The sequence below is a fragment of the Chryseolinea serpens genome, assembly GCF_900129725.1.
In the GTDB taxonomy this organism is placed as follows: domain Bacteria; phylum Bacteroidota; class Bacteroidia; order Cytophagales; family Cyclobacteriaceae; genus Chryseolinea; species Chryseolinea serpens.
This window is the reverse complement of sequence record NZ_FQWQ01000001.1, coordinates 3229297-3286967: the sequence shown is the minus strand read 5'-3', so window position 1 is coordinate 3286967 and position 57671 is coordinate 3229297. Positions and strand designations below refer to the sequence as shown.

Genomic DNA, 57671 nt, shown 5'->3' with positions numbered 1-57671 from the left:
CATGCGAAAACAAAAGAGCCCGCGCGATGACCGGGGCCACACCAATCGACTTGTGTTCGAACATTTATCGACCATTGATTCAATGTGCCACCTGAATACAGGCAGATCCCCTTTGACTTCGTTTTAATTCGCGCTATCTTAGAAATGTAATTTTATTGCGCCCGGAAGATTTCACCGATTGTTCCGGGGCCTGGAGCCAAATCTTTTATTCAATCGACTTAGAGATCATCATACTTGGGGGTTTCCGAAAACCCATTTAACAGAGTAGGAATGTGCGACATTTCAAACAAAAAATCCTATGAAAAAAACGTCTGCCGCAAAAAAAGTGACGGCAAAAAAAACTGCTGCCAAGAAGGCCGCCAAGAAAAGAGTTGTAAAAAAAGCCGGTAAACTATTGAAGAGCGACGCTCCTGGCGGAGATCCAAAATTGCCAAGAAAAGCAAATATATAATGGCGAAAGCGGCCTTGCCGGGCAATCCGAATAGCCGAAGTAACGTTACCAGACAGCCGACATGCGTTACCTCGCAGCACATACAACGTCTATCCATTGTTTCCATTGGGCGCAAAGAATGTCAAACCGGCACACCCTGCGTGCGCAGGGCGGATGGGCGTGTATGTACGGCAGATTATCATCGGGAAATACATGATTGTAGGGCGTTATCCCTATCTTCAAGGATGTGAAAGCTTTTGTTAGATCCCTTTTTGGCGTTATTTTTTTACTATTGCCCGGGCTGACGTGTGCTCAATCGCCCGATCCCTATTACCAGAAGGCAGGCACCATGGTCCGGCGCAACCCGCGTGGCGCGTTTGCCAGCTACATGAAGTCACTTGAGCTGGCCCGGAAAAATAAGGACTGGCAGCAATATACACTCACCCTAAACCGGCTGGGTTTCCTGAACAGTTATTGGGCCCCCGAAGAAACAGCTGTTATTTTCACTAACCTCAAAGAAGGCGTCACCTTGCTGAAAGACGCCAAAGCCGATTCGAGCCTGGCCGTGTTTGAATACAATGTCGCCGATTTCTACGACGACAACACCAATGAAATACAAGCGCCCATGATGCACCTGCAAAGGGCCTTTGCCCTCTGGCAATCCCTGGGCGTAACCGAAAACAGGTCGTTGGCCGACTGTTATCATGTGTTGGGTGACCTGTATAAATTTAAAGTGTACGATTTTCAGGCGGCCGAGAGCAACTATGAAAAGGCGCTGCAGATACGCGAGCATATCGGCGTGACGGATGCCAAGCTGTTGATGACCACCTACTACAACCTGGCTGCGACCAATCGTTCGCAGCACGAGTACGAAAAGGCGTTGGCCTATGGCGAAAAGGCGTTGGCCATGACCTCACAAATTAAATCCCGGGAATTTGCCGAATTGGCGAACGATATGTTAGGTAACATCTATCGCGACATGAACCAATCGGCGATGGCAAAGAAACATTATCTCGCCGCCATCAGCATCAATAAAGACAGCGGCGACAAAGGCAACATGGCCCACCACTATGCGGGCCTGGGCGAGTTGGCCATGAACGATACGTTATACAGCGAAGCATTGATGTATCTCGAAAAAGCCGAAGCCATCTACCGCCGCACCCAGGCCGACCGCTTTATGCTGACCTACGTGTTGCAGATCAAGTGCGACTTGCTGGCGACGATGAACGATTTAACGAACTATCGCAAAACGTTTAAGGCCATGCTCACCGAGCTGAAGACCCTTAAATTGATGAAGTCGCGCTCGGCGGCCTACGGCTACCTGAGCATTGCCATGTTTTACGGGAAGATCAAGCGATACGATTCATCGTTGTACTTTTTCCAGAAAGGACTGCAAATCAGCGCGCCCGGTTTCAATTCCCTCAATCCGGCCGACAACCCTTCGCAAGAGATGTTTGGTGTAAACTATGCCGACTATCGTCTACCCCTCGAAAAAGGCATCGTGCTGAAGACGCTCTTCTTCGAAACGCGCGACAGAAAATATTTCGACCAGTCCCTTCAAAGTCTGTTCCTCGCCGAAAAACTATTGTCGCTCGAACGAAACACCTTCGACATGGAAGATTCCAAATGGAAATTTCTCGAATCAAACTACGGGGTGTACGAGGCGATTATCTCGCTGCTCTACCGGGGCGCACAACTGTATGACGATCCTAACCTGGTGCAGCAGGCCTTTCAATACTTCGAACAAAGCAAAGTGCGATCGCTGGCCGATGCGCTGACGGACGCCGAACTCACCCGTCACATTAGCCGCGAGGATAGCTTGCTGCGCAGGCATGCCGACCTGAAACGCAAACTCTTTGAAGCCCAGGACAACCTGAGCCAGGCCACTAACCAGGGAACGGCTATAAAAAGCATAGGCGAACTCCGCGGCGAGATCGTGAAATACGATCGTGAAATTCAGAACTGCAAAGACGCCATCGAGCAAAAATATCCCGGCTACTTCAATGTGCGCTACGGTTATCAAACACCATCCTTGACGAGCGTACAACAATTTGTGCGCGACCATCACCGGGTGCTGTTGGAATACTTTTGCGGAAGCGAATCGGTTTACGCCCTGTGCATTTTGCCGGACAAGGTTCTGTTCAAAAGACTGGGCTCGGCCGACAGCCTCCGCGTCGGCGCAAGCCAACTGCTCACCACATTCAATGAACACTCCAGCCTCGATAAAGCATCCTACGATCGTTTTTCACAAAGTGCCCATACGCTGTACAACAAACTTGTGCGGCCCTTTCGCGAGCAATTGACAAATCAGTCGACGTTGCAAATTATACCCGACGGCATCATCAGCCAGGTTCCCTTTGAAGTATTGCTGACACAGCCCGCCACCTCGACCCGGGTGAACTACCGGGCGTTGTCCTACCTGATCAAAGATTTCACCATTGGCTATTCCTACTCGTCGTCCATGCTCGGGCATGCGCTCATCCCAGCCCTGCGCACACCTTCCGTGCTGGCCTTTGGGTTCACCGGCGGCCAACGATGGCGCGCACCCGATCCACAACTGGAGGAAATAGAAGGCACCGAAATGGAACTCGCTGTGTTGGGCAATATTTTCAAAACGGGGAAATTCATGGAAGGTGAAGATGCTACGGAAGTAAATTTCAAAGCGATGGCACCCGACTTCGACATTATCCACCTGGCGGTGCACGGGCAAGGCGATGTGAAAAAAGATTTTGCAGCCAGCCTGTATTTCCGAAAAAAATACGATTCACTCGAAGATGGCGTGCTGCACGCCTATGAACTCTACGGTCTGAAACTGAAGGCGCGTCTCGCCGTGCTCACCTCGTGCGAGGCCGGCCTGGGGAAAGATTTTAAAGGCGAGGGCATGCTGAGCATGGCCAGTGCCTTCACCCTTTCGGGATGTGAAAATATTTTGATGAGCCTCTGGAAAGTGAACGACCAAGCTTCCATCGGGCTGATGGACGATTTTTATAAATTCCTGACCCGGGGCGAAAACATCGACAACGCCCTGCGCGACGCCAAACTAAAATACCTCGAAGCCGCCGACGAGATCACAGCCGACCCCATAGCGTGGGCGCCCATGGTGGCCTACGGCGACCTGGAACAAATATTTCCCCAAAAAAACAGCAGGACAACCTGGAGCCTCGTGGGAATTGCCGCGGTGCTGCTGATTGCCCTGCTGGTGTTTTTGAGGCGAAGAAAATAGACGGCCTACTTCGGAAGTTTTTTGTCGCCATTCACGGCCGTGCGTTGTTCGACCGTCATCCGGGCCGCGCTTAGGCGGGTGTAGGTGACACGGCTCACAGTCGATTCGCGAGACCAGTAGGGTGTATCTTTTTTCATAAGCGTCTCCAGGTGTTTTTCGATGAGTGATTCGCCCTCGGGATCGGGAATATCAATGTCGACGTCAGGGTTCTTCGATTTTTTTTGCGCCTTGCTAAGTTTTTCTTTTTTCTCCCTGCGCTTTTCATATACCTCCATCACCTTCTCGTAGCCGGGAGGTTCGCGGTCAGGCTTTTCGGCGTTCGCGTTGTGATAACTTTTCAGCATGGCGCCGTGGCCCACGTCGTAGTACACAAATTCCAATACTTTGGGAAGCACTTTGTTGGAAACAAAATTGAGAATGCTTCGAACGCCCCTCCCGCTAAAATTGGGATTGTCGCGGTTGCGTTCGGTGGTAAATTCAGGAACAAAGTCCAGCAGGATCTTGATTTTGAAATCGGGGTGGTCCGGGGCTACGTCGGTGGCAATGACCTGCATCGTGAAGGCGATGGGCGGTGTGGGGTGCGGATCCTTTTTGTTGGCATAGAAATCTTCTACCGATTTTGGGATAAAGTTGTCGGGATACATACGTTGAAGGGTTTTAAGGTTATGAAAAGTTTAGTTCACTTTTTCGAACAACTCCTTTGCTTTCGAGGCATATGAAATTTCGGTTGCACCCAACTCCTTCAACATAATTTTCGCGCGTTCCACATCACCCTGTTTCAGATAGCAAAGGCTCAAATACCATTTGGCCTGTAGATCGAGATCGTCGTAGTTTTTTATGAGCGCATTAAAGTTTTCTTCGGCTTCCGGCACATGCCCCAACGACAGGTTGGCATTGCCCAGCAGGAGGAGCAGACCCGGCTCCGGATGGTCATGGTAGGCTTGTTTCAGCCCGCGGGCTGCGGTTTCATAGTCGCCGAGTTCGTAAGCCCGGAGGGCCTGGCGGCGCTGGGTTGTCTCGCGGACACTCCGCACGCCCGGTTCGAACATGTTGGGGTAAGGCTTAAAGTAGGCTTGAAATAATTTGTCGGAATCTTTGGGCACAGCCAACCATACGAACAAGGCCACCAGGACGCCGACAACCGCGGCGGCGACCAGGTAGGGCCAGTAGCGCAAAGAAAGGGTAGGGGCCCTATGAATATCTTGCGACAGGTGGCGCTCCATCTTTTTAAGATAGCGAAGTTTGTCGTGCTGTCCTTGGTAACGAATGACCAGGATGAGCAGTTGTTCCCGCTCGAACAACGCTCTGAATGAATCGTCTGTTTCCACACGACGCGTCACTTCCTGCATATCCGCATCGTCGAGATCGGCGTCGAAGTATCGTTCCACGAGCGTCATGTCGCTTTCGTCAGTATACATGGTTGATAGTATTTTGAGTTCTTGATCGTTCCTCTTCGAACAGCTTGCGCAGGCGGGCCATGCACTTGCATTTTTGATTTTTGGCGGTTTCCGGATTTTTGAATTGCAAAGCCTCGCTTATTTCCACCATGCTCTTCTTTTCATAATAGAACATTTCGATCAGCCGCTGGCAGGGCTGACCCAATTTTCCCAGGGCAATGCCGGCAATGTCGAAAGCGCGTTCGTCGGGTGCGTGGGCTTGGTCTTCCACCAGGTATTCTTTGAGCCACTTCTCCTGATTGATGGGTGTGTATCGTTTCTCCTTCCGGAGAACGTCTCTCACAACATTTTTTCCGATGCCGAAGAGATACGTCTTGACGCTGCTCACCAGGTTTTCGAGTTTCCCTTGCTTGATGTTGTCGTAGAAGATGAGGATGGTGAGTTGATAGATGTCTTTGCTGTCGTCGTCGGAACAATGATATTCTTTGGTTATCCACCGGAGAAATTCTTCGCGGTATTCCGCGTAGACTAAACCCAGTTCGTTTTGTCCACCGGAACGAATTTTCGATATGATATCATTGTGCGTCATGGTAGCGGGATTAATGTAAAAGATAGAATCCGGTAACCCGCTAAGGGCGACTTTCCAAAAGGCTCCAAATAGATTGTTTACTAAGGTAATCTTTTTAGATGAAAACTGGTACGTTACCTTTTTGATTACCCTCCATAAAGGGCATAACAAAAAAACAACACCATGAAAACCCTCTTCCTCGCCTCCGCTTTCGTATTGGTAAGCTTCGGCATCTTGTGTGCACAAGACATGCAAGTTTCAACATCGATCGCTCAAGCCCTTCAGCGCAATTTTGCTGGAGCTTCCCAGATCCGCTGGGAAAAAACCGGTCCACTCTACCTGGCACAGTTCCAGTACAACAACGGGTTCTGGCTTGCCTACTTTGACGATCAAGGCACACTGGCCGCCAGTGGCCGCAAGATCGACAGCATCGAACAACTGCCTGTAGCCGTGAAGCGCGGCTTCACACAGCTGCAGCAAAAACAGGAACGCAAGTACGGCTCCTTTGAAGTAGGCGCGCCCTATGAGCTGGTGATTGAAAATGGAACCACGCAGTATTTCCTGCCCATCGAAAACAGCCACGTCGCGATCATGGCCATCTCCGATGCATCGGGCAATGCCCAGGTTCGCACCAAGACCGAAAGAACCGGTCACACCAAGCCCGCTGCCGACATGGTGGCGTCAACGATTCGCCATTGAGCGATGTGCAAAAAAATAGTTTGGGTTCTATAAGCGTGTGGCTTGGTGACGGGCTGCACGCTTCTTTTGAGGGAGCTGAAAAAATGATTGTTTCTGGAGTTTCTGGGGTTATTGACCACAACACTATCGGTGAGAAATTGCCAATGCATTAGGGTTCGAGCATCTGGCGTCGTTTGGTAAATTGTTCAAACCAATCTGTCGCCTTTGGAGTTCAGGCAGTCATTCAATTGATCTGAAGACCAAATCGCATCAACTGGCCCGGCACAACGACCCCCTTCAGGAGATGGGAACAATAGGTGCAGTAGTTCTCTTTTGGGTGAAGATTTCTCGTTTTAAGAAAAATAATGCGCCGATGGTGCAGCGCGTGGGGTATCCGTTGTGACACGTATTTATAAGTCTTGAATTTCCGTGTTTATTTCGGTCGTTAGCGCTATTTTGCGGCGAGGCTTGAGTTACCCAAAAAGATAATCATTGTAGGTCATGAGACTAATGCTGCTATTTACCCTGTTCATTTCTCCCCTTTCAACGTATTCCCAGCTGTCGCCATCACCGGGAAATTTTCAAGGCGTGTGGGGCGGCAAATCGATATTTGGCGACCTCGACAACGATGGCGACCTGGACTTGATCGTATCGGGCAATACCAATTTTATCAACACGGCCACAACAATTTATCGCAACGATGGCAATGGGAATTTCAGTGTCGCGGCCACACTGGCAGGAACAAACGACGGCAGTGTCGACCTTGGCGACTACGACCAGGACGGGCTGATCGATATTTTGATGGTGGGTGGCGTTGAAGGCATGACGAGTGTCGGGACACTTCTTTTTAAAAATCAGGGCAACTTTGTGTTTGGAAAAACAAGTCATTCCCTCCCCAGCATCATTTATGGTGAAGCTAAGTTTGCAGACTTCGACAATGACGGAGACGAAGATGTCGTGATGCTCGGTTCGAACATATCAGATAACTATCATGATATCTTCATCAACACCAATGGCGTCTTCAAAGCACTCGATTTGAACCTCACCAAGTATAGCGATCCCGCAGTAAGTATCGGCGACTACGACCTCGACAGCGATCTCGATTATGTTGTGGTTGGAGCAGGCATGTCCAACGCACCTGCGATTTTCAAGAACGAAGGAGACAATAATTTCGTGCCCGTTACCATTTATGATAACCCGATGTCTGATGGAGCCGTGGCCTGGGGAGATTTTGATAATGATCGCTACCTGGACCTGGTGATTATGGGAGTTGACCAGGTATTGGGAACCGATCAAGTAATACTATTGAAAAACGCGGGCGCCGATAAGTTTACCAAGATGGCTGCCCCCTTCGACGGTGTGTCAGGAGGTAATGTAGTGCCGGGAGATATGGACAATGATGGTGATCTTGATGTTATTGTTACCGGTTGGAAACGAAACGGTACAAATGCGGCCAGTACGACGGCCTACGTCAATACGAACGGTGCCTTTGCAAAGCAAAATGTTGCACTGCCAGCCCTTATTTTCTCCCATGTCGCACTGGGCGATGCTGATAACGATCTTGACCTGGATCTGGTCGTATCGGGTTCCGAAATCGGCAGTCTCCTGAATGGTAAGACTTACCTCTATATTAACTCGCCAGCTACCGCAAATACAAGACCCACCGCCCCGGCTTCACTTCAGGCCACACCCGATGGTCAGCAGGTAAAATTGTCGTGGAATGCAGGTGCGGATGGTCAAACACCATCAAACGGATTAACGTATGCGCTCTACGTCAACAGCGCTCCGGGTCAAGATCATTCCGGCGAAAGTTTATCGACACCTTCCGGATTCAGGAAGGTTGTAAAAATGGGCATCGCTCAACACAGTCCGGCATGGAGAGTCGATAACCTGGCACCCGGCACATACTATTGGGGTGTTCAATCCATCGATGGAGCCTTTATGGGCTCGCCCTTTAGTGCAGAAGGAAGTTTTGTCATTGGAAACAGTTCTCCGGTGCTGACCACGCTGTCTTCCCTTGCTGAAGAGGCCGGTAGTTCCATCACCATAAAGGGAAAGAACTTTATCGGAACGTCATCGGTAAAGTTAAAAGGTACGGAAGCCGTTTTTCAGGTCATTAATAGTACAACACTAAAGGTGGTCATCCCCATGGTGACTGGGGCGGGCAATTTCGAGGTAACCAATCCGGCGGGGAAAGGCACTTCATCACAATCTTTCTGTGTCATTCCTGCAAAGCCCGTCTTAACCGGAAACACCACGGTTTGTCCTGGCACAGAACCTTATCAGGTAAACGGTGTTGCCGGCGTCGTGTACCACTGGACAGTGGATAATAACAACGGTGAAATCGTTGAAGACAATAACAATAACGTAAAAATTAAATGGCGTAGCAGAGGACAATACGTTGTGCGGGTAGCGCCCCAAAGTTGTCAAACCGGTGTCGAAACCACATTGGCAGTCGAGGTGAAAGGCCCCGAGCGAAAACAAATCTCCGGCAATGTCGCGCCCAAAACAGAATCGTTTGAGCGGTACTCCGTCAGTTACGTGGGTGGAGAAAATTATCAATGGACATTGACCCGCGATGGACAGACCGTGGGATCGTCTAACGAGTCCGACTTCATTATTAAATGGACGCAGCCCGGAACGTATTCTTTGCGTGTGAGCACCACAAATGCGGAATGTGCCGCAACACCGGTCGAAGAAGTCCTCACGTTCGATGTCGCGAAGAATGCTTTCAGCTATGCCTCCCAGATGCCTTTTGATATCACCAGTGGCTTGTCGCTTGCAGATCTGGACAATGACGGCGATCAGGATTTCATAGCCGGCGGCAACCGGATTTTCGAGAACATCATGCCGGCCGGATTTCAGGAAAAGACGTCGTCGCTTCGGGTTTCTACAAATGTTCGGTTTGCAGATACCGATGGAGATAACGATCTCGACATTTTGATGACCTATGGAGGCACGATAGCTGAATTTGAAAACCAAGGTGATTTCAAGTTCGGTGCACCCAAAAAAGTAGCAGATAAACTGTCGACGCCCGCGGCCGATTATATCGACTTTGACAATGATGGTGATCTTGACATTGTTTCCATGGGGACGGCCAGCATCCTGGTGTTCGAACGTCTGGCATTGAATGACTTTCGCCGCATAGAAGCCTACACGCCGGTAGAGACAGCTAGTCTGAGCGGATCAATGGATATCATCGATTTCAATGCCGACGGAAGGCAAGACATCGTCACCTCTGCCGGTGGGGTTTTTCTGAATACAGGGGCAAAATCCTTCGTTTCGAAAATCATCACCTATCCCACGCCTGTCGGCGCATTTTTGAAATGGGAAGATATGGATCAGGATGGGGACTTTGACCTGGCGGCTTACTTTGAACCAAACAAGATTGAGCTGTATCAAAAAAATGGCGACGCTTTCGTCAAGTTTTATGCCGACGCGGATGCCCCTGCTTCGGTCTCGCAGTTTATCGACATGAATGGAGATGGCTGGAAAGATTTGATAGTGGGTCAGAACCCCGTTCGTGTTTCCTTCTACGACCGCAACAACCATTCATTCACCAGTCCGCTGCAACGATTCGATGCCTTTGGCGAGTGGCGGACCAATGAAAGTTCATTGTCGGCCGTGACGGATTTGAACAAGGATGGAAAAAATGATTTGATGCTTTATTGCAAGTTTCTAGACAATTCATCGCTGCAATTTTTCATCAACAATTCGGAAACCATGTCGCCACCCACCCCGGTTCAATCGCTGGCATCGAAGGTGGCCGGCAATGAGGCGACGTTAACCTGGCAAGGCGATGCAGGAAAGTCATTTGAGATCATTCTCGGAACAACGCCCGGAGCGTTAGACAGAGTCTCCACAAGAAGCGATCTCGCATCAGGCTATCGCAAAGTGCCCATCATCGGTAATGCAGGCAACCGGAATTCCTTCACCTTTAGCAATCTTGCGCCAGGTACATACTATTGGAGCGTGCAAGCCATCGACAACGCGCTCAACGGATCTGTGTTTGTGACTCCTTTGTCCTTTACGATTCAACCCACCTTGTTGAAAGCACCGGATCAGCTCCGGATTGCTTCCACGTCTATGGGCATCTCGCTGACCTGGAGAGATAATTCCGATAATGAAACCGGTTTTATCATTGAACGATCCAGCGGAGTCGCCGGGAATTTTGTACAGGTCGGCACGGTGGCATCAGGGGTAACGGTTTTTAATGAGTCTATTTCCCTCGATGAAAATCAATACTACAGAGTTAAAGCGTTTAACGGCGTCGGCCAATCCTACTACAGCGAGATCATCGGTACCCCCGACGCTATCATTTCTACTTTTCCCTATGTTGAAAGTTTTGAAAAGACAACCAGCGCATGGCACCAGCTCGACAATCAGGAGGAGAGCCAGATCTACTTCAACCAGCCTACGAATTGGACGCGGTACAGCAATGTTTTCGGTAGCATTGACGGTAAGTACTCCCTTCGCATGGAAGAGCGGTACGAATCGACGGCCTACATTGCGGCGGTTGAAAGTCCCTATTTCGATATGTCGCGAATGACAAACCCCTGCCTCGTTTTTTACGTGTCAGGACCTCACCAGGATGGTGGAATCAGAGTCTACGGCTCAGCCGACGAGAAAAAAACCTGGAACTATCTTTGGGGCTTTGGAACAGGATCGACGGCTTGGGACCGGCAACAGGTTTCATTGCTTGCTTATAAGTCAAATATTTCAAAGCTGCGTATAGTCGGATTGCTTTCCTCCAGCCAATTGCAAGTAGTGGCCTTCGACAATGTCAGGGTTGTTGAATGCCCAACGAATCCGGGTAGTCCAAAGGTTAGCCAGTCGGGCTCCAGCGACTTATTGTTAACATGGGTGGAATCCTTAAATGCGTCGCAATATTTTCTGGAAAGAAGCGTGGACAACGGTTCGTATACGCTCATCGGCACCTTAGACGCCCCGGTAAATTCCTATCTCGACAAAAACCTGGCCGCCGGCAAGACCTATCGATACAGGATGTATGCCGTTAATAACGATGGACCGGCCTATTCCAACTACGTCAACTTCAGTGCGACGGTATTGTCGAATGCTCCGGTGGTGGAACATATAGCAGATCAGGAAATGAAAGTGATGACCCAATTTTCAGTCGAGATGAAAGTCACAGACGATACACCCGTTGCTTCGCTGAACATTACGGCCGAATCGGGCAACACATCGCTTCTTCCCTCCGGAAATATTTCGATCGAAAAGAAAGTTGGCGCCATCGTGATAAAAATAGTTTCCAACACAACAGCTATCGGCAGCTCCCTGATCACGATAAAAGTAAATGACGGAACGTATACCACCGAAAGCGCTTTCAATCTCACCATCAAAGAAAAGAACGATGCCCCGGTGATCGTCTCTCAAAAACAAGTGAGTACCATAAACGAAGATGCTTCATTCACGATGGCAATGGACCAACTCGTTGTGGAGGATGCGGATAACGACATCAGCCAACTAAAATTAATGGTGCTTCCCGGGGCGAATTATTCGGTGTCGGGAAATGTAGTAAGTCCTGCGAACAATTTTAATGGCACATTGTCGGTTGCACTCCAGGTCAGCGACAACGTCGACGTCAGCGAGCCCTTTGAATATACGCTGAACGTGATCGCCGTAAATGATGCGCCGGTCATAAAAGGAACATCACCGTGGGGCGACTTCAAGGAGGACCAACCGATATCCATTCCTTTGAGTATGCTGCAGGTCGAAGATCCGGACAGTCCTTTTCCCGGCGATTTTTCGGTGATCATAAAGGAAGGCCAATCGTACACCGTACAACCCGGCACGGTTATTCCTGCCAAGGATTTTTATGGGACCTTAACCGTTCCCATCCAGGTCTCCGACGGCCTGGCATTAAGTAATGTATATGAGCTTAAATTGACAGTAACCCCAGTGAATGATCCTCCGGTTATTGAAGGAACGAAGAAAACCTTTGCGTCGATAGACGGTGAGCCTGTTGAAATTGATGTAAAAGATCTTGTCGTAGTTGATCCTGATAATGAATTTCCAGGGGATCATACCCTGATCGTTCTCACAGGTGATCACTATACGGTTGAGGGGAACATGATTTCGCCGGCAAAGGGATTTGGTGGAACTTTAGAAATACCCGTACAAGTATCGGACGGAATTGATGTAAGCAATACGTATAGCATAGCCGTAACGGTAGACGCGGTCTTGGCTGCTGAGCATAATTTGGACGACGTAACCCTTTATCCCAATCCGAACCGTGGAAAATTCAGAGTGAGTCTTCCCTCGATTACAGAAAGCGTGTCGATATCGATCAGCGATAGTATGGGACGCAAGCTGTATGACAACAGCACCATCCGTTCTGAAATAGCGTTAGACCTTGAGATTGCACCGGGCATGTATGTCCTTGAAATGACTTCGGGAAGCAAGAAGGTTATTAAGAAGTTTATGGTGAACTAGAAAAGTCCATTTCAAAACACCTCCTTGAACACCCAGCCATGCTCGATTTTACTGCCCGACTTTTCTGACCAGCGATTGCTTCCATCGGTTAAACCGTCGTGGCGATACCAAAACAGATCACCGGCCTGGTCCACGGCGTAGAGGGTGCCATTGGCACCGGGAAGCACCTGTTTAAAATTCCAGCCGTTGCCGATCTTGCTATGTGATCGTTCATCCCAAGCGTTGGTTCCGTCGGCAAACCCGGTGTGACGATACCACCAAAGATCGCCGGCATCGTCGATGGCATAGATAATTCCATTGCCGCCCGAAAACACCTGCTTGAAATTCCAGCCATTGCCAATTTTACGACCCATATTTGCGGCCCAACGGTTCGTGCCATCCGCATAGCCATCGTGCCGATGCCACCAAAGATCGCCCGCAGCATCGATGGCATAGATCAGTCCGCCTCCCCCCGAAAACACGTGTTTGAATTCCCAGCCGTTGCCAATCTTGGTACCCGAGTTCGCCGCCCAACCGGTGCCGCCATCGGCAAAGCCACTGTGCCGATACCAAAACAGATCTTCGGCATCGTCGATCCCGTAGATCACGCCATCGCCATTTGAAAACGCCTGTTTGAAATTCCAATCATTCCTCACCGACTCACCCGACTTTGCCGACCAGGCAATGCTTCCATCATTTCTGCCGTCATGTTTATACCATTTCAATTCATGGTTGTCGGTAAGGGCATAGATGGCTTCGCGGGTCGATGTGGTCGGCGGCTTAGAATCGATTGCAGGGACTAAAGCGATCGGCGGGTTATTGGATACCTTAATTTGATCCGCTCTCGTTTTTGGGGCAACCGATGCAACATTTCCTTCGCGCAGAGCACTTGTCGGAAGTTTGCGCGGAAAATAAATATCTACGCTGTTCAAGAGCAATTGGGCATCAGGCACGGATTCAAATCCACCGGAGAAGGAAAGCTCTATCGAAATAAACGAGCGATCATATACGGGCACCGAATGATCATCCCAATACCATGCATTGCCATTTATTCTTTCCGCGACCGTAAAGTCGCCGGAGAGGTTAGTAGACATACTCCGCCCGGAAAACTCAACCCCTTTGAGATAGGCATACTGAACCTTGGAATAAAAATGAACGACAACACCTTGCACGAAAGCATTTGCCATAGCGGGGTCAGGTTTTTTAATCGCGGCGACCAGCTTAACGGTCTTAAATGCTCCTGCCGTTATCCGCACGCCATTGGAAACGTTTTCCATCGTCACGTCTCTTTTGGAGCCCTGCACTTCAAAGTCCGACGCAGGAATGGTTAATTTCAACTTCTGTGCCGGCAATGCATGTTCTGTAAACATGAATAACACTGCCAATACAAGTTTACCAGCATACTGAGGGATTGACATAGGGATTTGGTTTAGTGGGGAGGTTTGAAATAAATGCCCAACCCTCGATCGTTGCTAGCCGATCAAATGGATGGGCGTTATGAACGACGCAGTGGTCATTTATACAGCAATCAAAGCTTCTTTAACCAGCGGTAGGAAATTCTGCTGGCACGCTTGTTTCGTGTTGCCGCCAAAGAAGTTTGTGCCCGGGCATGTCTTCGTCGTGCCAGTGCCCTCGGCAACCAGTTTGCCGGTGTTCAAATCGTACCAATGGTGGTATACAATGGAATTGGTGTTGATGCCTAATTTGAATTTGTTGCACAGCAGTCCGTTGATGGTAACAATGGTATGCTGGTGCGCTTCGGTCATCGCATCTTTTTCCAGGTCAAAATTGCCCAGGTGCTCCATGCAGATCCCATTCGCATTGGCACCTTTAATGCCGGCCGGAACCGTTTCAAAATTTCTGCAGATCGCCAGCATGCCATCGGGAAAGGTGGTGACGTTTTGCGCGATCTCGCTAAAGCCCCGCTCCCTGTGCGCGGCTTCCATGGAAACCAGCCACGAAAAGTACTTATCGGTTTTTCGTTTGTTAAAGGCCTTGTAGTCGGGAAGAAAGGTGTGATGATTTTGAATGAGGCTGATCTTTCTATGCAGGATCAGGTTGTCCAGCCACGACGCAAATTCGTCTAGCGTGAACAGAATGAATTTTCCTTGTTGTGTCATGGGGGTAGAGGGTTTTAAAGTTTAAACACAAAAACGGGTATAAAACAAGAAGCCCATCACTGTCCTTCAATGAGAAGGGCGATGTGATGGGCTCCACGGAAATGAATTTAGTGTTTTGATTTTTGAATTACAAATTTCGGGAGGGTCAAAGGGCGGCCAGAAAACCGTTAGGCTCGACAACAATTCAATGCAAGCTGGGGTTGATTTGGGATGCATGAGCTGCTGCAGCGATCCTCTATACCGCAAACCGCAGGATCGACTAATCGGTGGCTATCAAAATTTGAAAATCAGCTATCGAGATTTACTCGTCCCTGGCGACATCGAGAAGATACTTAACAATGATAAAGATCATAACGACGATGTGCCGTTTATCGACGTAAAAGCGAAAAAAATATACTCAAATGTGGTGCTGGTGTCTCTCAATTTTTCTTTGTTATAATCGACTTTTTCTATTTAGTGAATCGGAAAATCATTAGCGCTTAGTTTGGACGCTGATAGGATTCTGGCTGGCAACAGATGAGATCATTATGTTGGATCATCAAGTCAACCATCCCTACCAATGGCCCTGGCGACAGCTGAATATAAATCCCAATAATCCTTAATTGATGGTCTGTTGCTTGACAGATTTATATCAAACTGTTTTTCGATTTCATCAATGACTGATTTTTTTTGACTTACATTCATAAAATACTTCTGCAAATCAAAGTCGATCGAAATTTCGTTCGAATTTAGTCTAAGCTTATTTGCAATAATTTCCTTGATCCTGTTGTCAATGTGAAGGTTTGAGATCCGGTTTCCTAGTTGTAAAAAGTGAACTTGGTTGGCTTTCCTCGAGGATTGGGAAAACCTATTGTAACAACTTTTGCATTGCGGAAAAGCAAAGGAAATTCCAAATCTCTTTTGTCCGCAGCTGTGACAAAACTCCTCCTGGTAGTATTCATTTTCCCATTCGGACCATTCTCCATAGCATTGATGGCATAGCGGTTTTGACGGATTATATTCTATGGCTTTTGCACACCTAACACAAGCGCCTTTTCTCGGTGCCGATGATAATATTGGCAGTTCTCTTTTGGGCCCTTCAAATTTTACGGAGTCATTTATAATCTCATTTGCTTCTTCCTTCACCTTCTTAATAACAGATTGGTATTCTTCGTCTTTAAATAAGACGCCGAGTTCAAAATTATTCTTAGCCGAGGCTTCTGAAAGGTTCATGCTTCCAACAAGAAGCTCTTTTTCATTATAGTAGAATTTTGCGTGCAAGTATTCCTTAAAATATACAGTTGTGTTCGGCAAATTTAACACCTCCTTAACTACATCAGGGTCGCCGTTGTCTACACCGAAGACTATAATGATGGTTACGTTACGTTTTGAGGCATTTCTCAGACGACTCAAATAGTTCTGATCAATTTTTATATTATAGGTGAAGATACATATGTATTTTTCAGCCTTCTTAATGATATTATCGAGGGCTGCTAGAATTTCTTTAGTGGTTAAAAGTTGAGCCATAAGAATTTCACTAATGGTTGGAACGGAATTGGACTATAGCAAATTGCTGGTCGGTTGAATCATTTGAAATCTCAAGTAGCTGGGCGATTTGCGCCTTTAAATCCGGAGTTAGAATGGAAAACGGCTTGATGTCTCTCTAGATATACCAGATTGTCGGAATTTAACTTTGCAACTCTTTCCTTTCCGTGTACACCGAGTTTTAGAAAATCGCTGTTGGTAATTGTCTCCGATAGGATAATCTTTCCCGACTTTTCAAAAGTTATTAAGTGTCTGTCAAACAAAGCGTCGTAAGTGGGAGACAGAAGTATGCCGTTGTTCACATCGAGACGTTCGTCATCACTCGCTTGTTTCCATGGGTGTATATGTGATGCGATAAGTATTCTCGCATCATTAAAGGATGTTACGGCGCACTTATTCTCCCATCGATTAATGATACTTTTTCGATATGCGCCCTGACCAACTCTTGAAAGAACTAGCCCTGATCTTTCAGTTATTGTGGGGGCTAAGTAGTCTATGGAGGGCTCGGTAGCCAAAGTAAGTTCATTCAATTCGTAAGGGATAACAGCGTCCTTTCTTTTTAGGAAGAATTTTATCCCGCGCCTTACATTTCCAATGCTGTCGTGCGTTTCATAGTAATCAGAGTCAAAAAATGTCATTTCCGCGATAAAGTGCACGTGGCCCCTTCTGGACTGCTGAAAAAGAAACACACGTTTCCCTTCTTTAAGATGGTCGCGAAGGGCGAGGTTCCCTCTCGTAAATTCCATATCACCAGATTGCCCTTCGCCAGTGTATGAAAAAACGTTATCATTCTCCCACATATCTTTATAGCCATGCTGATCACCGCTCTTCCCTGTAAAAATGAAGATGAAAGGGTAAGAGGCGGAGGGGCAGATTCCTCCCTGCCAGTTTCCGCCATATTTGGCGTGAATATCTCTTCTGCGATATTCTAGGTCTGCTATAAACGGACTCAGTTCGATGGCAAATTTGGTATTGATACACCGAAGTCTAAGGTATATCCATTTATTGACAAATTGAAATTCGCAAAAGGGTGCTGCTCGTTTTTTTTATCAATTGTTAAACGGTGTGAAAAGTTTGCAATGGTATGTCCGGCTTTGGCTCGACAGGCCCTTAAAGCCTCGATTCGATTTGAAATTGTGATCATTTTGTTTCAAGATAACCACTCCACAACCAACCCGTAGTGCCCTTGTAGTCAACTTTATACCAGTTTGCTTCTCGCCCAGAAATTGTCTCGATGTTGCCGTTTTTGTCTATGATGCCTACCGTCTCGTCATAAGGAACTGTTAGCAAAACTGTGCCGCTTGAACTGGGCTGGTCTCGGAGCCGAAGCCCCGTGGCTGAAGTTATTCTTGCTGTCTCTCCACTGTAATGATATTGAGATGAACTGTCTACCTTGGATGAGTTTGAGCGGCGATTTAAAAAATAGAAAATAGCACTTACAATCACGACAACCCAAAAAATGAGTTTGATTATGTTCCATCTGTCAATTGATTTTGCGCAGTCTCGACAAACGGGACGAAGGCCATAATATGTCCGGGAGCCATAGGAACGCTTGCCCCACCAACCACCCGTCGAAAAACCGGTGTAGATTGTCCGTCTATAATTTGCGTTTGGTGCTCCGCATCTGTAACAGGAAACCATCTGTCCGTGGGCGTTTTAGAATTTCTGCTAACATCCGAATATAATCAATAGGGGAATTTCTTTATATGACATTTTGCTCAAACGGGAGCCTATACGAAAAAAAACCTTGAAAAACGATAAAAACCCCTGAGTTGGGCTTGTATTTCAACTGGCAGAAAGGAGAGAATCGAGTCTCCCTGGCCTTTCAGTTCAACGGCCAGGGTGTTCTCCTATTTCCTAAGCGTGTTATGCGTCCCATCACAATAAGGCGCCGACTTCGTCTGCTTACACATACAAAGCCACACCTTCCGCTTTGTAGACACACTAAATCTCCGAGGCTCAAATCCTGTAGTCTTATGCGAAACTTCGTCGCAGAGCGGTTGTGTTTTCGATTGGCCGCAGCGGCACCATGAATATGTTTTTCCCGGCTCAAGTTCTATTTCCCTGGGGCCACTGGTAACAGGATTCTCCATCAACTTTTAAAATTTTGCGTGCGATCGAAAAATAGCAATAATCCATCTCATTTGCCTTAATGTTCAAGAAGACTCAATCGCCAGACAGCGTTATCTGGGCAAGAAAACTGATCAATGGGATTGCCCTGTTAGCGCTTTTTTGTTGTTGCCTTCGGAACAAGCGCCGGTCATCGTCCATAGTCCACCTTTTGCCTGTTTTTCAGGCAGTTGCCTATCGTTCGGTAGCGTATGAGGGTATTCCTGTTTGCAGACATGTGAAAAAATTTAATAAAAAACGTAAAAAAGTTTACTGCGCAAAAAGACTGCGTAGTTCGCCCCAACCTTTGTATCATCAATTAAACGAAACGGTTATGAAATTCAATGTATTTCGCAAAGCAAAACAGGCAGTGACAAACTATGAAGGCGCAGAGGCTTTCGGCCTGAGTGAGCGCGTGGAACTTTACAGTGCTGTCGTTACGACTTCCCTGAATGATAAGTTCTATGAAGCTGCTGATAAGCGCATGGACAGGATCCGTTCATTGATCATGAAAAACGATCCGGCGTTCGTAGCAAAACTGGCGGTCTATACGCGAAACAAGATGTACCTGCGCAGTGTACCCTTAATGCTGGCCGTTGAATTGGCAAAAACTCAATCCGGTAACAACCTGGTGGGTAAAGCTGTAAAGGGAGTGGTGCAGCGCGCTGATGAAATAACTGAATTGCTTGCTTACTACCAGTTGGCTAACGAACGAAACGGTTCAAAGAAACTGAACAAGCTTTCCAAACAGATCCAAAACGGATTGTCGGAGGCATTCAATAAGTTCGATGAATACCAGTTTGCTAAGTATGACCGGGCTGGGGAGATCAAGTTAAAAGACGCTTTGTTTATTGTTCACCCGAAAGCGATAAATGAACAGCAACAAGCGCTCTTTGATAAAATTGCTAAAGGATCCTTGGATGTTCCATACACATGGGAAACAGAATTGTCTGCGCTCGGTCAGCAAAGCTTTGAAAATGAAAAACACAAGAAGGTGGCGTTTCGCGTCAAGTGGGAAGAGTTGATCACCAGTGGAAAATTGGGCTACATGGCGCTGATGCGGAACCTTCGGAATATTATCGAAGCTGACGTGTCAATGGAAGTAATGGAAGAGGTGTGTGCTTACCTGACGAATCGTGATGCGATCGCAAAATCAAAGCAATTGCCTTTCCGTTTCCTGTCTGCCTACCGTGAGGTGAAAGCTATTTCTTCCGGGGTGGTACCCATGGTGCTTGAGGCGCTTGAGAAAGCTGTTGAGCAAAGTGCGATGAACATTCGTGGATTTGGAAGAAACACTTCCGTATGGATCGCATGCGATGTTTCCGGATCGATGCAAAAGGAGATCTCAGCGAAAAGCAAGATCATGAACTATGATATCGGCTTAATGCTGGCGATGCTGTTGCAGTCGCGTTGTGGAAACGTACAGACCGGTATGTTCGGTGACACCTGGAAGATCATTAATGTCTCACAAAAAAATATTCTTGCCAACGTGCAGGAGTTTTACAAGCGGGAAGGTGAAGTGGGCTATGCTACTAACGGGTACCTCGTGTTGAAAGATCTGATTGATCGCAGACAGGTGGTAGATAAAGTGATGATGTTCACGGATTGCCAGTTGTGGAACAACGGCATTGTTGATCAGATAACGCAGCGTAGCATAACATCGCTGTGGACGCAATATAAAACTATTGCTCCAGGAGCGAACTTGTACCTGTTCGACCTGGCAGGTTACGGTAATACGCCAATCGACATACGAAACGATGGCGTGTATTTAATAGCGGGCTGGTCTGACAAGATCTTTGATGTGTTAGCAGCCATTGAAGAAGGCCAACAAGCGCTTGCTGAAATTGAAAAAGTTGAATTGTGAAAGCTATCCCTCCCCTTCGAGCTTGAAGGGGAGGTTTTAAGAAGGCCTTATAGATTAAAAGGAAAAGCCTAAAGTAAAGTTTAGGACGTTCCAGTGTTCTTTGAAAATAATAAGGATGTCGTAGAAGTGGGATACTTCGCTCCATTCAGGGGAGGAATCACATACCCAGATCTCTGGGAAAGTGTTCCGGGTTCGACTCCCGGCAAGCGCAGCCCCGATTCTTGCTTCGCCTGTTACTCCTTATTACTTTGAATTGTGAAGAATGCCGTCGTGTGGAAATACTTCGTTTGGCAGAAAGCCGTAAGGCAGAGCGGTTCGAATCCGTAAATGTTCCATGCACTTGTTGCTTCTTTATGATAGAGAGGTGCCGTACACCAGAGTTACTTCGACTGTAAATTGACTGTCTCTGATGGCCTTTTGCCCTTTCTTAATGTACTTACAAGTTAACAGATGCCGTAGCTAAGAGTTACTTCGCTAAGTTGAGTGCCGTGGGTTCGAATCCCACTCCCGATCCCGATAATTATCAGGAGGGATAGCTCAGTGGTAGAGCATCAAAAAAAGTCTCTTATCGTTCTTTGCTCTGTTAAACTTTTTGCCGGATACAGGTGCCGTAGAATAGCGTTACTTCGACTTCAACTCGGGTGGTCGCGGGTTCGAATCCCGCCCTCGATCCCGATAATTATCGGGAGGGGTAGCTCAGTGGTTAGAGCACCAAACGTTCGCTTTTCGCCTTTTGCCCTGTTTTTAGCAAAACATTCTAGGTTTCGCTTTTGCGTTCGTCAATTTGCGCACGCTTCCCATCATACAAAGATTTTTTGAACGAGAAATCAGAACTACGCAAAAAGACTGCGCACGGACTGACGAGCTTTGATCGTAAATGAAAGCATGATTGATAAAAATGTTATGGCTTTAAGGATTAATTACAACTTAGGTGACCACGGTTGGGCGGACGTGCACATGAATCACGGTCATCAAGGCGTTGACATGACCGTCTCATACCTGCATGATACACTGGCCGAATTTATAACAGCAGCGAACTTGCTCCTCAAAGGAGCTCCTGATGCTAAAGTGATCGCCATGGATGAGCCGGGCGAGCATCTTGTCCATTTGACATCTCCTGATAGAACCAGCCTGGTTATTGAGATACGATGGTTCAAAGATCGGGCTAGCTGGGATCTGGTAACCGAAAAGGAATTTGAAGTGGTTTTCAAATGCGATGACACCATCTTAAATTTTTCAACCGAGATCTTTAACAACGCCAAACGGATTCTGGACAAACATGGAATGCAGGGTTACAAAGAGAAGTGGATTAAACATGATTTCCCAATGGGGGAGTATAATAGGCTGAAGTCTTTATTGAAAAAATAGGATACTGAGGTTCAGGCCCAAAAGAAATAACTCTTGTGGACGGGCGTGAATACAAAAATCTACACTTGATCAAGCGCTTTCAAAGCGCATCCTGGGCAGTGAGTCCGGAATAGTGAATCTCAACGTTGCGCCGTTGAAAGACGCCTTTAAAATCGAGGTTATAATGGTCTCCCGACACTTCAACCGTCATCGTGCCGGTGCTAAGATAGTCCGAGCTAAGGTTGTTGGATTTGCCAAAACTAATTCCGACCGAAGTGATGTCCATCAGGTTATAGTCTCTGGTCATTTCGTACTTGCCGGCGGGCACCGTCCTCGTGGGCGAAATGACATGCATGGAAACGTTGCAATAGGGTGCGCCTTGTAAGGTGATTTCGGGAAAGTATTTACCGCCCTGGTCGTTGAAGGTGTCGGTATACACCACCATGACGTGGACGGGATAACGCTTGCTGTCGATCATAAAATAGCCCTCTGCCTGCGGGGTCCATTCCTGGCAGGAGACGACCAGGAACAACACCAGCACGGGGAGTATGCTTTTGAATTTTATGAGGGTGGGAAATTTCGGGATGTCCATAGTTTCTCTGCTAGACGAATATCAGAATGAATAGGCCACATAAAAATGAAAGACCCTGTTTTGAACTGTGGGCAGGTCGTTGTTGGAGTTGCCGTCGTCGGCTGGCTTATAAATATTTGAAATGCCGTAATTATAGCGGGCGCCACAATTGAAATGGGCGCCAGGCGAAAAACCAACGCCGGCGACCAGGGCAACGTCGGCCTTGGTCATCACGTCCTTCAGGTCGTCGTCAACTTTCACGCTCGCGACCGTGCCTTTTTCGGTGCCCTTTAGCAGGATCCCCACCTGTGGTCCCACTTGGAAACTTACCTTCCGGCCAAACTCCAGTAACAAGGGGACATTGATATAATGCAAGCTGGTGGTGGTGGAGCCAATGGAAGGTCCACCGTGTCCGTAGGGAAATACGTAGTTATCCTTTTGTCCTTGATTGGAGTAATACAACTCCGGCCGGAAAAAACCGCCCAGGCTCATGGGTACTTTCACATAGAACCCCAGGGCCAGACCGGGCTTGGCTCTCGATTCGCTGTTGATGGAGGCACTGAGGCTGCTGACGTTTACACCGCCCTTGATTCCAAAAACGGTTTTAGGTAATTCAGGTGATGTGGTATCGGATTCCTGGGCATTGGCCACCCACACGGGCAAGACCAGACAGGCGATGGACAGAAAACGGTTCATGAGGCAGTAACTTTTCTCTAGGGTAACTTTCTTCTAGGGCTTTGCGAAAGAAACAATTAAAACTCAAAAACACAACCCTGGCTTACACGCACGGCAAGCCTATCGTCAAAAATTGCCAGGCAAAACCACCTAATAGAGACTGGATATGTCGTAAGTGAGTGCCGTTTTCCAGCCGGTGCGTAGCGAAAGAATGTCGCAAGGTGTGCCATGCGTAAACCCAAACGTTAGTGGCAAGCTTACCTTGACTTCCTGAATAAATTGATTTTTCTTCTAACAAAAATGAACACTTGTGCCAAAAGCGACCAGTGAAAATTGTACAATCGAAATAGAATGGCTGACAATCATTTGCGTAAACATCTGGCATTTAAATTGGAGTCCCTATAACATGCGTAAACCAAAAGCAATTGCCTTTTTTTTATCATTTGTACTCGTGTCGTTAATTTTGCCCAGTTGTCATTCACGTTACCGTTCTACCGAATATTCATATGTAATACCCAAGCAGCTTCCTGATGGACTTCCTGTAGATGCCATGTATAATGAAGGGATGGACACCGGCAAAATTGTGGCGCTTACCAAAGTGATTCTTAAGGATTCCTTTCCTAATATCCACAGCATGCTTATTTGCAGGCATGGCAAACTCATTTATGAAAATTATTTTGCCGGTGAAGATGAAATTGATGGCGGAGCACCTGTAGGTTATGTAAACCATACGATTGACGATTTACACGATTGCAGGAGCGTTTCAAAAAGTTTTACCTCCGCGTGCATCGGTGTTGCCATAAAACAGGGTTTTATCAAAAGCATTGATGAACCGATATTTCCTTACTTTAAGGAGTATGCAAAATATTTCGATTCGGCTAAAAGAAAAATAACGATCCGGAACCTGTTAACCATGACCAGCGGTTTAGAATGGGATGAAACGATTTCTTACCGCAGTTCTAAAAACACCGAGACACAAATGGATAGAAGTGATGACCCGATCACATTTATTTTAAGCCGCAAACTTACATCAGCACCGGGTACAGCTTGGAATTATAGCGGGGCCAGTGCCATGCTTTTAGGAGAGATAGTATGGAAAGCTACCGGCGAAAGACTGGATAAATATGCGGAGAAGAATTTGTTTGCTCCTTTAGGTATTATCAAGTATGACTGGCGCCACATGCTTTATAAGCAGGACCTGCCTGCAGCTGCGTGGGGCCTGCGATTAAGGTCGAGAGACCTGGTTAAATTCGGGCTCTTGTACATGAACTATGGTAAATGGGGTGATACACAGATCTTAGACTGTGACTGGGTAAAACATTCATTAAATGCCGAGGTTTCCAGGTCAACGAACGATATTACTACACCACCCCATGGCTACGGTTTTCAGTTTTGGACAGATCCGCTTGAAGAACACCAATACAAAACTGATGTTCCTTATGCAGGTGGTAATGGCGGCCAGTTTATATATATGTGGAGATCAATGGATATATTGATGGTATTTACGGGTGGAAATTATAATCATTACGAAGCAAAAACCGGCCCCGATGCGGCATTTGTAAATTATATCATGCCTTCAGTGAAAGAGATGCAACCCTATTTAAGTAAGTAAAAGGAGCGAATAGTAAATAATCAATTTCTTATCAGCAGTGTCTGCTGTAGTCCGGTGCGTAGATGTGACCCCGGATAAAATCAATTGTCTTCTAAAATGTATTTATAACGGGCGCATTATCAACTTGCCGTTCTTTGGCGTCAACAACCCCGGAAGCTGTATGCCATCCGGTGTGCGCCGAACGATTCACCCCTTCAAAATATTCATCACATCCCCTTTCCTCCTCCGAGAGATCTCCACCACCGATCCGTCGCTCAGCACGGCATTGCCTTGGGCACTGACCGCGGTAATGTAGAGGATATTTACCAGGTGTGACTTGTGGAGCCTCACGAATCCGTGGTCGCTCAACAACTCTTCATAGTCCTTCAGGATCTTGGAGACGAGCAACGGCTTCCGGTTGGTGAACCGGATGAAGGTGTAGGCCCCCTCCGCTTCCAGCCGGATGATCTCCTCCGTATTAAAAAAGAAGCATCCATCCGTAGTGGATACGGCGAGCTTGAAATTTTTTTGTTCGGCATGAACATTATGCAACAGGTTGCGATATAAAAGATTTTGCTCTTCCCCCGCATTCCGTTTCAGCAGGAACCGGTTCATGGCCTCGCGCAATTCGTTCGCGTTGATCGGCTTGAGCAGGTAGTCCAGCGCGCTGAAGCGGATCGCCTGGATGGCGTAGTTGTCATGGGCGGTGGTGAAGATGGTATCGAACGTTGGGGTTTGGAATTTTTTCAGCCATTCAAATCCGTTGATCACCGGCATTTGGATGTCGAGGAAAACAAGATGGGGCAGGAAGCTTTGGACACTTTGAAGGGCCTGCGCTGGGTTTGTAGCGCTTTGCACGTGTGTGATTTCCGGCACATAGCGCTTCAGCATCAACGTGAGCGTGGTGATGGCAGAGGCTTCGTCGTCGAGTATGAACGCCTTGATCATGTAGTGGGGTTAAAAGTGTTGTCCATTCGTTTCCAGGGAAAGCTTCACGATGACCACCGTGCCGGCGACCTTGTTTTCGTCATCCCTCAGGTCGGCCACATCCACCGTGAAGGGGAGTTGATAGCGCTGCCGGAGCATGCCGATCCGGTCGGAGATGAGTTTCAGTCCTTTGGGTTTATGACTTTTCAGGCTTCCGTTCACGGCCTTCAGTTGCGCGGAGGCTTCGCGGCCGATGCCATTGTCCTTGATGGCGCACACCAAAACATCGCCTGGCGACTGAAGGTTGAACAGGATCTCGACGCGTTTGGTGCCTTCCTTTGGCATCAGGCCGTGCCAGATCGCATTTTCGACAAAGGGTTGGATCAACATGGGCGGGATCCGGATTTCTTCGGTGTCGATGTCGCCTTCCATGTGAATGGAATAACGAAAGCTGTCATCGAAGCGAAGTTGTTCCAGCTGCATGTATTTGTCGAGCATGTCGATTTCGCGTTGCAGCGAGATAAAATTCTCGTCGCTGGTATTCAAGATCTCGCGATGAAGCAAGGAGAACATGCCCAGGTAGCGGCTGGCCTCTTCCACATTTCCTTGCAGCACAAACTGCTGAATGGAGTTGAGGGCATTAAAAATAAAATGCGGATTCATCTGGCTGCGCAGGGCCGTCAACCGGGAGTGGGCCAGGTCGTGCTGCAGCGAGATCATTTCAACCTCGCGTGCCCGCTTCTGTTGTTCGCTGGCATAGATCATTTTCTCTCTTCGCTTCACCCACAGCCATGACGCGATCGTCAAGAGGCCCAACACCGGGAGGATAAAACCTGGCGTAAGCCAAAACGGGCTCTTCACCGTAATTTGCATAGACACCTCGTTGCTTGATGCGCCTTTGTTCGTAAACGCTTTTATAGAGAACTTGTATTTCCCGGGAGAAAGGTCATTGAAGGTCAGACTCCGTGTTGTTCCAACCGTTGTCCACGCGCCATCGCCAAATTTGTAGGCATACTGCACGCTCTCCTGGTCCGGAAAAGCGATCGCGTAATAATGAAAGGTGAGCTCCCGTTGTTCGTAGGGTAATTCAATTGGCTGCGTGCTGGCAAGGGTGATCGACTCATCCGAATGATCGCGCGACGGCTTCGCTGCCGAAAGATAGATCCGCGGCTTGTTGGCGTCCACCAACATCTGGCCTGCATTAAAGTGCAGAATGCCCTTTGAGCAACCGGCCCAAAACATGCCATCGCGATCCTGGTGGAGAAAAAGATTGTTGTAGTTTTTGAACGGCCATCCATCATTTTGATCGAAATTAAGAACGACTTTGTTTTTCCGGATGACGGTGAGGCCCTGGTAGTGGCCGATCCACACATTCCCCTCGCGATCGATCAAAAGGTTATTGAAGACTTCCGTTGCAATGCCCCGCGTCCGGTCAAATTTTTCCTGGATTTTTAGATTGCCCTGTTTGTCAAACCCGCACCGCCAAATGCCCTCACCGTCCACCGCCAGCCAAACTTCGCCCTGGTCGCTCTTTTTCATGTCGGCAATGGAGATGATTTTTTTATCGAGCGTGTAGGCCAGCAGAGAATCGTTCACCAATTTAAAAATTCCTTCCTGCCCGGCGAACCACATCGTTTTGTCTGGCGATTCTATGGCGCTGAACAAGGTTGCATATTGTGAGTTCACCGCATCGATGGGGAAATTCTTGAAGGCTACTGTCTGCGTTGCAGGCGAATACGAGATTTGCGTAGCGCCCAGGTCGCCAAAAACAAACAATCTTCCATCGGATGCTTTATAGAAGGCGCGATTTGAATTGTTCCTCAAACCATCGGCTTCGGTGAAAACTTTGTTCTTGTTGTTCACGCGATGAACGAGACCCTCGTAGCCGGTGGCAAACCAAAGGTCGCCGGGGTAGGCTTCATGAATTCCAAATACTTCTGCCCGGTTCACGACGCTATACGGTGGCGCCATGTGGTTTTCCTTCCGGGTGAGGATCAGCCCCCGGTTGCTGCCCATGAGCAATTGTCCGTCGGCTGTTTCGCACAAGGAATAGATTTCTTCGTAGCGGGAGGGACGCTGAAACGGGATCTTTTCAAAAGGCGAGCGTTTGATCTTCACCAATCCATCATGGGCGGCCACCCAGTAATCACCCTGATCATCCACGAGGAAATCGCTGGCCCAGAGAATTCCGTAGGGAAGGAGATCAAGTTTTGTTTTCACGATATCGGAATCTGGATAGAGTTCAAGTGCACCTGCGGGAGCGGGTAACCACACCGATTTTCCTTTTGACGTCGCCTCCGGATGATAATGCTCATCCAAGATCAAGCGATCGGCCCCGGAGCGTGTGCCGCGGAATAATCCGATGGCATTGTAGAAATAGTACCGATCGGCATTGATCCCACAAAGGCTCATGATCACGCTGCCCGTTCCATCGTTTTTGTAGACACACGCGAAGGACCGGTCGGCGTAGCGATAGATATTATAAGGCCCGGAAAGATAGATGGCGCTGTCGGCGCTCAGGGCCAGGTGGTAGATCCGGTCGCCGGCAAAACGTTGGCTTTGCCATGCGGGAAGTTGAAACGACGGCAGCGGGAGAATTTTACTTCCGGCAGCGGCAAGAATTTTTTCTCTTGAAACCTGAAGCGGACCAATTTCCGAACCCAGGAGCACTTTTCCACCGGCCAAAAAAAGAATGTCGTTTATGCCCTGGGGTGCTGCGTCGCTGCCCGCTGTTTTATAAAAAGAACCGTCGCCGGTTTTGATGAACAGTCCGTTGTCGGAGCCGATCCAGAGCAAATGGTCGTCGTCTTCGGCGATGACATTTACCTTTCCAAACGGTTCGTTGTTTTTGGTGTGTGAAAAGTTTTCAAAGGTGTAGCCGTTGTACCGGCTGATGCCCACCGTTGTTCCCACCCAGAGGTGGCCAAGGTAGTCTTGCTCCAGCGCGACGCATTCAGACGAAGGTAATCCGTGTGACGCATCCAGGAGTTGACAAACGAGGGATTGGGCAGGGGCTTGAACCGCCAGACCGTAGACAAGAAAAAAGATTGCGCGTATCGATTTCAAGCCCTGCCGATTCCCATGGGATAGTATGGAATCTGTACATTAATGTAAAAAATTGCCGCGACACCTGTTAGTTTGTCGCCGTAAAACTCGCGATGGGGAATCCCCAATCCGCCGTAGCGTTCCTTCGGATGGATACCGAATAGCTGCCGTTGTGGGGCAATGCGCCCACGCCAAAATCGATGGAAGCCTGGTTCGGGAAACCATTGCTGACACCCAAACTCGAAATGGCTTCGTAGTCCAGGCCGGTTAACCTCACTTCACACGAGCTATAGAGAGAATATCCTGTGATGGTCAACTTCGCAACGCCAGCGCCAGACCGGCTGTACGTTGGCTGATCAAAACTGGCCCCGTCGATGAACATAGGAGGCGACATCGACATGTACACTTTCCGGGTAACGGATCTGCCGTCGCCATTGATGATCTTAAAGTCAAACTGGTCGGTGACACAATCGTCGTGCGTGTTGCCAAAAAGTGTTTTGGGGATACGCGCTCTCATTTTCGAGCTGTCGGGGAATGCTACACCGCTAATCTGAACGCCGTTGATATAAAGCTCGCATGCACCATAAAGACCTCTTCCCGCATCCGAAAACATGGTATCGCCAGGACACAGGAAGAATGAGCAGCCTGTGCCCACATTGGTGTTGTGATCGCGTTCGAAAATGCAGAAAGGGATGCGTCTCACCTTCGTGAAGCCTGACACAAGTTTCTTGCCATTGGCTTTTATCCGGAAAGGCCACGGTCTTCTATTTTCGTTTCCGACTTGGAAGTCGATGTATTGTGCATCGGAAGCTTGCACGACGAGTTGCGTTTCGGATGCGCTGATAATTTTAAACTTGCCGTCGGCCCCGAACTCGGTTCCATAAGGCGCGAAGCCGCCACCCTGAAATATCGTCCCCATCTCAAAAGTATCTTTCGCGGGATCGGCATTGAATCCGGTACCGGTTATCGTAATGAGATCATTGGCATAGATGATATTCGGTGAAACGGAGGTGACTGTAATCGCGGATCCGCTGGGGTTATTTGGATTATTGGGATTGTTTGGATTGTTGGGGTTGTTTGGATTATTCGGATTGTTTGCGGTGGGGTCATTCGACTTGCTGCAGTGCATGCAGATAACTGTTGCACCGATGATCAGGAGGAGGGTCAGGTATTTTTTCATGACGATGAACTTTTTGCGCCTTTCGCAATTAAAGCTGATCGGTTTGCAGCACCGGGCCAAAACGGTTTAGTGAACGGTTGGAAGGAGTTGAGGAATGGTTACACCTCACGCGGTCTGCCGCTCCCGTAAATGAAGCCTCACTAAAGTTCGTCCCCATTTCCAGTGGAGGCATACTTCAGCCCCGTAGCGCCTTTGATCAGAAAAATGTAGGGCGCGACACAACGTGGAGAAAAATGATAATTTTGGAATTGAGAATAAATCGTGAAAGAATGTTTGACTGGCTTAAAAAGAAACCTAAAGAAGTAAAAGAATCGGAAGTCCCTCAAAAAGGTGAAGCAAATTACAGGTTCATATGGTATGAGATTGGGGAAGGAAATCCTTTTAACAAGAGAATTTTGGACATTCGATCATTTACGTTGTCCATGATCGCTACGACTTCCAGTAAAGAGATTGTAGAAAAATACAATTCGTTACGAAGCTCAGTTGGGAATGAATATGTCGGTACCCATGTGCCAAACCAGAAATCAACTTTAACCCATCTGAGGTATCCCCACAACGGGTCAGTGCTACGAGGCGCTGCATTTAAAGCTGACTCCATGGATTGCAAATGGGATATCTACGTTTATGACAACATTTTCTATTTTTCAAGGAGCTGGACCGGGGATATGGTTTACAAAGCCACGGCAAAGATCAATGAGGATTCAATCGAGTTGACGGCGATTGAATACCCCGCTGAGACAGCGGAGTCAATTGCTATTAATGATGTTCATTTTCTAATGATGTCTCATGCTTTTGGCCGGGTCTTTCCCCACATGATTCCAAGAGCATTGCTTAGCGAGAATGAGATCGCGCTGTATTCTTTTAGTACTTTCGGAAATAGGGCTTGCTATGCATCATATGAACCAGTAATAGACACAGTTGTTGCCTTATGACGTTATCACAACCATACCCTAAAGCGGCTGCCGAAAGTATTTTTTCAGAATATCCTTATCGCCCTCGCCATACATTCTGAATCGCACATACTTCTTCGTCTACGGAAATAGTTATGGTAACGTCATAAGGAACGGTATATGCCGGTAGCAGTACTATATGTGCAGGTTTCCAATGTTTCGCCTTTTGAAGTATCGTTCTGGCCACGTCGTCAATTTCTCGAACACTGGTTGTTTGAAAATTATTGACACTACACACTCCTCCGGACTAATTACTCAGGATTACCTCGAAGACTTGATTTAAACCTAATTTCTTAACAGGTTTACTGGTCAATAAATTGTCCACTATGCTTAAACGTCTCACGATGCCGATCCTCCTCATTTTTTTGTTGTCGGTAAAGGCACACGGTAGTTCGACGGATCCGCATGCGTGGATCCGGATCAATCAACTGGGCTACCGTCCAGGTACTCCGAAGGTGGCGGTGTGGTGCGGGTTGACGGAGGAAGTTGTCAAGGAGTTTCAGGTTGTTGATGCGAAGTCAAGAAGGGCAGTGTTCACCGGAAAGGCCGGAAAGGCATTTGGACGTTACGGTCCGTTTGCTCAAACCTATCGGTTGGAGTTTTCTGCTTTTAAGAGGCCTGGAAAATACAAGATCAAAGCCGCTGGTATAACCTCACCTGAATTTGAGATCGGAGAAAACGTGTATGCCAACGCAGCCGATTTTTGCCTGCGCTACATGCGACAGCAGCGCACCGGCTACAATCCATTTCTGAAAGACAGCTGTCACACGCAAGACGGCTATGTGTTGTATGGAAAAAGTGGGGGCATAAAAGACAGTACGTATTTCGATGTCGTGGGAGGATGGCACGATGCAAGCGATTATTTGCAGTATTCCACCACCTCGGCAAATGCGACCTACCACCTGCTGGCGGCCTACCGCGATTTTCCCAAGGTGTTCGGTGATCACAAACTGGCAAATGGTCTGGAGGGCAGGAATAATCGGGCCGATGTACTTGACGAAGCGAAATGGGGCCTCGACTGGTTATTGAAGATGCACCCCGACAAAGACATTATGTTTAACCAGATTGCAGACGATCGCGATCATGTGGGGATGCGTATGCCAAAAATGGATGACCAGTACGGGAGAGGCTATCAGCGACCCGTCTATTTCATCGACGGCGAAGTTCAACAACGCGGTAAATTTCGCAACAACACCAAGGGCACGTCTTCAACCGCTGCCAAGTTCAGCAGTGCGTTCGGACTGGGTGCTGCCGTTTTTGCTTCCGAGACAGCGTATAGCAAGATCCTTTCTGAAAAATCGGCCACCGCCTATCAATACGCGCTAAAAAAGCCAGGCGCAACGCAGACGGTTTCCGTCAAATCACCCTACATCTATGCCGAAGACAACTGGGTTGACGACATGGAGCTCGCCGCTGCAGGTGCACGGAAACTGGATGAGTCCATCAACTACGCGCGGCAAGAGCCCGTCACCCCCTGGCTGGGAACTGACACGGCAAGCCATTACCAATGGTATCCCTTCATCAATCTGGGTCATTACGAATTAGCCAAACAACTTACCGGCAAGGCGCGCGACACCATTGTCGCCTACTACCGGAAAGGAATAGCGACCGTTGCCACAAAGGCCGAAAGCAATGCGTTCAATAGAGGGGTGCCATTCATCTGGTGCAGCAACAACCTGACGGTGTCGTTCGCCATTCAGTGCTTTTGGTACCGGCAGTTGACAGAAGACTGGAGCTTCGGGGCGCTTGAGCAGGCAAACTTCGACTGGATTTTTGGTTGCAACCCCTGGGGAACCTCGATGGTGTATGGCCTGCCTTCGTGGGGCGACACTCCGGTTGATCCTCACTCAGCCTTTACGCATTTGAAAAATTATCCGATCGATGGTGGACTCGTAGACGGGCCTGTTTACACAAAGATCTTCAAAAGCCTGATCGGAATACAACTTAATGAAGCTGACGAGTACGCGGCTTTCCAAAGCGATCTGGCTGTATATCATGACGACTACGGAGATTACAGTACAAACGAGCCGACCATGGACGGCACGGCTTCTTTGATCTACCTGCTGGCGGCCAAGCAGGGCGAAACTGAAATGACCTCGCCCGCACCGAAGAAGAAGGATTAACACTGGCGAAAATGAATCGTACCCCACGCGTCCTTTTTTAAAATTCCGGCCGACCTCACGCTGAGTGATTAGAACAAGAGCCAGATGCATTTCTGACTCTCGCTGTTGTTGTCGCGATCATGCATTAAAAAAAGAAGCCGGGTGCAACCCCGGCTTCATTGAACAACTTGATTCGCGAACAACAGGTTTCTAATTTCTAAACAATTCCCATTCCGACATTTGCATAACGCTTCCACTGCTCACCGCAGTGATGTTAAGCCTGTAATAAGCATAAGCCGTGGAGTTGGAGAACGTATACGTCTTGGTCAACAGACGGGTGGCGAATGTCTGATTGCTTTGTGTGTCCAGCGTCGTCCACGACGTTCCGTTGTTTGAGCCCTGGAGTGTCCAGTTCTTCGGATCGCGCGCCGGAACATCATTTCCGGAAGTGATTGTGTATTTCACAACAACGTTTGAGGTGGTGGGCTGGAATCGAATCCACGCCGCAGCATGGGCCGTGTAATATTTTGTCGAGGTACTGTTATCGATCACCTTGGTATAATCCTCTCCCGAGGGCGAACCGGTCTGGTATTGTGCGGTGAGCGTTCCACCGTAGTTTGTGATGTCGGATCCGGCAGGAGGTGTGCCTCCACCACTGGTCAACGCTGCAAAGATGGCATCGGTGTAGGATTTGCTCACGTTGGCTGCAAAGACCATGATGCCGGCCTTCTCCGGGTTTGGATGCCATTGTGCATTGGCAATCGCGGTGTTGAGATTGCTGAGTTGATGCGAGTATCCTTCCATCACTTTCGAGTTGCCCAGCGTGGCAGACCAGTAGCTGAAGTTGTCCGTGCTGTAGGCCATGTCCATCACAAAGTTAAGATACTGACTGATGGACACCTCTCTGAAATTAGGCCCCGGTGCACCACCGGCGTAAACGGCAGCCGTATACATTTTGTCATTGGGACTCGATGACAGCGGACCAAAGTAGGCGCCTAGCGCGGCAATTAAATTCCTGTAGTTTGTATTCGCCGTGGCCCCGTGTTCTACATCCAGGGAGATGCCGTCGAGACCAACGGTAGTCACGCAAGAGTTAACGAAGGACGCAAATTGTGTGGCATTGTACGCTGTTCCATTGTACGTTGTAAAAGGAGTTGCCGTGCTCCATGATGCTGCGTCGTCGACATTCATGAGCACTTTAACGCCCCGTGAGCGCAAGGTTTGTATGTCGGCCAACACTTGCCGTTTGCTGTGATAGTAGGCATTGTTCATCCAACCCGAATTGTAGTGTACGGTGTCCGCTAATTCCCACAACGTGCCTTCAAAGACGATCACTACGTTGGCGTTGTCGGTGAATGTTGTCAAGGGAAGGATGCCTTGACCGGAGGGTGTGGCGTCGAAAGCGTAGTAGGCAACTTTCGACTGTCCTACGGCCGGCAAAGACAGCGGTTGGATCGAAATATCCGCTTCGGAGGTGAGTGATTTTCCTGTTGAGTTTCCATCGGGTGTTACCTCCATTGTACAGGAATGCATGAAAGCGCATGCCATGGCAATCGCCATGAGTGAACAAAAACGTTTTTTCATAAGGGTGCTTGGTTTAGGTGAATATAAATAGTGTGCTTTGACTGCAATCGCGTTAGGGCATAGACAGGCCCGTGACCCTTTCCAAAATCACTTTCAACCAGACACACAGAGGCCAGGGATCTTTCCCGAAAATCACTTTCAACTAGACAAACAAGCCGGGGACCTTTTTCCCAAAATCACTTTCAACTAGACAAACAGACCAGGGACCTTTCCGAAAATCACTTCCAACTAGACAACATGGCCCTGCTACTTTTATACAATCGCATCAACCGTTTGCAACACACAATAAGAATGAATTTTTATTTCACTTTTTTCAAGGACGCTGAAGATCAGCCGTTTTGAATTCTACGATTGGACGCTAAGACATGGTGTTACAGCTGCGTCGACCGGGCATGATCATCCTTGTTCGTGCCCCATTCTTTGCTTGGCGAAGGTCCCATTTGGATCTCCAGGCGACCACCTTTGACAATCTCTGAATGTGTCAGGTAGGCTTTGGTATATGGAGTTCCATTGAGCACCATGCGTTGGATGTAAATATTTTCAGGGGCGTTGTTCTCGACCTCGATGTCGAAATAGGTGTTTTCAGAAACTCTGATCCGGGCACGTTCGATCGCCGGGCTTCCGAAGACATACATGCCATTCGCCGGATTTACCGGATAAAAACCTAATGAAGAAAAAATATACCACGCCGACATTTGGCCAACGTCTTCATTGCCCGGAATTCCGTCGGGGGCATCGTGATAAAATTGATCCAGGACGTTGCGCACGGTTTTCGCAGTTTTCCAGGGAGAACCGGTGTAGCCGTAGAGGTAAGCAATGTGATGACTGGGCTCATTGCCAATGGCATATTGCCCGATCAACCCCGTGATGTCGGCCGACGCTTCTTTGCCCATGCTCTCGTTCACAACAAACAGGGAATCGAGTTTTTCTACAAAGGCCTTCTCTCCTCCCAGCAGTTGCATGAGTCCTTCAACGTCGTGCGGTACCAGCCAGGTGTATTGCCAGGCATTCCCTTCGCAAAAGTCATCCTTCATGTGTTTTGCCATCACCGGGCTGAAGGGCGTGCGCCACGCGCCGTTGGCCAGCTTGCCGCGCATGAAGCGGGTTTTGGGGTCGAAGTATTGTTTATAGTTGCTGGCGCGTTTGAGGAAATATAGATATTCTTTTTCCTGGCCAAGTTTCTTGGCAACTTGTGCGGCGCACCAGTCGTCGATGGAATATTCCAAACCAAGGGCAACGCTTTCTACGATGCTATCGGCGGGAATGTAGCCAAGCTGGTTCACGAAGGGCAGCCCTCGCTCCTTTACTAACGTGGAGGCCACCATAGCATCCAGTGCTTTTTTTTCATCGACGTTAGCAATCCCTTTCAATATCGCATCAGCGATCACCGGAAAACTGCTATTGCCGGGCATCGTGTTGGTTTCGTTTCCCCAAAGGTGCCAAATGGGGAGCTTTCCCTGTTGCTCATGAATTTTCAACAGGGAGTTGACCATATCGCCCACGCGATCGGCATTGATGATGGTATGCAGTTGATGTGTCGCCCGATACGTGTCCCACAGCGAGAAGGTGGTGAGGTTCGTAAAGCTCGTGTCATGGTGAACCTGCTTGTCGCTTCCCCGGTAGTCGCCATTCACGTCGTTAAAAATGGAAGGGGCGATCATCGTATGATACAACGCGGTGTAGAAAATCCGTTGTTGCGATTTAGTCTTGGTCTGAACTTGGATGGCGCCTAGAGCATGGTTCCACAAGCGATCGGCGTTTTCTACGATGGCGTCAAAGTTCCAATGTGGAATTTCCTGGTGGATATTCAAAGCAGCATTTTGCGCGCTTACGGGAGAAATTCCAATCTTCACAAGAACGGGCTTCTCCGTGTTCAGTTTAACAACTGCCTTCACTCTTTTGCCCGTCGCGGTTTTTCCGTTCACAACAGTGTAGCCTTTGGCGAGAATGACTTGGTTGATGGGTGTTGAAAAGATGGCCGTAAAAAAGATCCGCTGGTCGGCAGCCCATCCTTTCGAATACCGGTAGCCCGCGAGTGTGGAATCATTGACCTGTTCAACATGTGTTTCGACGGGCGAGTCCCATCCGATTCCTTCGCTTAAATCAATAACGACATGCCCATCCTTGCCGGGAAAGGTGTAGCGATGAAGCCCAACGCGTTCCGAAGCGGTCAATTCTACATTAATATTATAACGACTTAGCTTGACCGTGTAATAGCCTGGCTTCACACTTTCGTTGGTGTGGGTATACTTTGAGGCATAGCCACTCTCGGGGGCCTCGGGCGTCCCTTTGGTATACTTCACTTCGCCCATGGCGGGCATCAAGAGAATGTCGCCGAGGTCGCCGATGCCTGTTCCGCTCAGGTGGGTATGCGAAAAGCCCACAACGATGGAATCGGAATAATGATATCCCGAACACCAGTCCCAACCGCGAGCAAAGTTCACGGGCCCCAGTTGAACAGCACCAAACGGAACATTCGCGCCGACAAAAACATGTCCATGGCCACCGCTTCCCATGTATGGGTCAACGAATTGTGTGTAGTTCGTGGTGTCATCGGCGTTCGATGCCGTTTCTTTTTCGCGATGACATTGAGTGATGATGAAGCAAGAAATAATCAGGAGCATGAACGCGCCATGGGCGCGCGTCTTTGTTGCCCGATGGGCATATGGTTTACGCATGGCAAAGTTTATCCGTTTGAGGTTGACTCGTTGTTTTCGACTTAGTCTTTTTGTCGCAGACCTGTCGGTAGTGAAATCGCTTTTCGAGGCGCAAACACACAATTGAATTTTATGCGCGTTCGTTAAAAATTTCCACCCTCAACATCCCACCAAAGACGGGTTCCTCCATCATCCGGCCCGCCAAGGTGTTGCAGGGCGCCTTCAATACCTCGCTTGTTTGTGCTGTATTCACTTTGGGGATAGCTCAGTCGCCGGATTTGCACGTCCGTATCAATTTTGCCGCCGCTTTTATTGATGACCACCGGGAACAACTTCGGATAGCCTGTGCGCCTGAACCCTGTCCATGCTTCCTGTCCTTCGGGGAACGTGGCCAACCATTTTTGGGTCATGATCTTGTCCAGCTTTTCTTCTTTGGAAAGATTGTCATCCCATTTAATGGTCACCGTGGAAACGGCCGGAGAATTGTTGCTGGCATTTTTCGGGTCGACGTAGGCAGCTTGCGTGCTGACATTGTCCTGGAGATAATTTCCAATCTCCACACCCCATTGTTTCATGGACATTTGCACTCCCATTTCATAGTTGGCCTGTGCATCGCCGGCGCCTTGCCATTCGCGCAACGAAGCCTCCGCTTTTAAAAACCAGCTCTCGGCTGCGCACATGACCGGTTGTGGCGTGAAGACGAGAAATGTTTTTTCCGTATTGAGGCTGGCATAGGTTTTATAGGCATCCTTTGAAGAGATGGCAGATCCAATGCGGATGCCAACGTACTGCCCCGGAAACAAAGGATCTGTTGCCGGGGTTGCATAGACCGTCAACCGCGGATCATGGAATCCAACGAGGTACGACAAAACGCACGCATTAAGTCTGTTGTCATCCCAGTCGTGTGTGATCATGAAGAGGTCACTCGTGCCGTTGGTTGAGTTAATGGCCGCATCATCATCAGGGTCGGCCATGAGTCCCAGGTCGTCGTTAAGGGCTTTCTCTCCTTGGATCCTCGCCAATTGGGGAGCGGCCTTCACAATGTGCATGGCCAGGCGCAGGCGCAAGGAGTTTGCAAATTTTATCCATTTGTGATAGTCGCCGCCAAAGATCAAATCGAAGTCCCGGAAGGGCGCTTCACCCGGATGTTGTGCTACAAAGGTTTTCAGGTTAGTAACGGCCGTATCCAACTCCTGGAAGAATTGTCCGTACACGCTTTCTTCGGTGTCATAAGGCGTGTAGGTGGTCGATGTGCCAACTTTACTATACGGAATGGGACCAAACTTATCCGTGACCCGGTGCATGGCTTCCACTTTGATGATCAACGCGATCGCCCAGAGGTCTGGAGATTTCTGGCGCGTTCCAAGCTTGGCAAGTTTAAGAATGGGCGACATGATGCTGATGTACATCGCATCAAACCCGTCGCGATTCCAACTGTCGACCAGGAAGTAGTTCAGGTTGTAGTCGGCCATAAACGGAGTGGGCGACATCATGTAGCCGGAGTAAGCATCCGTGCTCAGGTTTTGAGCGGTCTGATACTTATCAAAAATTTTCCGCTGCAGGGGTTTAAAGACGGTGATGGGATCTACCTGGGCATCTGAGATTCCGGTAGGGTCCGTGTTATATTCTTCAAAATTGCCGACGCAACGAAGCAAAACAAGACAGACCGCGCAAAAGACGAGGAGTGAGGTCGTCATTCGGATAGTTCGTTTTACGGATTCTGACCAGGTCATAGGCGCCGTTTTAAATCGTAACATTCAAAGCAAACCCAATATTTCGAATGGCGGGCTGGTTGAAGATGTCAATGCCGGATAAACCATTTCCCGTCGACATCAGCAGCTCGGGATCGTAGGGGGCTTCCCGATATAAGTAAAGCAGATTGCGCCCGGTGAGGGACACGCGCAATTTCGATATGCCGTATTTCCGTAGGGGAATGGAATAGCCCAGCGAAACTTCGCGGACGCGGGCCACCGTCGCACTGTAGATGTAAAGTTCGGAAACACCTTGCCGGCCGCCGATGCTGGTATACCATTTCTGAGGATCCACTTTGGAAATGGCCTCGCCTTTTTCATTCACACCATTGACCGGCACATAACCTTTGTCGCGTGCATCACCCGTCGCTTTCGATATTCCATATTGATCCATGATGGCTTGTGTCATGGAGAAGACCTTGCCACCAATTTTGGCATCGATCAAAAAATTCAAAGTAAAATTCCTATAGGTAATGGAATTGTTCCAACCCGTGATCCAGTGCGGATTGGGGTTTCCCAGGTAGCTGAAGTTCGTATTGATGCGCGGCGTTCCATCGTCGTTAAGGACCATGCGCTGCGCGGCGTCGCGCATAACGGTGATGCCATAGATATCACCATACGAACCTCCTTTGGCCAGGACCGATTGGTAGCTTGTATTGTCGTTCGTTGTCAGTAAGTATTTATCAATGCCATTTTTTGAATCCACGTCAATGATCCGGTTGACGTTGTGCGCCACGTTTATGGAGGTCTCCCAGCGGAATCCCCAACCCATCCGCAGTATGTACTCCATAGAAAGCTCGATCCCGGTGTTCTGCACGTTTCCACCATTCACATAGCCCGCACTGTAGGCCGTGGCCACCGAAGGCACCACTTTGATAAATTGGTTGAAGGTGTTGGATCGATAATAGTTGAACGTCAGCGCCAGCCGGTTCTCAAACAAGCGGAGATCCGTTCCCAGTTCATAGGTTTTGGTGCGCTCCGGCTTCAAGGTTTCAAATGGCGCTGCTGTGCTCAGCGTCACCGAGCCTGTGTTATCAAAGGAGTTCACCGGGTTGGTTACGTATTGAGGAACTGTATTGCCTACTTCTGCATAGTTCGCCCTCACCTTAAAATAGGAAATACGGGTGGGGAGATCTAAGGCATCTTTCAGCAGAACCGAAACACCCATCGAGGGATAAAAATAGGAGAGGTTGGGCGTAAAGGATAAGTTCGAAGACCAATCGTTGCGCCCTGTTAAATTGAGATGAAGCCAATCTGAGTAAGCGGCATTGACCGTTCCAAAGATGGACTGCAATTGCGTATGGTTATCGGGATAATTATACACGGGATTTACCATACTGCTGGCAACAATATTTTGAGCCTTAAACACGTCGGGCATGATGAGCCCCAGACCGGGCCCAACAGCAGTTCCGTCGAGGCGACTGTCGGTGATGCTTGTGCCCACTGTGCCGTTGATCCCGAACGAGGTAGGCATTGGAATTTTAAACGCCAGTAAGGCGTCGGCATACTTTTGTTCTTGCGTCTGCGTGTTGTCGATGAACTGTCCGTTGGGACGGGCCAAGGTGGCCTGCGTTCCGGAAAAAAGATTCTGTTGATAGCGGTCCGTGATCTGGTCCAGGTTGCCACGCACTTGAATGTTGATCCATCGATTCACATCAAACGCCACGCGCCCGGAAAGGAGAAGCCTCCGACGGTGAGAGTAATTTGGATTCCGGTTGATGATCCACCACGGATTTTGTTGGATGTCCTCATTGGTAAACCAGTTCTGTCGTTCATAGCCAACACGGTCCGCAAATTCATATTGCGCCTTGTATGGCGAAATATTCATCTCGCTGGGAAATAAATACAAGCCGGTTAACGGGTTAAAGTACAATCCCAGTGCGGGAGTGTTTTCAACTTTTTGGGTGATGTAGTGGAGGCCGGCATCGACAACCAATCTCCGGTCGAACAACTTTTGAGATTGTTGCAAGCTAAAATTGTTCCTCGCCAGCGTATTATGGGGCACCGGTCCCTGAGCATTGGTGTTGGCAAACGAACAATAGATCTTGTTTTTTTCTGAACCGCTGGCGAGGTTCACAGAATTTATGAAGTTGACGCCTTCATGAAAAAACGTTTTCAATTTGTCATCCGCCGGCGAGGCCATGGGCGCACCCCAACTGTCCCGGGCGTTGCTCCCTGTTCGGCCATAGCCCGTTTGGAATTGCGGCCGGTAAGCAATGTCACTCACGTAAACATTGGAATTGTAATTCAATTCGGTGATCCCCTCTCTCGCCTTTTTGGTGGTGATGATGATGGCGCCGTTAGCGGCCTGACTTCCATAGAGCGCCGCGGCCGACGCACCTTTCAGTACGGTAATGGATTCTACATCGTCCGGATTGAGGTTTGAAATGCCATCGCCTCCGTCGACCTGGCCTCCGAACGGCGTGTTGGGCTGGCCGTTAGAGTTTGAACTGTTCAACATCGGCAGCCCATCCAGCACATACAGCGGCTGATTGGATTGAGAGAAGGACCGATTCCCCCTCAGGATTACTTTAGCCGATCCCCCGAGGCCGGAGGCGCTGGGGAACACGGTCATGCCCGGCACTTTGCCGTTCAATGTGTTCATCATGTTGTCGGTCTTCGCATGCGTCAGTTCTTCGGCATCGATCTGTTGTGTTCCATAGGTCAGCGATTTCTCCGGGCGGGGTATGCCCATGGCCGTGATCACCACTTCCGCCAGCGAGGTGAGTTCTTCTTCCAAAACGATCACCATGGATGTCTGACCGTCAACCTCCGCTTCATAGGTTGCATATCCGATGAATGAGACAACGAGGATCGAGTTTGCCGGGACACTTTGCAAATTGAAATTGCCCCGGATGTCGGTGGATGTTCCGGTCGTGGTATTTTTAACGACGACATTCACACCGGCTAAGCCGATGCCTTTGGTGTCGGTCACGCGGCCTGAAATCGTGATGAGCGGTATTATATTTTCGGGTGATGTTTCATCCCCGGAACGGCCGGCCGATCTTGACAGGACAATGTATTCATTGTCGTCCTGGATCTTGTATTCGATGTTTAGGGGAAGGAGAAGTTGATCGAGGATTTCGGCAAGCGTTTTCCCGTCGGTTTCGGTCGATACGACCTTGGTGACGTCGATTTGATTTACGCTGTAGACAAACTTCACCCTCGTTGCCACCTCCAGCGTCTCCAGCGCTTTTTTTAAGGTGATGTGTTGCAGGTTGAAGGAAACTTGTCTTTCAAGGACACCTTGTGCCTTGGCAGAATGGTGGGACAGGAGCGTAATACAGCAAAATAGCGGTAGGGTGTGCAGAACACATGCCTTGATCAATGCCTTCATACGGCTCCAGTTCAGGTTCATCTCGCGTGCCGTGCTTCAGGCCGGATACGCATTCCTAGTTTGGAGCCTAAATTACGCCCTTTGGGGCGAAACATAAAACGTTTGCAGTAAACAAAAAATGGCCAATAACAAGCGTCGGTTTCGGGTGATCAGAGCGTTCCTCACGCAACATGAAATCGATAACGTTTGCGTCTTTCAAACAAATGTTTTCATCGACATCCCTCTCCCGTCAATTGCACGGTGTTGCCGCTGATCGTATAGTGAAGACCCACGGCCTGGCCGATCATATCCAATGTGTTCTCGAGCGATTGATCGGAAAAATTTGCCCGGATCTTGCACTTTCGCAAGTCCTCATTCCCGAACGAAATGGTGACATCGAACTTTTCCTCGATCCGGCGGACGACCGCGTCCATAGAAATATCGTTGAAGATCATCTCATACTCCGTTCCGTCGGTCGTGGCTTTCTTCTCCTCAACGGCCAGGGTTTCCTTCGAGATGACTGAAGTCGCTTCATCGTAGATCGCCTTCTCATTGGGCAAAACCACTTTTCCCTGGGCATCCTTGGCGGATGTGAAGGACACTTTTCCAGTCAACACCGTGAGCTCAACCCGGTCGGGAGAGGATTTAAGATTAAAGCTCGTGCCTAGCACGGTAGTCGTTGCGTGACCACACTGAATGATAAAGGGATGGCGGGGATCTTTGGCAACTTCAAATAAGGCTTCACCCTGCAACGTCACGTTTCGTGTGTTGCCCGCAAAAGCAGATGGAGCTTCCAGCGAACTTGTGCCCTTCAGCCAAACCAGGCTACCATCGGGTAAGCTCACCTTGGTAGTGGTTCCATTGCTGGTGTATGTTCTCAGATCGTTTGAGTTTGATTGAAGACGCCAGGCCCCAAATCCGACGAGTGACACGACGAGGAGGGAGGCGGCTATTTTTAGCCATGTCCAATGCCCGGCCTTTGTCAGCATTGAATCCTCCTGGTCAACGGGAGGGGTATCCGCGGAAGGTTTTATGCGATAGAGTAGTTTGTCTTTCAGTCGATCATGATCTGCATTCGTTAGCAGGGAGTCCATTCCAGTATCGACGCTGTTGAACCAGTCATCCACCAATTTCTTTTCTTCCTGGGTGAGTTGATCTTTTTTGTACAACTCGATCAGACGATCAAAGCCAAACTCGTTCATAACATACAGACATTTAGTAATCAGACTTCATTGCTATATCGCTTCGACAAGAAGGATACACACAGTCAATTGCAATATCTTTTTTCACATTTTGCGTGAAAGCTCCAACGTCATGCAAATCAGTCAGGGCCAAAGTTAGCATATTCCCACACGTCGCCATAGTGACGCGTGATGCCCTCAGAGCGAAAAGCCCTTCGCCTTCATTGCAGGTTTGTGCTGAGGTCCCGCAGGTGAATGCATTGGCAGTAATCGTTTGCGTTAACGGGGCACATCAAATGTGGCGCCAAGACACACGTCGCGCTTAAAAAAAATTAATAATTTGGCGTTAACATGGCCTCAGCCAAGGCCAAATAATTATAGTCGTATGGAACAGGATGAACACACAGTCAATTTTAAAATATTTTTTATTGTGTTGAAATACAGATAGTTACAAGCAAAAAGACAGCGCGTTTCACTGGGTTGAAAATGGAAGCGAAAAGCGTCATCGTGAACACGTCAATCAAAATTCACAGTCTATAATTCGTTTACGTAAACTTTCTGTTATTTTAGTTACCGATACATTATGGAAACAACGGGCAGTCATCGTGAGATCGATCTAGTCGCTTCACTAAAAGAAGGAAACGAAAAAGCGTTCGAGTTGATCTATGATCGAATCGCTCATCGCCTGTACCTTTTCATCCTGAAGAAAGTTGGAATAAAGGAGACGGCAGAGGAGATCCTGCAGGAGGTGTTTGTCGCCCTTTGGAACAACCGGAACGCGATGGATGCTAATACGTTTCTGGATCCTTACTTATTTAAGATCGCGAAGAACAAGATTTTTAGTTTCATGCGTTCGGAGCATGTCCGGAAAAAATATGCTGCCGACTTCACCTTGTTTATACAGAAGTACAGCGACAATTCCCTGGAGGAGATGATGGATGTAAAGGATCTTCATCAGGTGCTGCACGAGCGCATCGCCGAATTGCCAGACAAATGTCAAACTGCTTTCCGGATGAGTCGCATGGAGCATGCCACCATTTCCCAGATTGCGGAGCGAATGAATATCTCGACGCGCACCGTTGAAAACTATATCACCCAGGCCCTGCGGCATCTGCGAACGCATCTGAATACCCTAACCGCACTATTCTTTTCCCTGTTCTTTATTTTTTAGCAAAAGGGATTTCAACCGGCCGCTGACAATTGAAATCGCTTGTCGCGCGAATTCCTCCTTATATAGGAGGTGCGTCCTCTTTTACAGGGTGCCTTGCCTTTCTTTTTTCCATCGCTCTTGAACCTCTTTTTTCCGCCTTATAGCCGAATTTTTGTCTCCGTGTGCCGTGTCTTTTGGTATTCACAAAAATAATTTCATCGGGCTCTGTGTGTTTGGCTCTTGTGAAACGATCTAAACCGTAACGAGGGTCTGCGCTCAACAACGGGAGCTGACCTAAGTTAGTCTAAACTAATCACTTAACTTTTTTAAAACAGCCTATGATGAAAAAAATACGAATCCTATTATTGCCTTTGGCAATGCTGCTGTGCGGATATGTCTCCGCACAAACAGTGACAGGAAAAGTGACCTCCGCTTCCGATGGTGCAGCCATTCCGGGTGTATCGGTAGTGGTGAAGGGTACAACGGTAGGTACGACCACCAATGCTGATGGAGACTATACACTTAGCGGTTCCGACGTAGGGACGGGCACACTCGTGTTTTCCTTTATTGGCTTCGAAACGCAGGAGGTCGCAGTAGGGAGCCGGACCACAGTAAGTGTTGCGCTCACTGAAGATATTAAAGAGCTTGGCGAAGTCGTTGTCACCGCCCTGGGCATTTCGAAAGAGACCCGGACATTGGGATACTCCGTGACCAAAGTGGACGGCGAGCAAATGAACAAGGCGCGTGAGAACAACGTGGCCCTGTCGTTGAGCGGCCGTGTTGCCGGTTTGAACGTGAAGGGAACCAGCGGTGGTCCCGGCGGTACAGCCCGCATCCTGTTGCGCGGTATGCCCGCCATGAACAATAACGGTTCGCCGCTCTTTGTTATCAACGGTGTACCGATGGACAACACACAGCGCGGTAGTGCCGGCGAGTGGGGTGGATCGGACAACGGGGATGGTATTGGTAACCTGAACCCCGACGATATCGAAAGCATGACGGTACTAAAAGGACAATCCGCATCCGCACTTTACGGTACGCGTGCCACGAACGGCGTGATTCTTATCACCACCAAAAAAGGGAAAAAAGGCGACTTTTCCGTTGAGTACAACATGAACTATATGGCTGACAAAGCCATAAACTATACTGACTTCCAGTATGAATACGGACAAGGCCTCAACGGCGTCAAGCCAGCAACGGCCCTGGAAGCACAAGCCACGTCGCGTATGAGTTGGGGCGCGAAGCTCGACGGCACGCAGGCGATCCAGTACGACGGCAACTCGTATGCTTACTCCGCGCAAAAGGACAACATCAAACATTTCTACAGAACGGGCTCTTCGTTCACTAACACCGTTTCCGTTTCAAAGGGTGGCGAGAACGGCTCGTTCCGTTTGTCGATGGCTAACCTGGACAACAACTCCATCGTGCGCAACAGCGGGATTGGTCGCAAGACGATCAACCTGAACATCGAACAAAACATCACCTCCAAGCTGAAGGTGAATGTGATGGCCAACTACATCGACGAGCGGTCCAAGAATCGTCCTCAATTGAGCGACGGTCCCATGAACCCCAACAACGGATTGTTCCTGGCGACCAACATCGACGAAAACATCCTTAACCCGGGCTACAACACCACCACGGGTGTTGAGACACGCTTCGGCGACGACGAATATGTTACCAATCCTTGGTTTGTGGTTAACCAGTACGTCAACAACCTCAGCCGCAAGCGCTTGATTACGGCGGTTTCGGCACGGTATGACATTACGAAGTGGTTATACGCTCAAGGTCGCGTCGGCTACGATCAACTGAACGACGGGGTATTTAAGGTCGAGCCCTGGGGAACTGCCTACACCACAGCCCCGCAAGGAAACTTCCGTGGAAACCTGCAGGAACAATCTTCGGCCCAAACCACGGAGGCCAACATCGACGGGTTGATCGGTGTATCGAAAGAGTTGTCGACAGATTTCAGCCTGGATGCGTTGATCGGTGCAAACTCCAGAGCAAATCAGTATGAATATCAGCGCGTAGCGGGTAGTACCTTTATCCTGCCCTACCTGTATACACTAAGCAACGTGTACACGGTGAACACCAATCCCGGCGATAACTATAAGTTCACCAAGAAGCGCGTTAACTCGGCATACTATTCTATTGACCTGGCCTATAAGCACCTCCTCACGCTGAGCACAACCGGTCGCTACGATGCTTATTCAACGCTGCCGACCAATAACAATACGATATTTACTCCTTCCGTTTCTTCCAGCTTTATTTTCTCCGAACTCACAGACCTTCCCAGCATGAGCTTGGGTAAGTTCCGCGCTTCCTGGGCACAAACCAGCGGCGAGGCGGGCGATCCGTACAAGACACAATTGTATTATTCATTGAATAGTCCGCTTCGTGGAAACCCTATGGGTGCCACTCCCACTGAGCAACCCAACGGTTTGCTGAAGCCTTTCACGCTGACCGAAGTTGAGTTGGGTCTTGAATTGAAATTCTTCGAGAACCGGTTGGGACTTGATCTTGCCTGGTACAACAGAAAGTCCCATAACGAGATCATGCCTGCCACCTATAGCGCTGCTACAGGATTCACCACAGGATTTGTGGGCACGGGTTCTACGCAGAACACGGGTCTTGAAGTGTTGTTGACCGGTAGTCCCGTGCGGACGCCGCAGTTTACCTGGAATGTTACCTTTAACATCACCACCGTGAAGAACACCATCCTGCAAACCGATGCGGATGGCAGAAATCAAAACCTGGGCTCCAACCGCGGAACGCTCGGTAATGCGATTACCGCTTACGTTAAAGGTGCGTCAGGTCCTCAGATCATGGCCTATGACTACAAGCGAAATGCCAGCGGAGAAATCATTGTTGATGCTTCAGGGCTGCCCGTTCAAGGTGACCTGGTCCAGATGGGACAGGTACTTCCTAAAGTATTTGGTGGCCTCACCAACGACTTCAGCTACAAAAACTTCAGCGCTTCATTCCTGATCGATTACAACTTTGGCAACAAGGTGTTGTCGGCAACCGAGTACTACTCTATCCTGAGAGGTTTGAACAAGAAGACGCTGGAAGGCAGACAAGAAGGTATCACTACGGGTGTGTTGGCGGACGGAACGAAGAATACCACTACCGCTACCCCTCAAGACTACTATCGCGCCGTGTCACAGAAGATCACCTCTACCAGTGTGGTGGACGGAGACTTCATCAAATTCCGTCAGTTCACCTTGGGTTACACCGTGCCGTCTGCTGTATTCGCGAATTTTCCTTTGATTCGCTCGGTACAAATTTCACTGGTGGGACGGAACCTCGCCATTCTCATGCGCAAGGCTAAAAATATCGATCCGGAAGCCAGCTTCTCTTCAAACGTGAGATACTACGGAATAGAAGGCACCAGTTTGCCGTCGACACGCTCATACGGTTTCAATCTGAATGTGAAGTTTAAATAAGCAACCGACATGATGTTTAGTATGAGACATAAAAAAACTATTCAAATGAAAAGAACATTTTCAATCATATCCCGACTGGTCTTGATCACCGCGATCATGGTAGGTTGCACCAGCGACTTCGAATCGATCAACACGGATCCGACCAAGGCAACGCCGAGTAACTTTGACGCGAACTATTTTCTCTCTAATGCAGAATGGACGTATGCAGACGCGATCACCGGATATAATGGTCCGGTTTTGTTCCAGAGCGGTTGGGTGCAGCTGTTGGCTTCCACCACATCAGGAGGTGCGAACTACTATACCAACATGGACAAGTATGTACCGTCCAGCAACACCAATTCGTACCAGGCTTCCAGTTGGAACCAGTGCTATCGTTCGGGCGCCCTCGCGAGCGAAGCGATAAAGAACACGGACGCAGATCCGGAAAAAGTGAACCTCAATGCGGCGGCCCGTATCATCCGCGTGCTGGCGGCACATTATATTACCGATGTTTACGGCGATGCGCCTTATTCGCAGGCATGGATGGCGAGCAGTAATGTGACCTTGCCAGATTACGATACGCAGGATCAACTCTACAAATCGCTGTTGGCCGACCTGGATGGTGCCCTGACTTCGATGGATGCCGCAAAAGCAAAACCGTCATCGGACATTCTTCCCTACAAAGGCGACGTTGCCCAATGGAAGAAATTTGGTTACTCGCTGATGCTGCGCATCGCCATGCGCCTTACCAAAGCAGATGCCGCTACAGCAAAAACGTATGCCGAGAAGGCCGCGGCAGGTGGAACGTTTGGAAGTGCCGCCGATGACGCCTATGTCATCCCCGACAATCCTAACGGTTACCACAACAACTATACTGCAGCCCTCATGACCGCTGCCGACTACTACCAGGTGCGCTGGAGCAAGACGTTGATCGACTACCTCAGCAGTACGAACGACCCGCGCCTGGGTGTTATTGCCGAAGTGCCCCAAGACGGACTGGCCAACAACCAGGATGCTACGAAAGCTGGAAATTCCGATCCGAGTGTTCAGTTAGGACTTCCGAACGGATATGATTTGAACGGAGGCGCTACAGACATTACGCACTCTCCAGGATATCCCGGTGGCACCGGAACGGGTGCTGATGCAACACCGATCGGGAAGTACTCACGTCCTAAAACGGCGCTCTTTGGTAACTTCAATGCTCCTGTGTTCATCGTTACCTATGCGCAGACTGAATTATTGTTGGCCGAGGCTGCGGTGAGAGGATACAGCGTCGGAGGCACGGCTACTGAACACTATAGCAACGGTGTGAAAGGGGGCGTTCTGTCGCTTGCACCATTTGGTACCGCTGCCGTGATTGATCCGGTTGATGCCGCTGATTATGCAGCAGCCAATCCGTTGAACACAAGCTCAACGGACGCATCGCTGAAGATGATCAATGAGCAGTACTGGGCAACCAGTGGCGCGCTGATGAACTTCACCGAAGCTTGGAACAACTGGAAACGTTCGGGATATCCCGTGCTGACGCCGATAGTGGCATCTGGTAATTTTTCGAACGGCGTTATTCCTCGCCGTCAGCCATACCCCACGACAGAATCCACGCTTAACCCTGCCAGTTACAAGGCGGCGGTTGGTCGCCTCGAAGGTGGACAAGACGCCTGGAGCGCAAAAGTTTGGTGGGATAAATAAGAAATTTTCCTCCGAGATGGGCAGGTTATCCTGCCCATCTTTTTTTATATCTTTTTTTGACACTGGTTTTATTTGGGGAAATGAGTTTGGGCTTGAGATTTTTTTTGCGCGCCATGAAGTTGGTGGTGTATATAGGCGTCGTTTGTATAGTTGCCGTGCATTCCGTTCAGGCCCAGCAAGAACCGTTGTTCGAATTAGTGCCACCTACACGCAGCGGTGTGGCGTTTAAGAATATCATAAAGGAAACCGCCCGCACCAATGCCCTCACCTATGAAAACATCTACAATGGCGGTGGCGTTGCCATTGGTGATATTAACAATGATGGATTGGATGATCTATACCTGATCGCCAATGCCGGCAGCAACAAGCTGTATCTCAACCTTGGAAATTTTAAGTTTAAAGACATCACCTCGTCAGCCGGCGTAACGGCCAGCACCGGTTGGAAAACCGGCGTCAGCATGGTCGATATCAACGCCGATGGCCTGCTGGATATTTATGTGTGTCGCTCTGGAAAAGAAAATATTGACGATCGAAGAAATCATTTCTTTATCAATCAAGGCAATCTGACCTTCATAGACAAAGCTAAGGAAATGAATCTGGACGATCCCTCGTATTCCACGCAAGCGGCATTTTTTGATTATGACAAAGACGGAGACCTGGATGTCTTTTTGCTGGCTACGAACGTCAAGGTTATCCGTGACCTTGAGTTTAAAAGCGCAAGGACCACTGTGCATCCCTATGCAGGGGATAAGTTATTCCGGAATGATAATGGTCACTTCACGGATGTGACGACGCAGGCAGGCATTTTGTCAAACGCATTGGGTTTCGGACTCGGCATCGCCGTGTCGGATATCAACAAAGATGGCTGGCCGGACCTGTATGTTTCAAACGACTACATCGAACCCGACTATCTCTATATCAACAAAGGAGACGGGACATTTGAAGACAAGCTACCCGAATACTTACGACACATTTCCCATTTCTCCATGGGAGTTGATGTAAGTGATATCAACAATGATGCATGGCCGGATATTTATACGCTGGACATGTTGCCGGAGGATAACTACCGGCAGAAGTTGCTCTACGGCCCCGATAATTATGAGCACTATGCGTTGTCGGTGAAGGAAGGTTTTTATCATCAGTATATGCGCAACATGCTTCATTTGAGCAATGGCAATGGAACCTTCAGCGAGATTGGTCAATTCTCGGGTATTTCCAACACGGATTGGAGTTGGGCGCCACTGTTTGCAGATTATGACAATGACGGTTGGAAAGACCTCTTTGTCACCAATGGATATTTTCGGGATTATACGCAGCGTGATTTTTTGAAGTACAAGGGCGACTATTATTTCAAGAAAGCAGTTGCAGGAGAAAAACCCGATACCTTGGAGTTGGCCAGCATGATGAGTTCCACGCCACTTCATAACTATATGTTTCGGAACAACGGGGACCTGACGTTTTCCGATCAAAGTCTTGTCTGGGGTTTTGAAAAGAAGTCCTTTTCGAATGGGGCGGCCTTTGGCGATCTTGACAACGATGGGGACCTGGATCTGGTGGTGAACAATCAAAACGAATCCGCCTTCCTGTACAAGAATGTGTTGCGGGAGAAGAACCCAGCCTCATCCTTCCTGAAGGTCAAGCTCGAGGGTGCCAATGGAAATACGTTCGGAATAGGAAGTAAGGTTTATGTGTACGCCGGCAAGAGCAGTCAGTATTTTGAACAGTCGCCTGTGCGCGGGTATCAGTCGAGCGTTGCCACAACGCTACATGTTGGTCTTGGGGATGAAAAGAAAATCGATTCTGTGCGAGTGGAGTGGCCGTCGGGAAGGGTGAGTTTGCTCAAAGATATAGCGGTCGATCAGGTATTGACGGTCGGGGAAAATGATGGTGTTAAACAGCGGGTGGTCACCGAAAAATCGAATACAGTTTTTACAAGGTCGGAACCACTGGTTTCCTATGCACACCAGCAGTTTCCGATAAACGATTTTAAAAGACAGCCTTTGTTATCGACCATGCCGTCAGTCTGTGGACCGGCCATGGCCACCGCCGACATCAATGGAGATGGATTAGTGGATGTTTTTGTAAGCGGATCCGAATTGCTGCCGGGGAAACTATTTGTCCAAAGCAAAGAAGGCCGTTTCCACGAATCACTTTCATTTCCTTCTTCGCAAGATGACACGCACACGGAAGTGGACGCAATTTTCTTTGACGCCGACAACGATAACGACCAGGATCTGTACGTGGTGAGCGGAGGTTTTCATGACTATAACGCAAGTGATCCCATCCTCCAGGACAGGATATACTTCAACGACGGCCAAGGAAATTTCACGCGACGCCCCGATGCGTTGCCTGTCATACATACTTCGAAGTCCTGTGCCCGGGCAGCCGATTTTGATTTGGATGGAGATGTTGACCTTTTTCTTGGAGGACGCATTGTGCCGGGAAGATATCCGGTGGCACCTCAAAGCTATTTGTTGCTGAACGACGGGCATGGACATTTTAGCAAAATGGATGATGCTGCGTTTTCTTCCATCGCAAAGGCCGGCATGATCACGGATGCTTTATGGTTGGATCTCAACAACGACCGGTATCCCGATCTGATCACGGTGGGTGAGTTTATGCCGGTGAAAGTATTTTTGAACAAAGCGGGGAGAAGTCTTGAAGAGGATGCCGGCGCATTTGTGGATGGCCCACAGATGGGTCTCTGGAGCAAGCTCGCCGCAGGTGATTTTGACCACGACGGCGATGTCGATTTGATCGCGGGCAACCACGGTCTCAATTCGCAGTTCAGGGCTTCTGATTCGGAGATGCTGGAATTGACCTACGCCGATTTTGATAAAAACGGTTCGATCGATCCGATCCTTACCAATTTTATTCAACATCAATCGTATCCTGTCGCCGGACGCGATGAACTGCTGGATCAGGTGTACAGCCTGAGAAAGAAATTCACTTCCTTCGAAAGCTATGCTCACGCACAACTCGGAATGCTCTTTTCTGAAGCAGCGATCGGACAGGCTACCGTGCTTCGGGTCAATGAACTTCGCACCGTGCTCCTGGAAAATGTGAATGGAAAATTTGTAAAACATGCTTTGCCGTCACAAGCGCAGTTCGCGCCCATAGGCGCGATCGAGGTGTTGGATTATAACGATGATGGAAAGCTTGACATATTGCTCGGAGGCAATGAAAGCGCGATGCGCATTCGGTTAGGAGCCATTGATGCAAACTACGGCCAACTATTTCAGGGAGACGGACAAAACCATTTCAAATATATTCCTCAGAAGCTTGCCGGTCTTTCACTAATCGGCGATGTGAAGTCGCTAAAGTGGATCACTGTGAACGGACAGAAATATCTCTTGGCCGGTATCAATAACAAGGAAATGATAACCTATAAAAAGACAAATTAGGATGAAAGCCTGGTGCATGTTTGTGTTGATGTGTTGCGTTGGCGCCGTTGGTGCAAAGGAGAAATCAGCGCCGGCTAGTGACTTTGTGAAATATGCTTTTTCGCTGTCGGAGGTAATGTTACACGATGTGGTGAATCCGCCTGCGGCGAGCCGGTTCTATGCCTATTGCATGCTGGGGGCCTATCAGGCGTTGAACCAGGTTGAGCGCGAGCCCTTTGATCTTTCCTCCAGGTTTAAAATTCGTCCGGACTTCTCGGGCGTTCCCATTCCATCCTGTGTGTCAAAAGATTTTGTTGCGGCCTATGCGATGCTTGAAGTCGGCCGCCAATTGATGCCTTCGGGTTATCTCTTGGAACAAACACAAGCGACCTTGCTTCAGGACTTCAGGAAGAAGTATCATTTTTCCGCAAAATGCCTGGAAGAAAATGTAGCCTTCGCCACCGCCGTCGCCGCGCAGGTGGTGGACTATTCAAGGACAGACGGCTACTCGAAATTGAGTACGCTGAAGCGTTATAGCCCTGTCGTGGAGGACGGCCATTGGTATCCTACACCTCCGGAATACATGGCTGCCGTGGAGCCGCATTGGCAAACGATTCGTCCCTTTTTCCTGGACTCCGCTCAGCAGATCCCTTCACGCAACGCCGCGGAGTTCTCGACCGATAAAGACTCACCTTTTGGAAAACTGACCTATGAGGTCTATGAGATCTCCAAAAAGATGTCGGCCGAACAACGGGCGATCGCTGGCTTTTGGGATTGCAATCCCTTTGCTGTTCAGTATTCCGGCCACGCGGCGATAGGAATCAAAAAGATCTCACCGGGTGGGCATTGGATGGGCATTACAGGCATTGCCTGTGTCACTTCTTCGGCATCGATCGAGAAGACGGTCCTGGCACACACGCTCGTCGCCCTCACGCTGCACGACGCCTTTATCAGCTGTTGGCATGTCAAATATCAAAGCGATCGCGTGCGACCCGAAACGGTGATCAACAAAACCATCGACCCCAGTTGGAGACCGCTATTGCAAACGCCACCATTCCCCGAAAACACCAGTGGCCACAGCGTGATCTCCGCAGCCTCTGCCTCCGTACTGACGTTCCTGTTTGGCGACAACTTTAAGTTTACCGATACCAGTGAAGCTTATTTTGGATTGCCAGCCCGGAATTTTGGATCCTTCCGCCAGGCCGCAGCGGAAGCGGGTGTTTCGAGGTTGTATGGAGGAATTCATTTTAGGGATTCCATTGAGAATGGACAAGAGCAGGGAGAAGGCGTCGGCCAGGCGATCATTCAGAAGGTCCAAGGGGTTGGCAGACCTTGATGCAAATACGCGGGTTTTGAAGCCATTAGTATCTAAATTGTACCTTTCTAATGATGTCCACTAATTCCCTTAAAAGTGTCCCACGTAAAATTCGATTCGGCTGTTAAACAGAATCCCACACAGGAGAAGATCGTGAATGCCAAGGTCGAGAAATTCTCCGATGCAGTCACCCTCATCCTTCGCGCGGAAGCCGCCACGAAAATGAAGAAGCTTGTATACGTTTTCATAAATGTCCGTCAATTGACGCCGACAACATTCAACTATACCGTCGACGATTCCAGGGATAAGATCTCCTCCAGCGCCCACGCGTCTATCAAAATGAAATTTGAAGAGATATTTAATGCCTGACAAGGAAATGGTGCTTGTGGGCTTTATTCAGAAAGAGACTGTCTCAAAAGGGTAGTCTCTTGTGTTTTTGTAACCCCAGGCTTTAGTCCTAGTCTATGCACACATTATCGTGATTTAACTTTCTTTGGAAAAAGGGGTGAGTTCAAGACGTTAAACTGAATAAGCCCGTAGGGCTTCCCCATCATAACGCCCGGTGCAACCGGGCGAAGGGAGTCCATGCATTTCAACCCGCCTAGGCGGGTTACCTTTTAGTGCGGGAATCTAATTCGCGCGTCATGGCACCGACTGCACACGCTACATCAGGCTCGACGCCGCAAGCTCCTTCATTTGGCGTGACGTATCCTTGAGTAGGGCGACCTGGTGGAGGTAGTGAAAGTACGTCATGAACGTTCGTGCTACGGTGAGATGTGAGCGTCGCACAGAAATGAGAGACAACATCTGCGCGAGTGCCAAACTGGCGCAGATGTTAAGCCTTGATTTGCCAATCTTCATATTAGGCGCGACGTGGATCGAAAACTTTTCTGAGATCGTCCACTAACAAATCGGGAACCTCCATGGCCGGGAAATGGCCCCCCTGCTCGTGAAAGAAGTATTGATCGGGTTCTCCCGTCAGCGAAAGAAGTTTTTTAAACAGCGATTGATCGGCAGGCTTGCCAAACACCGTCATAGCAGAGAACACTTTCGGTGGCGTCCATGAGTTGGAAGGCTGCGCGTCACTGTCGGCTCCCCAGTTAAAAGCCATGCTCATGTTTTCATACAGCATTTCGGCACTGGAAGCACCAATTTTATTAAACCAATATAAAGATACATTGGTGAGCATCTGGTCTATATTCATGGCCTCCTCCGGTAACGCCTTGTCTTCATCCGTCCATTCTTTATATTTTTCAACCATCCACGCCAGTTGTGCCACCGGGCTGTCGGACAACGCATAGGCAACCGTTTGCGGCCTTGTTGATTGTATTTCAAGATACGCCGTGCCATTCTTTTTATATTCTTTCATGCGCTCCAGTCTTGGTTTTTCTTCATCCGATAGAAACGAAGTGTCGGAGGGAAACATGCCAAGGCCTGCTACGGCATAGAAATCAGTGTTCACATGTGTTCCGATGAGTTTGTGTGCTGCCAGTGCCGAGATGATACTGGTTATCCCTGCCCCCATATCGCCGCCGTGAACAGCAAATTTTTCATATCCCAATTGTTCCATTAAGGTGCTGAAAGCCGCCGCGATGCGAAACATGTTCCATCCCTTCTCTTTCACGGGGGTTGAAAAACCAAACCCGGGAATAGAAGGGATAACTAAATGAAACGCGCTGCCACTATTCGTGTCACCAACCGGCCCTTGAGTAAGGGGTTCAATGACGTTGACGAAATCTGCGAAGGAACCCGGCCAGCCGTGGATCAACATCAGGGGAGTGGCATTGGGATTGGGGGATTTTATATGAAGAAAGTGAATGTTCTGGCCGTCAATCTCAGTGATGAACTGCGGATAGTTATTTAGCAAAGCTTCTTGCTTTCTCCAATCGAACTTGTTCAGCCAATAGTCCACCAGTTTTTTTAAATAATCTGCTGGCGCACCTTTTTTCCATCCTTCCTGGATCATCTCCCCAGGCCAACGGGTTTTTATCAGTCTTTCGTTTAGATCGTAGATCTCTTGTTCGGAAACTTGAATTTTGAAGGGTTTCATCGCTTTTTGGTTTTGTTTAGGACAAAATTGGCTGGAGAAGCCTCCCTAAAGCGATAACAATTGTAAAGAAATGCCTATTTTCTGTTTCTGATCCTGCTTAATGACACCGGTGTGATCCCGAGAAAGGATGCGATATAGTGTTGGGGCACGCGCTGCAGGATATGAGGACTTTGCTCCAGTAACTCTTTGTATCTTTCCTCGGGGCTGTTTTTAATCCTGGAAAGAAACAGCTTTTGATAATACATCAATCGTTGAAAATTCTGTTGCTCAAGTTCCTGTTTGATGAGCGGTGAGCTTTCGATCATGATAAAATAGTCCTTTTTGTTTAATACATGGAGTACACACGGTTCAATAGTCTCCATCGCAAACAGACTTGAATCATTATTCCGGAAACTCTCGGCGGAGGAAACGCCTTCCCCTTCAAAGAAAAACTGAAAAGTGATGTCTTTGCCGTCCTTATTAAACGACAGTCTGATGCATCCCTTTTCGATGTAAAACATTCTTTCAGAGATCTGACCTTCCTTCAATAAAATTGTTTTGGCAGGCATTTCTTCACGTTTAAAGAAATGCCTGAACTTTTCCCATTCGGCATTCAGCTGATCTCGTTCTGTTACCATGTCGGAAATTAATGAAATGCATTTATTTTGCACAATGGCTGGCTCTGAATAACAAGAGGAGTGACTTTTGACCCTGGCTTAAAGGCCGTCTATCTACGCATTTTTGAAGGTGAAAGGGTATTGGTGAGTGAACCTGCTTTAAGCCTATTGTTCGGAACACAATGTGCTATATAATATCTTGAGTAACCCCGAACTTTAGTCCTTAGCTTGACGGCTATGGACTAAAGTCCGGGGTTATTCATTTATGCTCTTTCTCTTCGAAAGGTGTGTGCATAGACTAGGCCTTTAAAAGCAGCGACAAAGACACCTCACTCATCCGGGCTTTAGCCCTGACTGCTTCTACTGCGGCACAGCAAAGCTTAGTAATAAATGCCTACATAGATTAGAGCTAATGCTTGGGGTTGCAAAATAAAGAGGCCACCCTTTTGAGATAGCCTCTTCAATACTTCCGCTGCTTACAGCGGTTAAGTTTAAACTTGATTTCTATTCAGTGGGTTTTGTCCTCGTAACCCTGAATGTAATACTTGTTCTAAAAGCGGTAGTTTCTTCTACTTTAATTCTCTCAAGCTTCACCTTATCGGTGTCTATATTTTCAAATAATTTTAGTCCTTCCCCAATGAGTACAGGCATGCTGTCGATCATCAATTCATCGCATAACCCCGAATTAAGGCATTGCTGAATGGTGTTTGCACCACCGATGATCAGAGCAATCTTATTACCCGCTGCTTTCTTGGCTTGAGCAATAGCACTCTCGATGCCATCCGTGACAAAGGTGAAACTAAGTTTATCATTTCCCTTGGGATACGTTGCGGGAGGGGTATGG

The 57671-nt window shown here is 48.6% G+C and carries 38 protein-coding genes (1 of these 38 running past the window's edge); 16 read left to right on the top strand and 22 right to left on the bottom strand.

Going from position 1 to position 57671, the window contains the following annotated elements; translation table 11 throughout:
* Positions 1-298: 298 nt before the first annotated feature.
* Together BUB30_RS35155 and BUB30_RS13200 are read left to right on the top strand one after the other, a co-directional pair.
* Entirely contained in the window at positions 299-451 is a 153-nt protein-coding gene (locus BUB30_RS35155) for a hypothetical protein (protein WP_178377097.1), read from the top strand.
* A 226-nt stretch (positions 452-677) separates the two neighbouring features.
* Positions 678-3653 (top strand): CHAT domain-containing protein, encoded by a 2976-nt coding sequence (locus BUB30_RS13200; protein WP_143164889.1) that lies wholly within the window; start codon positions 678-680, stop codon positions 3651-3653.
* Between the two features lie 5 nt (positions 3654-3658).
* On the opposite strand, the gene BUB30_RS13195 is transcribed toward BUB30_RS13200, so the two are convergent.
* Genes BUB30_RS13195 through BUB30_RS13185 form a run of 3 tightly spaced genes read right to left on the bottom strand, consistent with a single transcriptional unit; the run spans position 3659 to position 5639 of the window.
* Positions 3659-4297: a hypothetical protein gene (locus BUB30_RS13195; protein WP_073134322.1), complete on the bottom strand. Its 639-nt coding sequence runs from the start codon at positions 4295-4297 to the stop codon at positions 3659-3661.
* Between the two features lie 30 nt (positions 4298-4327).
* A complete protein-coding gene (locus BUB30_RS13190; protein WP_073134321.1) occupies positions 4328-5071 on the bottom strand; it encodes a tetratricopeptide repeat protein in 744 nt (247 codons plus the stop codon).
* Positions 5061-5639, bottom strand: coding sequence for an RNA polymerase sigma factor (locus BUB30_RS13185; protein WP_073134319.1), 579 nt, complete (start codon positions 5637-5639; stop codon positions 5061-5063). Before BUB30_RS13185 ends, BUB30_RS13190 begins: the two co-directional genes overlap by 11 nt.
* A gap of 162 nt (positions 5640-5801) precedes the next feature.
* Between BUB30_RS13185 and BUB30_RS13180 the strand changes: the two genes are divergently transcribed.
* Together BUB30_RS13180 and BUB30_RS13175 are read left to right on the top strand one after the other, a co-directional pair.
* Complete coding sequence (locus BUB30_RS13180; protein WP_073134317.1) at positions 5802-6317, top strand: hypothetical protein; 516 nt, start codon at positions 5802-5804, stop codon at positions 6315-6317.
* 480 nt (positions 6318-6797) lie between these two features.
* Positions 6798-12749, top strand: coding sequence for an FG-GAP-like repeat-containing protein (locus tag BUB30_RS13175; protein WP_084138069.1), 5952 nt, complete (start codon positions 6798-6800; stop codon positions 12747-12749).
* 11 nt (positions 12750-12760) lie between these two features.
* On the opposite strand, the gene BUB30_RS13170 is transcribed toward BUB30_RS13175, so the two are convergent.
* Together BUB30_RS13170 and BUB30_RS13165 are read right to left on the bottom strand one after the other, a co-directional pair.
* Positions 12761-14146, bottom strand: coding sequence for a tachylectin-related carbohydrate-binding protein (locus BUB30_RS13170; protein WP_084138068.1), 1386 nt, complete (start codon positions 14144-14146; stop codon positions 12761-12763).
* 99 nt (positions 14147-14245) lie between these two features.
* Positions 14246-14848, bottom strand: a complete 603-nt coding sequence (locus tag BUB30_RS13165; protein WP_073134312.1) for a peptidoglycan recognition protein family protein — start codon at positions 14846-14848, stop codon at positions 14246-14248.
* A 115-nt stretch (positions 14849-14963) separates the two neighbouring features.
* On the opposite strand from BUB30_RS13165, the gene BUB30_RS13160 reads away from it, so the two are divergent.
* On the top strand, positions 14964-15287 hold the full coding sequence (locus tag BUB30_RS13160) for a hypothetical protein (protein ID WP_073134310.1): 324 nt from the start codon (positions 14964-14966) through the stop codon (positions 15285-15287).
* Between the two features lie 104 nt (positions 15288-15391).
* Here BUB30_RS13160 and BUB30_RS13155 read toward each other — a convergent pair whose 3' ends face one another.
* The 4 genes from BUB30_RS13155 to BUB30_RS13140 form a co-directional block, all read right to left on the bottom strand.
* Positions 15392-16354 carry a phospholipase D-like domain-containing protein gene (locus BUB30_RS13155; RefSeq protein WP_073134309.1) on the bottom strand — a complete coding sequence of 321 codons (963 nt, stop codon included), beginning with the start codon at positions 16352-16354 and terminating at the stop codon, positions 15392-15394.
* A gap of 71 nt (positions 16355-16425) precedes the next feature.
* Positions 16426-17172, bottom strand: coding sequence for an HNH endonuclease (locus BUB30_RS13150; protein ID WP_143164888.1), 747 nt, complete (start codon positions 17170-17172; stop codon positions 16426-16428).
* A gap of 340 nt (positions 17173-17512) precedes the next feature.
* The gene (locus BUB30_RS35965; RefSeq protein WP_084138067.1) at positions 17513-18013 is read right to left on the bottom strand and encodes an SH3 domain-containing protein; all 501 of its coding nucleotides are present in this window, start codon (positions 18011-18013) and stop codon (positions 17513-17515) included.
* Between the two features lie 209 nt (positions 18014-18222).
* A complete protein-coding gene (locus tag BUB30_RS13140; RefSeq protein WP_073134304.1) occupies positions 18223-18465 on the bottom strand; it encodes a CDGSH iron-sulfur domain-containing protein in 243 nt (80 codons plus the stop codon).
* A 350-nt stretch (positions 18466-18815) separates the two neighbouring features.
* Here BUB30_RS13140 and BUB30_RS13135 point away from each other — a divergent pair, with 350 nt between their 5' ends.
* A complete protein-coding gene (locus tag BUB30_RS13135; protein WP_073134302.1) occupies positions 18816-20345 on the top strand; it encodes a TROVE domain-containing protein in 1530 nt (509 codons plus the stop codon).
* An 885-nt stretch (positions 20346-21230) separates the two neighbouring features.
* Positions 21231-21713 (top strand): hypothetical protein, encoded by a 483-nt coding sequence (locus tag BUB30_RS13130; protein WP_073134301.1) that lies wholly within the window; start codon positions 21231-21233, stop codon positions 21711-21713.
* Between the two features lie 79 nt (positions 21714-21792).
* On the opposite strand, the gene BUB30_RS13125 is transcribed toward BUB30_RS13130, so the two are convergent.
* Positions 21793-22284, bottom strand: a complete 492-nt coding sequence (locus tag BUB30_RS13125) for a hypothetical protein (protein WP_073134299.1) — start codon at positions 22282-22284, stop codon at positions 21793-21795.
* A 21-nt stretch (positions 22285-22305) separates the two neighbouring features.
* Positions 22306-22959 (bottom strand): porin family protein, encoded by a 654-nt coding sequence (locus tag BUB30_RS13120; protein ID WP_073134297.1) that lies wholly within the window; start codon positions 22957-22959, stop codon positions 22306-22308.
* Positions 22960-23248: 289 nt separating this feature from the next.
* Between BUB30_RS13120 and BUB30_RS13115 the strand changes: the two genes are divergently transcribed.
* Positions 23249-24550 (top strand): serine hydrolase domain-containing protein, encoded by a 1302-nt coding sequence (locus BUB30_RS13115; RefSeq protein WP_178377096.1) that lies wholly within the window; start codon positions 23249-23251, stop codon positions 24548-24550.
* A 186-nt stretch (positions 24551-24736) separates the two neighbouring features.
* Here BUB30_RS13115 and BUB30_RS13110 read toward each other — a convergent pair whose 3' ends face one another.
* The 3 genes from BUB30_RS13110 to BUB30_RS13100 all read right to left on the bottom strand — a co-directional run bounded on the left by BUB30_RS13110 (position 24737) and on the right by BUB30_RS13100 (position 29681).
* The gene (locus BUB30_RS13110) at positions 24737-25477 is read right to left on the bottom strand and encodes a LytR/AlgR family response regulator transcription factor (protein ID WP_073134294.1); all 741 of its coding nucleotides are present in this window, start codon (positions 25475-25477) and stop codon (positions 24737-24739) included.
* A 9-nt stretch (positions 25478-25486) separates the two neighbouring features.
* The gene (locus tag BUB30_RS13105; protein ID WP_143164886.1) at positions 25487-28522 is read right to left on the bottom strand and encodes a sensor histidine kinase; all 3036 of its coding nucleotides are present in this window, start codon (positions 28520-28522) and stop codon (positions 25487-25489) included.
* 67 nt (positions 28523-28589) lie between these two features.
* Positions 28590-29681, bottom strand: a complete 1092-nt coding sequence (locus BUB30_RS13100; RefSeq protein WP_073134291.1) for a hypothetical protein — start codon at positions 29679-29681, stop codon at positions 28590-28592.
* A 77-nt stretch (positions 29682-29758) separates the two neighbouring features.
* On the opposite strand from BUB30_RS13100, the gene BUB30_RS13095 reads away from it, so the two are divergent.
* Both BUB30_RS13095 and BUB30_RS13090 read left to right on the top strand, forming a co-directional pair.
* On the top strand, positions 29759-30613 hold the full coding sequence (locus BUB30_RS13095) for a hypothetical protein (protein WP_143164885.1): 855 nt from the start codon (positions 29759-29761) through the stop codon (positions 30611-30613).
* A gap of 344 nt (positions 30614-30957) precedes the next feature.
* Positions 30958-32754 (top strand): glycoside hydrolase family 9 protein, encoded by a 1797-nt coding sequence (locus BUB30_RS13090; RefSeq protein WP_084138066.1) that lies wholly within the window; start codon positions 30958-30960, stop codon positions 32752-32754.
* A 189-nt stretch (positions 32755-32943) separates the two neighbouring features.
* On the opposite strand, the gene BUB30_RS13085 is transcribed toward BUB30_RS13090, so the two are convergent.
* The 5 genes from BUB30_RS13085 to BUB30_RS13065 all read right to left on the bottom strand — a co-directional run bounded on the left by BUB30_RS13085 (position 32944) and on the right by BUB30_RS13065 (position 43243).
* Complete coding sequence (locus tag BUB30_RS13085; protein WP_084138065.1) at positions 32944-34317, bottom strand: glycosyl hydrolase family 18 protein; 1374 nt, start codon at positions 34315-34317, stop codon at positions 32944-32946.
* A gap of 371 nt (positions 34318-34688) precedes the next feature.
* Positions 34689-36995 (bottom strand): GH92 family glycosyl hydrolase, encoded by a 2307-nt coding sequence (locus BUB30_RS13080; RefSeq protein WP_245804083.1) that lies wholly within the window; start codon positions 36993-36995, stop codon positions 34689-34691.
* A 122-nt stretch (positions 36996-37117) separates the two neighbouring features.
* A complete protein-coding gene (locus tag BUB30_RS13075; protein WP_221408696.1) occupies positions 37118-38671 on the bottom strand; it encodes a SusD/RagB family nutrient-binding outer membrane lipoprotein in 1554 nt (517 codons plus the stop codon).
* Between the two features lie 46 nt (positions 38672-38717).
* The gene (locus BUB30_RS13070; RefSeq protein ID WP_073134284.1) at positions 38718-42062 is read right to left on the bottom strand and encodes a SusC/RagA family TonB-linked outer membrane protein; all 3345 of its coding nucleotides are present in this window, start codon (positions 42060-42062) and stop codon (positions 38718-38720) included.
* 209 nt (positions 42063-42271) lie between these two features.
* The gene (locus BUB30_RS13065) at positions 42272-43243 is read right to left on the bottom strand and encodes a FecR family protein (RefSeq protein WP_073134282.1); all 972 of its coding nucleotides are present in this window, start codon (positions 43241-43243) and stop codon (positions 42272-42274) included.
* Between the two features lie 562 nt (positions 43244-43805).
* Between BUB30_RS13065 and BUB30_RS13060 the strand changes: the two genes are divergently transcribed.
* The 6 genes from BUB30_RS13060 to BUB30_RS13035 all read left to right on the top strand — a co-directional run bounded on the left by BUB30_RS13060 (position 43806) and on the right by BUB30_RS13035 (position 54550).
* Positions 43806-44393, top strand: coding sequence for an RNA polymerase sigma-70 factor (locus tag BUB30_RS13060; RefSeq protein ID WP_073134280.1), 588 nt, complete (start codon positions 43806-43808; stop codon positions 44391-44393).
* 317 nt (positions 44394-44710) lie between these two features.
* The gene (locus BUB30_RS13055; RefSeq protein WP_221408695.1) at positions 44711-47815 is read left to right on the top strand and encodes a SusC/RagA family TonB-linked outer membrane protein; all 3105 of its coding nucleotides are present in this window, start codon (positions 44711-44713) and stop codon (positions 47813-47815) included.
* Between the two features lie 45 nt (positions 47816-47860).
* Entirely contained in the window at positions 47861-49483 is a 1623-nt protein-coding gene (locus tag BUB30_RS13050; RefSeq protein ID WP_084138062.1) for a SusD/RagB family nutrient-binding outer membrane lipoprotein, read from the top strand.
* A gap of 113 nt (positions 49484-49596) precedes the next feature.
* Positions 49597-52887 carry a VCBS repeat-containing protein gene (locus BUB30_RS13045; RefSeq protein WP_073135151.1) on the top strand — a complete coding sequence of 1097 codons (3291 nt, stop codon included), beginning with the start codon at positions 49597-49599 and terminating at the stop codon, positions 52885-52887.
* A 1-nt stretch (position 52888) separates the two neighbouring features.
* Complete coding sequence (locus tag BUB30_RS13040; RefSeq protein ID WP_073134276.1) at positions 52889-54202, top strand: vanadium-dependent haloperoxidase; 1314 nt, start codon at positions 52889-52891, stop codon at positions 54200-54202.
* A gap of 75 nt (positions 54203-54277) precedes the next feature.
* A complete protein-coding gene (locus BUB30_RS13035) occupies positions 54278-54550 on the top strand; it encodes a hypothetical protein (RefSeq protein WP_073134274.1) in 273 nt (90 codons plus the stop codon).
* A gap of 493 nt (positions 54551-55043) precedes the next feature.
* Here the strand turns inward: BUB30_RS13035 and BUB30_RS36055 are convergent, their stop codons facing one another.
* The 3 genes from BUB30_RS36055 to BUB30_RS13015 all read right to left on the bottom strand — a co-directional run.
* Positions 55044-56231: an epoxide hydrolase family protein gene (locus BUB30_RS36055; protein WP_073134271.1), complete on the bottom strand. Its 1188-nt coding sequence runs from the start codon at positions 56229-56231 to the stop codon at positions 55044-55046.
* Between the two features lie 74 nt (positions 56232-56305).
* Entirely contained in the window at positions 56306-56881 is a 576-nt protein-coding gene (locus tag BUB30_RS13020) for a Crp/Fnr family transcriptional regulator (protein ID WP_245804081.1), read from the bottom strand.
* A gap of 450 nt (positions 56882-57331) precedes the next feature.
* A protein-coding gene (locus BUB30_RS13015) for a dihydrofolate reductase family protein (RefSeq protein ID WP_073134268.1) crosses the window boundary here: on the bottom strand, positions 57332-57671 show its 3' portion. It continues 233 nt past the right edge of the window; only the last 340 of its 573 coding nucleotides appear in the window; its start codon lies beyond the right edge, outside the window — the gene reads right to left on this strand; its stop codon occupies positions 57332-57334.

What these genes read in the sequence shown, in the direction of transcription:
- BUB30_RS13075 (WP_221408696.1), bottom strand. Translation starts at nt 38,671, where the DNA reads ATGACGACCTCACTCCTCGTCTTTTGCGCGGTCTGTCTTGTTTTGCTT.
- BUB30_RS35965 (WP_084138067.1), bottom strand. Translation starts at nt 18,013, where the DNA reads ATGGTTTCCTGTTACAGATGCGGAGCACCAAACGCAAATTATAGACGG.
- BUB30_RS13155 (WP_073134309.1), bottom strand. Translation starts at nt 16,354, where the DNA reads ATGGCTCAACTTTTAACCACTAAAGAAATTCTAGCAGCCCTCGATAAT.
- BUB30_RS13140 (WP_073134304.1), bottom strand. Translation starts at nt 18,465, where the DNA reads ATGGAGAATCCTGTTACCAGTGGCCCCAGGGAAATAGAACTTGAGCCG.
- BUB30_RS13060 (WP_073134280.1), top strand. Translation starts at nt 43,806, where the DNA reads ATGGAAACAACGGGCAGTCATCGTGAGATCGATCTAGTCGCTTCACTA.
- BUB30_RS13175 (WP_084138069.1), top strand. Translation starts at nt 6,798, where the DNA reads ATGAGACTAATGCTGCTATTTACCCTGTTCATTTCTCCCCTTTCAACG.
- BUB30_RS13070 (WP_073134284.1), bottom strand. Translation starts at nt 42,062, where the DNA reads ATGAAGGCATTGATCAAGGCATGTGTTCTGCACACCCTACCGCTATTT.
- BUB30_RS13170 (WP_084138068.1), bottom strand. Translation starts at nt 14,146, where the DNA reads ATGTCAATCCCTCAGTATGCTGGTAAACTTGTATTGGCAGTGTTATTC.
- BUB30_RS13120 (WP_073134297.1), bottom strand. Translation starts at nt 22,959, where the DNA reads ATGAACCGTTTTCTGTCCATCGCCTGTCTGGTCTTGCCCGTGTGGGTG.
- BUB30_RS13130 (WP_073134301.1), top strand. Translation starts at nt 21,231, where the DNA reads ATGATTGATAAAAATGTTATGGCTTTAAGGATTAATTACAACTTAGGT.
- BUB30_RS35155 (WP_178377097.1), top strand. Translation starts at nt 299, where the DNA reads ATGAAAAAAACGTCTGCCGCAAAAAAAGTGACGGCAAAAAAAACTGCT.
- BUB30_RS13085 (WP_084138065.1), bottom strand. Translation starts at nt 34,317, where the DNA reads ATGAAAAAACGTTTTTGTTCACTCATGGCGATTGCCATGGCATGCGCT.
- BUB30_RS13185 (WP_073134319.1), bottom strand. Translation starts at nt 5,639, where the DNA reads ATGACGCACAATGATATCATATCGAAAATTCGTTCCGGTGGACAAAAC.
- BUB30_RS13055 (WP_221408695.1), top strand. Translation starts at nt 44,711, where the DNA reads ATGATGAAAAAAATACGAATCCTATTATTGCCTTTGGCAATGCTGCTG.
- BUB30_RS13195 (WP_073134322.1), bottom strand. Translation starts at nt 4,297, where the DNA reads ATGTATCCCGACAACTTTATCCCAAAATCGGTAGAAGATTTCTATGCC.
- BUB30_RS13135 (WP_073134302.1), top strand. Translation starts at nt 18,816, where the DNA reads ATGAAATTCAATGTATTTCGCAAAGCAAAACAGGCAGTGACAAACTAT.
- BUB30_RS13100 (WP_073134291.1), bottom strand. Translation starts at nt 29,681, where the DNA reads ATGAAAAAATACCTGACCCTCCTCCTGATCATCGGTGCAACAGTTATC.
- BUB30_RS13045 (WP_073135151.1), top strand. Translation starts at nt 49,597, where the DNA reads ATGAAGTTGGTGGTGTATATAGGCGTCGTTTGTATAGTTGCCGTGCAT.
- BUB30_RS36055 (WP_073134271.1), bottom strand. Translation starts at nt 56,231, where the DNA reads ATGAAACCCTTCAAAATTCAAGTTTCCGAACAAGAGATCTACGATCTA.
- BUB30_RS13190 (WP_073134321.1), bottom strand. Translation starts at nt 5,071, where the DNA reads ATGTATACTGACGAAAGCGACATGACGCTCGTGGAACGATACTTCGAC.
- BUB30_RS13090 (WP_084138066.1), top strand. Translation starts at nt 30,958, where the DNA reads ATGCTTAAACGTCTCACGATGCCGATCCTCCTCATTTTTTTGTTGTCG.
- BUB30_RS13125 (WP_073134299.1), bottom strand. Translation starts at nt 22,284, where the DNA reads ATGGACATCCCGAAATTTCCCACCCTCATAAAATTCAAAAGCATACTC.
- BUB30_RS13180 (WP_073134317.1), top strand. Translation starts at nt 5,802, where the DNA reads ATGAAAACCCTCTTCCTCGCCTCCGCTTTCGTATTGGTAAGCTTCGGC.
- BUB30_RS13165 (WP_073134312.1), bottom strand. Translation starts at nt 14,848, where the DNA reads ATGACACAACAAGGAAAATTCATTCTGTTCACGCTAGACGAATTTGCG.
- BUB30_RS13040 (WP_073134276.1), top strand. Translation starts at nt 52,889, where the DNA reads ATGAAAGCCTGGTGCATGTTTGTGTTGATGTGTTGCGTTGGCGCCGTT.
- BUB30_RS13065 (WP_073134282.1), bottom strand. Translation starts at nt 43,243, where the DNA reads ATGAACGAGTTTGGCTTTGATCGTCTGATCGAGTTGTACAAAAAAGAT.
- BUB30_RS13050 (WP_084138062.1), top strand. Translation starts at nt 47,861, where the DNA reads ATGAAAAGAACATTTTCAATCATATCCCGACTGGTCTTGATCACCGCG.
- BUB30_RS13150 (WP_143164888.1), bottom strand. Translation starts at nt 17,172, where the DNA reads ATGTGGGAGAATGATAACGTTTTTTCATACACTGGCGAAGGGCAATCT.
- BUB30_RS13110 (WP_073134294.1), bottom strand. Translation starts at nt 25,477, where the DNA reads ATGATCAAGGCGTTCATACTCGACGACGAAGCCTCTGCCATCACCACG.
- BUB30_RS13080 (WP_245804083.1), bottom strand. Translation starts at nt 36,995, where the DNA reads ATGCGTAAACCATATGCCCATCGGGCAACAAAGACGCGCGCCCATGGC.